Source organism: Lacinutrix mariniflava, from assembly GCF_001418015.1.
GTDB classification, from domain to species: domain Bacteria; phylum Bacteroidota; class Bacteroidia; order Flavobacteriales; family Flavobacteriaceae; genus Lacinutrix; species Lacinutrix mariniflava.
Window position 1 is genome coordinate 1 of sequence record NZ_LIQG01000024.1, and the last position, 57671, is coordinate 57671.

Consider the following 57671-nt stretch of genomic DNA (forward strand, 5'->3'; position numbering starts at 1 on the left):
TTTTTTTTTTTTATACTTTATAGTTTATTTTGCTAAAACACATTCTTTGCAATCTTTAACTTCACCATAATACGTTTCTCTGTATTTGTGTAATGTCTGAACTGGTATACCAAGAAATCGCTTTTTAATGTAAGTTACCTTAGCGTTTAATCGTCCCATTTTAGGTCCGAATCTGTTTTCTTGAATTGTCTCTCTTTTTACTTGTATCAATCTCATATGCTCTTTTCTATAGTTCTTAGAAGGTAACATGTGTTTGCTATTTATCACTTTTATAAGTGATAAAATTATTAACACGCTCGCTTCATAATATCTATTTCATTAAATACAAAGAAACCAAGATATAAGACCAACTACAAACATAACGAGTTAAGTCTTTGTTAACCAATTTATTAATATCACATCAATAAAAAAAAGTGGTTAAAATTATTAGACTCGTAAAGAGTTACTGTTTATTTTTAAGATTTGATAATGGGAATTATAGTGTTTGCTGCCACTTCCATGCAGATTCCATAGCATCATCTAAAGTAGATTTTGCTTTCCAACCTAGAACCGCATTCGCTTTATTAGTATCTGCATAAGCAGAAATAACATCGCCATCTCGCTTGTCTACAATTTTATAATTAAGCTTTTTATTAGAAACACGCTCGAAAGATTGAATCACTTCTAGGACAGAACTAGGTGTTCCTGTTCCTAAGTTAAAAACTTCAAAATTCTCTTTATATTTTTTATTTAATAGCCTTTTAAGCGCAATTACATGAGCCTTTGCTATATCTACCACATGTATATAGTCGCGAACGCACGTACCATCTTTGGTTGGGTAATTATCTCCAAACACAGATAGCTGTTCCCGTACTCCAGCTCCTGTTTGGGTAATATATGGCACTAAATTTTGTGGTACTCCAATTGGTAATTCTCCAATTTGAGCAGATTTATGCGCTCCAATAGGATTAAAGTATCGCAAAGCGATAGTATTAAAATTTTGGTTTGCCTTACAAGTATCTTTTAGTATGGCTTCTCCTATTTGTTTGGTGTTTCCGTATGGAGATTCGGCTGCTTTTATTGGCGCTTCTTCTGTTATTGGCATTTTATCTGCTTGACCATAAACAGTGCAAGACGAACTAAAAATAAAATTAGCGTTGTCTTTTTTATTTAGCTCTTGAAGGACATAAATTAAGGTGCTTACATTATTCTCGTAATATAATAATGGATTACCCACACTCTCTCCTACTGCTTTACTTGCTGCAAAGTGAATGACTCCAGAAAGATCGTCGTATTTTTTAAAAAACTCTTGAGTTTTAAGTTTATTTCTTAAATCGAAGTTCTCGAATTCAGGTAATTCTCCACTTATGGCTAAAATACCGTCTAAGACTTTAGTTGAGGCGTTAGATAAATTATCTATAATTACAACTTTAAAACCCGCTTCTTGCAAAGCAACTACTGTATGCGAACCAATATAACCTAATCCTCCTGTTACTAATATCTTTGACATTTTTTGAAACTTAAGTCTTCGGTTTTTATTACTATTTCTAGTCTCGCGAGAAGGATGGAAACGGCATCCTTTTTTGCTTTTTCTGCAGAAAAGATATAGTGGACAGCCTGACTTTTGGCTCATAAAAGCCAAAAGTCTCGCCCAAAATAAATTAATTATTGTCTATAAAATCTATTACTGTTTTGGTAATAAAATCTATTTGTTCTTGATCTAATTCTGTATGCATTGGTAGAGAAAGCACTTCTTTTACCAATTGGTTTGTTACTGTAAAATCTGCTTCATTGTAACGAGAATCTACATATGCTTTTTGCCTGTGTAATGGAATTGGATAATAGACACCACATGGAATCTGATTTTCGTTTAAATGCTTTACTAAAGCATCTCTATCTGCATCTACTATTTTAAGTGTGTATTGGTGAAATACGTGGCAATCGCAAGTGTCGCAAATACCTTCGCAATTATTTACCGTTTTTGGTGTAATAATTTTTGAATGACCAGCGAATGCTTTGTTGTATGCCCGAGCTGCTTTTTTACGCGCATTATTATAAGTGTCTAAATGCGGTAATTTAGCATTTAAAACGGCTGCCTGAATAGAATCTAAGCGTGAATTTACACCTACAACATCGTGGTGGTAACGTTCGTACATTCCATGATTAACGACACCTCTAATTATATGAGCTAAATCGTCATCGTTTGTAAAAATTGCGCCTCCATCTCCATAACATCCTAAGTTTTTAGATGGAAAGAAAGAAGTTGATGCTACATGTCCAATGGTTCCAGACATGGCTTTCTCTCCTTTACTATTGGTGTATTTTGCACCAATTCCTTGTGCGTTATCTTCTATTATGTATAAATTATGTTCTTCTGCTAAAGCCATTAATGCCTCCATATTTGCACATTGTCCAAATAAATGCACAGGAACTATAGCCTTGGTTTTCGGCGTAATTGCTTTTTTTACAGCTTCGATATCTATGTTAAAATCGTCTGGATTAACATCTACCAAAACGGGTGTTAAGTTTAACAGCGCAATGACTTCTACGGTTGCAGCAAAAGTAAAATCGGCAGTTATAACCTCATCTCCTGGTTTTAAACCCAATCCCATCATTGCAATTTGCAAAGCATCTGTCCCATTTGCGCATGGTATAACGTGCTTGACACCTAAATAGGTTTCTAAGTTTTTTTGAAATTCGTGAACCTTAGGTCCATTTACAAAGGCTGTAGTTTCTAAAACTTCTTGAATAGAGTCGTTAACCTCTTGTTTTATTTGGGCGTATTGACCTTTTAGGTCAACCATTTGTATTTTTTTCATGAAACGAATTTACAAAATTCGCAAATGCTAAACAATGAATTATGTATTTTAGCACAAAGCTTTTTTAAATTGAATTTATTGTACTCTTTTGGAATCTTAATTGCTGGTTTACTACTTAAAATTATTGCAATTTTTAATACTAAAATAAAACTTGGTGTTGAAGGTCGAGCCGATACTTTTAGTAAATTAAAAACGATTATAACTGCTAATGATAAGACATTATGGTTTCATTGCGCATCTTTAGGTGAATATGAACAAGGCCTGCCTGTTTTTACAGAACTACGAAAGGATTACCCAACACATAAAATTGTTCTCTCCTTCTTCTCACCATCGGGTTACGAAATAAGAAAAAATGCACCTTTTGCAGATGTTGTAATTTATCTTCCTTTAGATAGTAGAGCAAATGCGAAACGTTTTTTAGATTTAGTAAATCCTGAATTAACCATTTTTGTTAAATATGAAATATGGCCTAATATTTTAAATGAATTAAAAAAAAGAGAGTTAAAGGCTGTATTGATTTCGGCGGTATTTAGAGAGAATCAATCTTTTTTTAAGTGGTACGGTAAGCATACAAAAGAAGCCTTATTTGCTTTTGAACATATTTTTACTCAAAATGAAGCGTCGAAACTACTTCTAGAAAGCATTGACTACAATAGTGTAACTGTTTCTGGTGACACTAGATTTGATCGCGTTACAAACCAGTTAAAACAAGACAACACTTTAGACTTTATTTCAGAATTTAAAGACGATAACCTTTGTGTAGTTATAGGAAGTTCTTGGCCTGAAGACGAAAAACTACTTGTAAATTACATAAACACTCAAGCGAACAAAACAACGAAATTTATTATTGCGCCTCACAATATAAAGACTGCACAAATTGAAAGTTTAAAACGCAGCATCTCCAAAAAATGTGTTCTATTTTCTGAGAAGAAAGGAAAAAGGCTTAACGATTATGAAGTATTAATATTAGACACCATTGGCTTACTAACTAAGGTTTACAGTTATGCTGATATAGCCTACATTGGTGGAGCAATGGGCACAACAGGTTTACACAATACGCTAGAAGCAGCGGTTTTTGGGGTGCCTATAATAATAGGTAAAAACCACTTTAAGTTTCCTGAAGCTCAAACGATGATTAATAACATAGGTATGATCTCTATTTCTAATCAAGAAGAACTTACTAATGCTCTAGATTTATTCATTTCAAATAATGAGCAAAGAACTAGATACGGAGAGAATAATTTCAATTATATTAAAAAAAACAAAGGTGCAGTGGTCCAAATACTCCACTTTTTACGTATTTAAACTGAAGTTATTGCTTTTTATCAATTAACTGTTAAAAAATATGATTTGAAAATGTTAAAATTAGTTTTCAAAATAGTAATTTCACCACTTGAATTAATTTAAAACTAAAAACCAATGAAAAAATTATTATTAAGCGCAGCTCTAGTATTAGCATTAAGCGTAACATTTACTTCTTGTAGAGAGGTAAAAGAAGGAACGGATTCTGTAGGAGATACTTTAGAAAATGCTGCTGACGCAACAGGAGATACTCTTGAAGATGCTGTTGATGCAACAGGAGATGCACTTGAAGACGCTGGAGAAGCTGTTGGAGATGCTGCTGAAGGAGCTGTAGATGCTGCTGGAAATGCAGTTGAAGCAACTGGAGATGCTATTAAAGACGGTGCTAACTCTGTAAAAGAAGGAGCAAAAGATGCTGCTAACAAAGTAGAAGAAGGTGCTAAAAATGCTGCTGACGCGACTAAAGACGGTGTTAAAAACGCTGCTAACGCAATGAAAAAAGAAGCAGATAAATTATAAGCTTTAATAATAAAGCTTAGTATTACTAAAATCGTCTAAATAAATTTAGACGATTTTTTTTTGCACTTAAATAAAATTGGCACAGCCCATTAGTGACAATGATCTTGAATTAATTTTGCTATTAATACTTCTATAAGATTAAATGATTATTAATTTTACAATAATACCAAACCGCTTTTTTAATAAAAGGTTATTAAAAAACATTTAAATCTATAAGAATCTAAAAACATTATAGATTAATCAATAACCGTAAAACTAGCTTTGTTTTTTGTTTGAGAACTACCACCAATCCAAACATTAAATTCTCCAGGTTCAACTTCCCATATTTTATTAACGGTATAGAATTGTAATGCTTTAGAATCTATAGAAAACGTAACAGTCTTAGTTTCTCCTGATTTAAGCATGATTTTTTGAAAGCCTTTTAATTCTTTTGTTGGCCGCGTTATACTTCCTACTAAATCTCTAATGTAAAGTTGTACAACTTCTTCTCCGGTACGATCGCCTGTATTAGTAACATTAACAGTAGCTTTTAGGATTCCATTTGATTTTATTTCCGATTTAGAAATCTCTAAATTACTATATTCAAAAGTTGTATAGCTCAATCCAAAACCAAAAGAATACAATGCCGATTTTGGCGCATCGCGATATCCTGAAAATGTAACATGCGTAGGATTATAAGGTCTTCCAGTATTTTTCTGATTGTAATACAAAGGCTCTTGACCAACGTTATGCGGAAAAGAAATAGGTAATTTACCCGACGGATTATAATCGCCAAAAAGGACATCTGCAATAGCATGTCCGGATTGCGAGCCTAAATGCCAGCATTCTAAAATAGAAGGCACCAATTCCGTTGGCCGACTTAAATCCATAGGTCGGCCATTCATTAATACAATAACAATATTGGGATTCACTGCCTTTACAGCATTTAATAATTCCATTTGAAGTCCTTTAAAGCCAATATCTGTTTGACTTCGTCCTTCACCGGTTTGATATGCATCTTCTCCAATAGCTAATAAAACAACATCTGCCTGCTTTGCTACCTCAACCGCTTTTTTAATACCAGAACGATCTGTAGTATTAAATTTTAACGGATGTAAAAATTGATTTTCACCAGGCTCAACAGTAGGTATGGTTAAATCAATTCCTTTTGCATAATGTACTTTAGTATTTTTATCAACGGAAGCTTTTACGCCTTCTAATAATGAAATAGCAGAATTATACTGAGCTTTAGCTCTCCAATTACCTAGCGGAGCATTTTTATCGTCTGCCAAAGGACCAATAACTGCAATACTTCCAATACTTTTGGAAAGCGGTAGTATATTATTTTCATTTTTTAAAAGAACAATTGACTTTCTAGCCACATCACGCGCAATTTCTAAATTTTCTGGAGAATACACTTCGGTACGTTCTAGTTCTTCATTACAATACTTATAAGGATCCTCAAACAATCCCAATTCAAATTTAATTCTCAAAATACGTTTTACAGCATCATCTAATTGGGCTAGATTTACTTTTTTTTCTTTTAAAAGAATTTCTAAAAATGCCTCGTAAGCATAAGATTCCATATCCATGTCACTTCCAGCATTTAAGGCAATTTCCGCTGCATGCTTTTTATCTTTAGCATAACCGTGCGCTACCATTTCACCAATACTTCCCCAATCGGAAACCATAAAACCGTTCCAATTCCATTTTCCTTTTAACAAATCTCTTTGAAGCGCCTTATGTCCTGTTGCCGGAATACCATCAATATCATTAAAAGAATTCATAAACGTCGCTACACCAGCATCTGCAGCAGCTTTAAATGGAGGTAGTATGATGTTATGCAATTCGTGTTCTCCAATATTTACCGTATTATAATCACGGCCAGCTTCTCCAAAACCATAACCTGCAAAATGCTTTGCACAAGCTGCTATTGTAAGATTACTAGACAAATCATTTCCTTGAAAACCATTTATTCTAGCTACTCCTATTTCAGAATTTAAAAAAGTATCTTCTCCAGCACCTTCCATAACTCTTCCCCAACGCGCGTCTCTTGATACATCTATCATTGGAGCAAACGTCCAGTTTAAACCTGATGCTGCAGATTCTTTTGCTGCAATAGCGGCAGATTGCTTTATAATGTCTAAATCCCAACTTGAACTTTCTCCTAATGGGATAGGAAAAATCGTTTTATAACCATGAATGACATCGTAAGCAAAAATTAATGGAATTTTTAACCTAGAGTTATCCATAACAATACGTTGTGTTTCTCGAATTGAAGCTACAGATGTAACATTAAGCATTGAGCCTACTTCTCCCTTTTTAAGTTTATCTAATTTATATTGATCTCCCTTTGAAGAAGAAGGGCCAGTAACATCCCATCCACCACTATACTGAACAAGTTGCCCAATTTTCTCATTAACTCTCATTAATGCTAATACAGAGTCTACTTTTTTTTCTGTAACACTACTATAAATATTAGTAGCGTTCACTTTTGTATTTAAATAAGCCGGTAAAAGCTGATTTTTTTCTTGTGCTGATAATTTACAATAACCTGAAATTACTAAAACAACCGAAATGATAAATTTGTAAAAAAATGAAGGAGATAATCTCATAAAATATAATATTAAAATTCTAATTCAACAAAAACAGGAAAATGATCTGAAGGAAACTTAAAGTCAATCGCGCTTGAAAAGACAGCATATTTATTAACTTTTAAATTAGATAATTTAGAAATTAAAATATAATCAATTCGTCTTGTAGCAAGTTCATTATACTTAAATCCATTGAATGTACCATCTGATCCAAATTTAACTTTTGCTATGTCTTTAGAGTCATCCATCGTTGCTTTTGTTGATGAAATGACTTCACTATTTGGTTCCACATTAAAATCACCCATTACTACTACAGGTAGGTTTTCTTTATTTACTAAACTTATTTTATCGAGAATAAGTTTTGTTCCTTCTTTTTGAGCCTCTGCCCCTATGTGATCTAAATGCGTATTAAATACCCAAATTTTTTGGTTATTTTCTAACACCGTAAATAGTCCAAAAGTGCATATTCTTGGATAGGCAGAATCCCAACCTTTAGACATTTCGCTAGGCGTTTTTGACAACCAAAATGTATTTTCTTGTTCTACTTTTACTTTTTTTGAATTATAGTAAATTGCAGAATACTCACCTTTATTATCACCATCTCGTCCAGTACCAATATACTTGTAATCTGTTAATGAAGTATTTAAATCTTCAATTTGATTTGGCCTTGCTTCTTGCACTCCCATAATATCGGGCTCTAAAAATAACACTTGAGAACTAAAAAAATCTTTCCTGTTTGGCCATGCATTTTCTCCATCTGACGCTACATCTAAACGCATGTTATAGGTCATTACCTTTAGAAGTATTGGAGTTATATCATTTTCTGTATTTTGATTGGAGTTTCTTTTGGTTTCGCAACTAGCAAAAGCAATAAATACAAATCCAATAAATAATGTATTCCATTTCATATTTTAATGTTCTTTTTGGTAAACTCTAACATAATCTATCATCATTCTATTTGGAAAAGATTGTTCATCAATTCCTTTTCTCCCACCTAACATTCCGCCAATTGCTACGTTAATCTTTAAATGAAAATCCTGATCGAAAGGCCACTCATGAGTTGTTTTGTGTTCATTTTTTATGTGGTTATAAACTTTTCCATCGAGGATAAAATCCATGTGTTCTGGTGTCCATATAAGTGTATAGGTGTGGAACATATCATAAGGTTTATCAATGTAAATCTTTTTTCCTTTTTGAGTACCTTTCATGTGGTTGTAAGATTTTGTATGAATGGTTCCAAAAATAGAATCAGCATCAAAACCAACATGTTCCATAATATCTATTTCTCCACATTCGGGCCAGCCAACATTGCTATAATTTGCGCCTAACATCCAGAAGGCAGGCCACAATCCTACTCCTTTTGGGAGCTTTGCTTTAATATCAATACGGCCATATGTCCACTCAGCTAAATTTTTAGTGGTTAAACTTGCCGCAGTGTAATCTGCAAAGGCTTGATTTTTCCTCCAATTTTTAACGTCTTTATTTTCAAACCCAGCATTTTTAATTTGTTCTTTGTGAGATTCTAAGATTAGATAACCTTTTTCGACTCTTGCATTTTTTAAACTATCTGTATAATATTGTTTTTCTTGATTACGCTTCAACCCTATTTCATGACTCCATTTTAAAGAATCTGGTTTTCCGGAGTAATTAAATTCATCGCTCCAAACCAATTTATAATTAGATTGTGTTGGACTCACTTTTATTCTATCAAAAACCAATTCTGGCTCATTGGTTGTAACATAGTCAAAGTCATTAGCTAAGAACCAATCAATATCGTCTGTTTTATTTATAGTCCAAGCATTTAAAACTAAATTTAAACCTTTAGCCTCTTTAATCCATTCTGGGTTTTTTGAAAATTTATACCCTAAATAATCTAAGCCATCAATACCGTCTTTTTTAATCTCTTTTGGAGCTTTTGAACCATCTAAGTATTGAGTTTTTGCATTAGCATCTATTTCCTCTATACGCTTAAGAATTTCGTAACTAAAACTTATATAATAAGAAATGTAATTCTCTGCATTTAGGTCTTTAACTAATGCCATTACTTTATTGGTAATTTCAATATTTCTTGGTTTTATTTTAGATGGTTTTATTTCACATACCAATCCTGTGGAATTATTATTACTCATCCCAGCCAAAATATATTCTTTTAACGTTGGAAGTGACTCTCCATTAGCTAGCTTATGCACCGCTAATTCTTTATAGGTAGACTCCTCAACATTAAGATTGTTATAAGTAGCATCATGAGTAACAATAAGCACATTGTCTAGTGTCATTCTAACATCAAACTCTGAACCCGCGCAGTTTAACTCTATTGCATGTTTTAACGAAGCAATAGAGTTCTCAGGAAGCCCATTGGCTTTCCAAGCACCACGATGTGCTATAACTTGATTATCTGCAAAAACAATATCTTTTGTAGTTATAGATGAGTCGCAAGAATTGAAACAAATAAAAACTAAAACAATAAAACTAAAACGCATAATTTTGACTTTTAAAGCTAATCAATGATTTTGTTGTACAGCGATTATAGCTGCTATTAATCAGGGAATTATTATAAAATAAAAAACTCACCATTAGACTAATTATAAAAAAATTAATGATGAGCTTATTACTATTTATTTTTTTTTAAAAACTATCTAATTAGAGATTAATATCCATCATTTTGAGGATAGCTAGCACCTAGCAAATCTAAATCTCTTTGTGCAATTGGCCAGTTAATGAAATGAGGCATCCAGTTAGTTCTAGGATCTTTTGTACCTAAATTTGCAGGAAATGCATCACCATCTCCAGCATAACTTGTTATTTGCGCATCTATTACATTTTGTCCCATACGTTTTAATGTAAACCAACGCTGCCCTTCGAAAGCTAATTCTCTTGCGCGTTCATCTAAAATAGCCTGCTCATCTACACTTGTTAAAAGTGAAGCATTTGCTCTATCTCTTACAGCATTAATATAAGGCAAAGGATCTCCTGATGATCTCATAATTGCTTCTGCAGCTATTAAATAAGTTTCCGCTAACCTATATACTAAAACGTTACCTCTTATTAAATATGAATCTTCATTACCATCTTCTTGACTAAACTTTATACAAGATGGGTGCATTCTCTTATAATAATTTTGATATGAACTAGCAGGAAATGGTGCATAATTATTTACTTCTTGACCAATATCATCTCCTGAAGTATAATAGTATTTTAATCTAAAATAGGTCTCGTTATCTCTGGTATCGTTAGGATCTTCAGCTATAAGGTTTAATAAATATTCATTTGGCAAAATACGCGAAAACCCTCTTCCTCCTTGATCGTTATTAGATTCTATACCCGATATTTGAAAATACTGAGTAACATAGTTTGCATTCATCATTGTCTCTGCTCCTCCACCAAGAACCTCATCTATTGGAGATTGTATTACAAATAACGATTCAGAATTATTTCTATCACCTGCAAAAACATCTGCAGTAGAACTCACTAAACTATGCGGTGTATCTGGACCTTCAATAACATCCAAGGCTTGTGCTTTAGCTTCTACCCAATCACCTTGCCACATAGCAACTTTAGCCTTCACATGCTTTGCTGTCCCTTTAGTTACTCGTCCAAAATCACGTATCCACTCTAAGTTTTCTAAAGCATAGTCTAAATCATTATTTAATAATGTGAAAATTTCTTCTTCAGACGATTTATCATTTACAACATCGAAAGCATTATCAACTGTAACAGTTTCGGTAGTTACATAGATATTATTAAACATTCTATATAAATAGAAATAAGCGTGTGCTCTAAAGAATTTTGCTTCTGCTATAATCTCTTTTCTAACATCTTCATCCACACCTTCAACTACCTCAGCAGCATTGATAAGAGCTGTCGCTTTATTTGCAATATTATAATAGTGTTTCCAGAATAAAGTAGATACAAAATTAGCACCTTGATCGATAGGAGAAATACCTCTTTCGTATCTTCCCATAAGACCTGTATATCCTGTTCTACTAAAAGCCAAGTCGCTTCTAGAAGACATTAAAACAGAACCCATGAAGTCTTCAGTACCATTATCATAACGATCTCTTTCAAACTTATATAAACTTACGACACCTGCTTTTAATCCTGACTCTGTGGTAAACACATAATCTGCATCAATTAATGTACTTGGTTGCTCTTCAAGATATTCTTCACATGAAGAGAAAGTAAATAGTAAGGTTAACATTAACAACATACTATACTTTGTATTTTTATAAAAAAGTATTGTTTTCATAATATTCTTTTTTTTTAAATTAAAATTTTAAACGCATTCCAAAAGTGAAACTTCTAGCATCTGGATAACCTGTATCTGCATTAGAAAATGTGCTTCTAATGTTTACTTCTGGGCTGTAGCCAATGTAATCTGTATGTGTAAATAAATTTGATCCTGTTACATAAAATCTAATTTGGTCTAAACCAATTTGTTCTAAAGCCGAATCTGGTAAAGAGTATCCTAAGCTAACAGTTCTTAATCTAACATAAGAAGCATCCTTCACGGCCAACGCATTTAAATATAACGGCGTAGCATCGTTATTAGGTCTAGGAAATGTTGTAGACGGATTTTCTGGCGTGTAATAATCGACCTTTACACCATTTACTTTTCCTTGTAAAGTTCCTCCATTATTAAAGTCTGATAAAAATGGGTTAACTTTTGTTGCTCCTTCTACCACATAGAAGTCTACAAACAAATCGAAACCTTTATATTCTAAATTTGTAGAAAATGAACCAAACCAATCTGGATTTTGATCTGTAAACACACGATCATCTTGTGTTATTACTCCATCGCCGTTTACATCGGCAATTTTAATATCTCCAGGTCTTAAATCTGGTTGAGAAATAGTAGAATCTGGATTTGCTTGAGGTGCATTTGCGAAATCCTCACCTTCTTGCCAAATACCATCAAATTGATATTGTCTAATAACTCCCACAGACTGTCCAACAAAATAATTGTATGTATCGTCTTCTAAAACAGGATTTCCGTCTCCATCGTTATATAATTCTAATAACTTGTTCTCATTGTTAGACCAGTTAGTAGAAACAGACCATTTTAAATCGTCATTATTAATAATATTAGCCGTTAAGCTCACCTCTATACCTTTATTCTGTAGTTCTCCAGCATTAAAGTATGTAAAATTGTAACCTGTAATTGCAGGTACACCACGTTTTAATAATAAATCTGTTGTTCTAGCATCGTAATAATTTACGTTTCCAGTTAATATATTATTAAATACACCAAAATCTAATCCTAAATTTAAGGTTGTAATTCTCTCAAATTTCAAGTTTGGATTAGGTAAGATTGTAGATGGCGCATAACCTGAAGCCGACTGATCATCCAAAATATAATTTTGAGCATCTACTGTAAAAAGCGATGTATAAGCACGTCCTAAACTATTAACTAAAGAACCATAACTTGCTCGTAGTTTTAGTTCTCGAATAGATTCTACGTTTTCTAAAAAGCTTTCTTTATGCATTTTCCATGCAAAAGAACCTCCGCCATTGTTACTCCACTTATTATCTGCAGAATTAACAGAAGCTCCATCTCGTCTTACTGTTGCTTCTATTAAATACTTATCCATAAAATTATAACGTGCTCTACCTAAGAAACCAACTAATCTCTGTTTGTTTTGATCTCTTTCAACAGAAACAAGACCAATAGCATTGGTTATTCCATTATAGCCTAAATCTTCGTTTGTAAACCCTTGTCCTTGCGTAAAAGTTCTACTAAACTCTGTTTCTTGAGCAGACTGCACTAAAGTAACATCGAACTTATTGTTTTCGTTTATTGTCTTCTTGTAAGTTAATATGTTTTCAATTAAATAAGATTCTCTTAATTGATTATCTATTCTAGCAATACCATTATCATCATCTCCGGCAGAACTTAAAGAAGACAAATATTGACCTCTTTCAGAATTCCTTCTCGTAAAGTTTGTTTTTAGTTGGTATTGTAAATTATCTGTAATTTGCCATTGTGGCGTTACATTAATAACAAAATCGTTTCCTTTCTCATCATTATCCTGCTCTCTAAGATTCCATAATGGATTTGTTGCAGATGATTCTTCTCCACTAGGAAATTGTGTTAAATTTCCATTATCGTCGTAAGCTCTTCCTAATGGTGAAAATGTTATAACGTTTACATTGGCTGCTCTCTCGGTATCATCGTTTAATATATTTAAATCGAAATTAACAGAGACCTTATCACTAATTTTTTGATCTACATTTAACCGTAATGTTTTTCTTGTATAGTTGGAAGTAGGTATTAATCCTTCCTCTTTAAAATAGTTAATACTACCAAAAACCTTGGTACTTTCAGTTCCACCACTAATACTAATAGCCTGACTATTTACTATACCACTTTTTACTAATTCTTCTTCCCAATCTACAAATTGGTTATTGGCTATAGACTCTAATTCAAGTTCAGAGAAAACAAAATCATCATCGGAATAAGAATCGTCTGCATTAGTCGCTCTGAAGGCTTCTCTTTTTAGTTGTGCAAATTCTTGACCACTATAAACGTCGAAGTTTTTTTCTATAGATTTTGTAGATAGAAAACCATGATAGCTCACCTGTATTTTTTTATTCTTCCCTCTTTTGGTTGTGATTAATACAACACCATTTGCTCCTCGAGAACCGTAAATTGCTTGAGCAGAAGCATCTTTTAAAAATTCGATAGACTGAATGTCGTCTGAATCTATATCCTCAATACCACCATCTCTAATAATACCATCTACTACGTAAATAGCGCTTACATTACCTTCAATAGAACCTTGACCTCTAAAAATAATATCTGAAGTTCCTCCAGGCCTTAAGGTTCCACCACCTACATTAACTTGTAGACCAGCAATTCGACCTCTCAACATTTCGTTAACATCTGATGTTGGTGTTAAAGTAGCTTTCGTTAAATCTGTTGTTGCTACAGCATTTACTAAATCACTTTTTCTTTGCGTACCATAACCAACAACTACCACTTCGTCTAGAGCATTAGCATCTACTTGTAAAACTATAGTAGTTACTCCTCCTTTAATAGTTACGTCTTGAGGTATAAAACCTACATAAGAAACTAATAATAGACCTGCCGAATCTTTTACATTTAGAGTAAAGTTTCCATCAAAATCTGTTGATACTCCATTGCTTGTTCCCTTCTCAATAACCGAAGCACCTATTAAAGGCATATTATCTTCGGCGGAGAGCACAATACCTGTTACAGTAGTTTGAGCTAAAACAGCAAACGAACTACATATTAATAAAAGGCTACATAGCATTTTAATTTTTGGTTGTCGTAATTTAAATTTCATTGGTTGTTGAGTTATATTAAAATTAGATATCAAAATTATCTCTTCGCACCGATGGCTTTATTTAAACCCACAATACGTTTTTGTAAATTTAAAAGCTTAATAATGATAGTATGGTAAATTTTACCTCGATAAAAAACGAACATCGCAATATAAAACTCTAATTTTAAGAAAAATACACTCAAACATACAGTAAACACGGTTGCAAGGCCTTAATATTAAAATCCTATAAAAAAGAACCGAATTTAAAAAAAAAGACCTCTGTAGTGGTAAAGTCGTGGTAAAAAACAACGCCGTCGTGGTATTAGAATTTTAAGATATAATTAACTAAGCTATCATCATGGTTCAAATTCAGTCTTTTTCGTAATCTATATCTTTTGGTTTCCACGCTTTTAGTCGAAATATTTAATAATGGCGCAATTTCTTTAGACGATAAATTGAGTCTTAGATAGGCACAAAAACGTAGATCGTTAGGTGTTAACTCTGGATGTTGAGCTTTAATTTTATCTAAAAAATCTTTATCGGCATTATTAAAAGCTTGCTTAAAGAATTTCCAATCCTTATTATTATTTAAATTAGTATCTATTAAATTTATTGCATCACCTAAATCTTCTTTCGTAGTACTATTCTTCAACTCCTTTTTAATTTTATTTAGGAGTTCATTCTTTTTAATAATACTCATTGTGGAAATCACCAATTCTCTATTTTTACTTTCTATATCTTGATTTAATTTCTCATTTTGAATTTGAATGATTGTTTTTTCATTCTTTATCTGCTCATGCTTTAAAATTCGAAAGAAATAAAATTTGTAAGCCTTATGAATTAAAAAACCAAGACCTATCAAAACTAAAAAATAAATAACAAGTGCCATGTTAGAAAAAAACCAAGGTCTATTTATCTTAAAATTATAATGACTTATGTTTTGCGACAACTTATTACCAACTTTCGCCCTAACCTCAAACATGTAATCCCCAAATGGTAAATTTTCGAATTGAACGCTGGTTTTATGAGTCCAATCACTCCATTTATCTAAATGCCCATTTAATCTATATTGATAATTGACATCAAGATATTTATCAAACTGAGGTACAGAATATCCAAAAGTTATTATTCCATTTTTATGATGAAAAACTCCATTTTTTTTAAGTGAAACGCCCTGAACTTTTTCTTCTAAATTTTTAATATTTATTTCGTTAAGATAAATACTATACTCTTTTTGGTTTGCTATGCTCGCTAAATCTATAGTTAAATAACCATTAGTAGTTCCTAAAACATAAACTTCATTTTTTATGTGTTGAATATTTTCAAAACCCAAAACACCAGCCCTTAAATAAGACGGAATTGGAATATTGGTAATCTCGGGCTTATTAGTAAGGTTATTATTTTTTATAAAACTAATGTTGTTTTTAGAAAAGACCCAAAGTTTTCCTGTTTCGTCATATTCCATTTTACCAGAAGTATAATCCGTAGGAATTAACAAATTACTTAATAGTGTATCCTTACTAAAAACTGATGTATCTTTTTCATATTTAAAAATCCCATCATTGGCTGCATATAAAATAGTGTTACGGTAAGAGATTAAACTAGAACTTTTACTAATTGGAACTTCCGTATGTTGTATTAAGGACTTAACTTGATCTAACGACTTATTCAATTGCATACTATACAAACCTTTGTACTCATGATTAACAAAAATTTGATTAGAAGAATTGATTTCAAAAAATCTAGAAGAATTATTAAAACCATCTACTTTATGTTTTAATCTCCAATTACCATTAGTTTTTTCAAAAAGATACAACCCACTATAATTACCTTGTAATAGCAAGTCTTCATGATTTGGTATTTTCTTATAATTCCAAGCCCCTAAAACAGAACTAATACTCTTGGCTTTATTGTTTTCAATTAAAAAAGTTCCAAGATGGTGTCCGCAGATTAAATTCTTATCGTTATCATTATAAAGACTCCAAACCTGGCCAGAAGTCCCTTCAATAAATTCAAAATCTTGATTTTCAAAATCCAAAGATTTACTAAAAAGTCCTTGATTAGTACCAACGTAGAGTTTATTATCAAAAATTACAGTAGCATAAACAGTTCCTAAAACACCTTCATAGTCAATAAACGTTCTAATTGGAGATGTTATATTAATACAGTTAATTCCATTATCTAAACCAGTCCAAACATTATGATCACTATCTTCAAAGAGAGAAAGAACAGTATTATTACTTAAACCCTTTTTTTGATTAATAATATACTCAACTTCTCCATTAGTATTTATTTTAAAAATACCATTGGAAATCGTACCAATAATATAACTTCCATCTTCTAACTGAATACTATTAAACGCACTAATTCCTTTTAATTTCTCAATACCTGAAACCTCCCATTGTTCAAGTTTGTTATTATTTAAAAAGAAAAAACCCGAACTTCTAGTTAATAAAAGTATCTGATTGTCATGCTCAAAAATATTAATAACTCGATCTTTTAAAACAACAGAATCATTATTAACTAAACTTGGGTTTCCGTCAATTATCTTATAAACACCTTCGTTAGCGACATGATAGTAAATTTGATCACCAACCAAAAACACTTTATAAATAATATTTTTTGTTGAAATTATTTTAAAAGTTTCACTATTCTTATTGTAGAAGTAAAGACCATTTCCAGATTGAAATAAAATCCATTCATTATAATCGATAATATTCCAAATATGATCATCTTTTAAGCCTTCGTCCTTCAACTTAGGAATTAATGATTTGTATTCCAATTGCTTAAACTCGTTTTTACTCCAAAAGCCAAACTCCTCATAACAACCTGTGTAAACTTTATCATCTATAACATTTACTGCTCGCATAACAGAATTATTTGGAGAACCATAACTCCTCCAAACCGAACCATTAAATTCTAACAAGCCTTTATTATTAGCCACGTATATAAACTTATCGCGTCCTTGAGAAATCATCCAATTTTGATTATCACCACCATAATCTGTAGCTATAAATTTTTCAATAGGAGGTAAATCTTGCGCTTGAAGCGACAAGGTGAAAAACAAAATAATAATTGAGAAAATATGTTTCATCTGTCTTGTAAAGATACTATTATACCATTGCAACTTTAAAATAGTAATAATAATTTTAAAAAAATGATCGAAAAAAAATGCCATTTCAACATGAATTGGCATTTTTTATTTTATGAGTTATCTACTATTTTAAGAAAGCCCCAACATTAGTAAGGCTGCTAAGCTACCACCAACTAAAGGAGCTACAACCGGAATCCAAGCGTAAGACCAATCGCTTTTCGCTTTATTTTTAATTGGAAGAATAGCATGCATAATTCTAGGTCCCAAATCACGAGCAGGATTAATAGCATAACCAGTTGTACCTCCAAGAGATAAACCAATTGACCAAACTAAAAAGGCAACTGGTAACGCTCCAAGAGAACCTAAACCAACTACAGTTTCGGTATCTGTAATACTAGCGTTTGTGAAATAAAATATAGTGAAGAGTAACACAAAAGTTCCTATTGCTTCACTAAAAAAATTTGTAAATGTATTTCTAATTGCCGGAGCAGTACAGAAAACTGCTTTTTTTGCACTTGCGTCTTCTGTAGCTTCAAAGTGACTTTTATACATGAGCCAAACGGTTGAAGACCCAATCATGGCTCCAATCATTTGAGCTAAAACAAACAATGGAACATCTGCCCATGGAAACTTTCCTGCTACTGCCAAAGCAACTGTTACTGCTGGATTAATATGCGCACCACTATGAGGTCCTGCAATAACCACCGCAACATAAACTGCTAAAGCCCATCCTGTTGTAATAACAATCCAACCACTATTGTTCCCAATGGTTTTATTTAATACAACATTAGCTACAACACCTCCTCCTAATAAAATTAAAATGGCGGTTCCAATAATTTCTGCTACAAATGGTGTCATCTTTTTTATTTTAAATTATTAGTTGTCCAGTATTCGAGAGCATCAATTGCTCTGTACCAACCTTTAATATTGGTTTCAGTTTCTGTTCTATCTTCAATTGGTTTAAACGTTTTATCTATTTCCCAAATATTTTGAATTTCTTCAGTACTTTCCCAATAACCAACAGCTAATCCCGCCAAAAATGCTGCGCCCATTGCTGTGGTTTCTACTGTTTTTGGTCGAACGGTTTGCGTGTTTAACACATCAGACTGAAATTGCATCAACATATTATTAATCGTTGCACCACCATCTACTCGTAATTCTTGAATAGAAATATCCGCATCTGCCTCCATGGCTTTTAAAATATCCATAGTTTGAAATGCTATAGACTCCAAGGCAGCTCTTGCAATATGAGCATCTGTACTCCCTCTAGTTAACCCGAACAGTGTTCCTTTGGCATGTTGATTCCAATGCGGAGCTCCTAAACCTGCAAAAGCAGGTACAAAATAAACACCATCTGAACTATCTACAGAACAGGCAAGTTTCTCTACTTCAGAAGAATTTCTAATAATCTTTAAACCGTCACGTAACCATTGTACAACGGCTCCAGCTATAAACACACTCCCTTCTAGAGCATAAGTTGTTTTTCCATTAATCTTCCAAGCGACTGTTGTTAATAAATTGTTTTTTGAAACAATAGGTTTATCTCCAATATTCATGAGCATAAAGCAACCTGTACCATATGTATTCTTTACCATCCCTGGTTTTGTACACATCTGCCCAAATAATGCAGCTTGTTGATCGCCCGCAATACCGGCAATTGGAATTTTTGTATCGTAAAATGTTGATTTTGTGTGACCGTACACTTCACTAGATTGTTTTACTTTAGGCAACATGCTTTTTGGAATTGTTAACAATTCTAAAAGCTCATCGTCCCAATCCATTGTATTAATATTAAACATCAAGGTTCTGGATGCATTAGTAACATCTGTAATGTGTTGTTCTCCTTTCGTAAAGTTCCAAATTAACCACGTATCAATAGTTCCTAAAATTAAATCTCCGGCTTCAGCCTTTTCGCGAGCGCCTTCAACATTATCAAGAATCCATTTCACTTTAGTTCCAGAAAAATACGAATCTATAACCAATCCTGTTTTTTCTCTAACAAGATCATTCTTACCTTGTTTTTTTAACTCATCACAATAATCTGATGTTCGCTTATCCTGCCATACAATAGCATTATACACTGGCTTCCCAGTATTCTTATCCCAAACAACAACGGTTTCTCGTTGGTTAGTGATACCAATAGCTGCAATATTCTGCGAATCGAGTCCTTTTTTTGCAAGCGCCTCTGCAGCCACACCCGTTTGTGTAGACCAAATTTCTAATGGATCGTGCTCTACCCATCCTGGCTTTGGAAAATATTGGGTAAATTCTTTTTGTGCCATAGACACGATATTACCTTTTTTATCAAAAACAATAGCCCTAGAGCTCGTTGTTCCTTGATCTAATGACAGAATATATTTTCCCATTATAGTGAGTTTTAGTTAAAATTTATTGAAGAAAATTTTCGAATAAATGTATATTATTTTAAAACGTATTGGTCTGAAATTTCTATGAATTCAGATATTTGCTGTGTTCTCCAACCGTCTGTTTCATTTAGCTCCAAACGAATAATTTCACCAACCATTGGTGCAATTTCTATAGCAGCTTTAGCATCTAAAAATAGCACTCTCACACGTCTTGCTAAAACATCTTCAATGGTTCTTGCCATTTCATGTCGTACCGCAAAAACAACCTCAGCTTTTGTAAATTGTAATCTTGGATGCAAGCGTTCAGACAAACTAGGATTTTCTTCAATTAATTTCTCAATTTTCTTTTTATCCGTTCCATAAATATATAAATGGTTGGAACGATCTACAGTACCATTTGCTCCATGAATAAGTAAATCTTTCGTTGCGCACTTCGCGCTAGGTAATTTTTTTAATTCAATTATCTTATCTACAGTATCTTGAGCCATACGTCTATAAGTAGTCCATTTCCCTCCAGTGATGGTGATTAATTCAGAATCTGAAACTATAATTTTATGACTTCTAGAGATTTCTTTAGTTTTTTCAGATTTATCTTTTGGAGCCGCTAATGGGCGCAAACCAGCAAAAACACTCAACACATCGTCCTTAGTTGCTTTTTTATTTAGATACCTATTGGCAGTTTCAAGGATAAAATCTACTTCTTCGTCTAATGGTTTTGGCTCTAAACTATGACTATCTAATAATGTATCTGTTGTTCCTACAACTACTTTATCATGCCATGGCACCAAGAATAATACACGACCATCATCCGTTTTCGGGATCATGATTGCATCGTTTCCTGGCAAGAACGACTTATCAAAAACCAAATGAACACCTTGACTTGGTCTAATAGTGTTTTTAGCAGAAATATCATCCATTTTTAAAACCTCATCGGTAAAAACACCTGTGGCGTTAATTACTGTTTTTGCATGTAATACATATTCTTTATTTGTTTCTGCATCAATCGCGACAACACCATTAACTATGCCTTTTTCATCCTTTAAAAGATTTTTAACTTTACAATGATTTATAGCAGTTGCTCCATTTTCTATGCAACTTTGCGCAATGTTTATGGCTAACCTAGAATCATCAAACTGACCATCATGATATACCACTCCTCCTTTTAGACCAGACGCCTTTAGAGTAGATAACCTTGATATAGTTTCAGATTTCTTTATTCTAACAGATTTCCCGAAGCTCAATTTCCCTGAAAGAAAATCGTAAACCTTTAATCCAACCGTGTAAAAAATATTATCCCACAATCTATAATTAGGAATAATAAAAGATTGATTACTCACTAAATGTGAAGCATTTTTAAGCATTAAGCCTCTCTCGTACAAAGCTTCACGCACGAGATCAATATTACCTTGAGCTAAATACCTAACACCTCCATGCACCAACTTAGTACTTCTACTTGACGTTCCTTTTGCAAAATCGACTTGCTCTAGCAATAATGTTTTATATCCTCTCGTTGCACAATCTAAAGCAACTCCCAATCCTGTCGCACCACCACCAACGATAATAACATCCCAGTTTTTAGGAGTTTCTATCTCATTTATTAAGGCTTCTCTTTTGAACACTGATTCTTTTATTTTTTACAATTAGTTTCAAATATATTAAAATTAATCCAAAATGAAACAAAACGAAACTAAATTTTGATAAACCGAAATAAACTATAGAATATAATCACTTCATATTGCTTCGTTTTTATATATTTGTTTATATGAAGAGACACGAAGACATACTAAATAGGCTTGCTAAAGAAAAACACCTCGAAGTTTTAGAACTATGTGAGATTTTAGATGTATCTGCAGTAACAATTAGAAAAGACTTAAAACTTCTAGAACAAAAAGGACTATTACATAGAACTCACGGCGGAGCATCTCTAGAAAATCCTTACATCAACGAACGTACTGTTATTGATAAGGAGAAGGTTTCCGTAGAAGAAAAAAATGGCATAGCCCAAATGGCTGCTAGCAGAATTGTAGAAAACGACTCTATATTAATTGCATCAGGAACAACGGTTCAAGCACTATCTAAATTTATTCAACCAAAAAACAAATTAACAGTAATTACATCTTCTCTTCATGTTGTGTTAAACTTAATTCACGATAAGAGTATTGAAATCCTTCAACTTGGTGGCTACATTAGACATAGTTCCGCTTCTGTTATTGGTAATTACACTGAATATATCTTAAAGAATATTTCATGTAGTAAATTATTTTTAGGTGTTGATGGTATTGATTTGGAATATGGTTTATCGACAACCAATTTAGAAGAAGCTGAACTGAACAAAAAAATGCTGAATTCTGCTCAGAAAATTATTGTTTTAGCCGATTCTTCAAAGTTTGGAAAAAAGAGTTTTGCTCGCATATGCGACCTGTCTCAAATACATGAAATAATTACCGACAAAGGCATCTCCAGTTCCATTATAAAAAAACTTAAAGAGAAAGATATTAAAGTAACCATCGTTAATTAGAAATAAAATAAATTAAGATGAAACAACCGCTATTAATCCTCTTATTAATCACCCTACTTTCTTGTAACTCACAAAATAATAAGGAAATAGCTATAACTCAAGAAAAACCTAACATCCTCCTAATTATAGTTGACGACCAAGGTTATAATGATTTCTCTCCTTTTAAAGATCACGACAAAACCATTTCTACACCCAATATCACCAGACTTGGACAAGCTGGAACTGTGTACGCACAAGCTTATGTTACCGCACCCGTCTGCAGCCCATCGAGAGCAGGAATTATAACAGGAAAAAACCAATTTAGATGGGACAAACCCGCAAGTTGGGGACCAGGATTACCAAGTAATGTTAAGACAATTGCCGAATATCTAAAAGAAGCTGGTTATGCAACTGCTAAAATTGGTAAAAATGATTTAGGTAGAAATTTTCACAAAAATGATGTTAGAGAATACCCATTAAATCATGGTTACGACGAGTTTTTAGGATTTTCTGCTCACGCACATGATTATTGGCTAAATTCTCAAAGTATTAAAGACCGCACGCCAGATCCATTTGGCACCAGCGCTTTACTTGGCCCACTAATGCATAACATGGGTGAGAAAAGTTATGAAGAAGGCTATTTAACAGATATCTTTACAGATGAATCTATAGCATTTTTAAAACAAAAACGTACCAAGCCTTTCTTTTTAACTCTATCTTATAATGCAGTCCACCATTTAATTCACGAAGTGCCAAAAAAATATTTAGATAAGTATAACGTCAAAGAAATCCCAAATTACGAACCAGACAGCTTGATGGCTTTTAAAAAACACGATGCAGGAACATACTCTGCTTATTATGACAAATACTCTAGAATTGGAGCCATAAATAAAAATGATTTACGCTACTACTACTTAGCCAACTTAAATTGTTTAGATGATAATATTGGACGCATACTTGACGCATTAATAGAACAAGAATTAGACAAGAATACATTGATTGTTTTCATATCAGATAATGGAGGCTCTCCATTAACAGGTTCTAACAACGCACCACTAACAGGAGGAAAATATTCACTTTGGGAAGGCGGTATAAGAGTACCAATGGCAGTAAGTTGGCCAGGAAAAGTAGAAGCCGGAAGAATAGAAACTAAATACGTATCTGCAACAGATATTTTGCCAACCCTAGCAAAAGCTGGAGGCGCAGTTATTACAGATAAAGACATTGACGGAATAGACCTTTTCGAAGACGCTAAAGACGATAGACTATTGGTGTGGAAATGGCAAAAAACTTGGGCAGTACGTAAGGGTAAATGGAAAATAACAAACGCAAAAGAAAACCATTGGAAGAGCGAACCATCTACTCAATACATAGCTCCAATTAGAGACGATTTAACTATTAAGCTATTTGATGTAGAAAATGATCCTGGAGAACGTAACGACGTATCTAAAATGCATCCAGAAATTGTAAAAGAACTAGAAGACAACTATAAAGCTTGGTGCGAAGTTAATATCAAATAAGAAGACCATGTCGTTCTTTACATCACCATTGCGTTTTTTAGCACAAACAAGATTTAGCACCACCGAAAGAAGCATCCTGAAGCCCAAAAGTTCCTGCTTTCGAAAATGTACAATACTTCTTCATCTTCTAAATTAAAAAAACTGTGAATTCAATAAAAAAAGACCTTTTACGCTTTAAATTGAGAATAACTTAATACAATGTTCTGGCAACAGTAGTGATGATTATCTACATCGAATACTTACCTTAAAAATTTAAAAAAATATAATTGGTTTTTCGACTCTTACTCTCATAAGGCTATATAACAATTGAGAGGTTGATTCTATTGAAGACTAAAATTAAAATCAAGGTTCATAAAAAAAAAAACATCACTTTTAGCTTACCATAAAAGAGGATTCTGAAATGTCTTTAAAACAGAAAAGTCGAAACTTTCGTTTCGACTTTTCTTTTGTACTGAAGACGGGACTTGAACCCGTACGTCCTAATGGACATTGGATTTTAAGTCCAACGTGTCTACCAATTCCACCACTTCAGCATTGGAATTATTTTAATAAAAATATCTCAGAGCGAAAGACGAGATTTGAACTCGCGACCCCCACCTTGGCAAGGTGATGCTCTACCCCTGAGCTACTTTCGCAGTGTTTTTATGAACAAACAATATTGCTATTGCGGTTGCAAATTTAAGTCTTTTTTACAAATACCAAAGCGTTTTCGTAAAAACTTTTGATTTTTTTTATTTTTTTTCAGTCTTCACCAGCATACGCTTAATTTCATTTAATTTCATGAGCGCTTCAACAGGCGTAAGCGTATCAATATCAGTTGATAGTATTTCATCTTTAATTTGTAGCAGTAATGGGTCGTCTAAATTAAAAAAACTTAATTGCATCTCATCTTTTATCGATTTCACCTTATCTGTGAGTTCTTCGCTTGAATGTGATCGTTCTAATTTCTTTAAAATGGTATTTGCACGATGCAAAACCTGCTGAGGCATACCTGCTAATTTTGCAACATGAATTCCAAAACTATGCTCACTACCTCCTTCAACGAGTTTTCTTAAGAAAAGAACATTGTCTTTTAATTCTTTCACCGAAACATTGAAATTTTTAATACGACCAAATGTTTCGGTCATTTCATTAAGCTCGTGATAATGCGTTGCGAATAACGTTTTAGCTTTTGCTGGATGCTCATGTAAATACTCACTAATTGCCCAAGCAATCGAAATACCATCATAAGTACTAGTTCCTCTTCCTATCTCATCTAAAAGCACCAAACTCCTTTCTGAGATATTATTAAGGATTGATGCCGTCTCATTCATCTCTACCATAAAAGTAGATTCTCCCATAGAAATATTATCGCTTGCGCCTACTCTAGTAAAGATCTTATCCACTAAACCTATTCTTGCACTTTTTGCAGGCACAAAACTTCCTATTTGAGCCAATAGAACGATTAGAGCTGTTTGTCGCAGTATTGCAGATTTACCAGACATGTTTGGCCCAGTAATCATTATTATTTGCTGCGTTGTTCTATCTAAAAACACGTCGTTAGCAATATACGCTTCACCAATTGGTAATTGTTTTTCAATTACTGGATGGCGACCATCTTTTATTTCTAAATCGTGAGAATCGTCTATTGTAGGATAAACGTATTTATTATCTTTTGCTAATTGTGCAAAACCACATAAACAATCTAGTTGTCCAATTAAGTGTGCATTTTGTTGAACAGGCTTTATATATTGATGCATCCAAATCACTAACTCCGAAAACAATTGTTGTTCGATTGCTAATATTCTTTCTTCGGCTCCAAGTATTTTACCTTCGTATTCTTTTAACTCTTCGGTAATGTAACGCTCTGCATTTACTAAGGTTTGCTTTCTAATCCATTCTTCTGGAACCTTATCTTTATGCGTATTACGTACTTCTATATAATAACCAAAAACATTGTTAGAGGCTATTTTCAAGGAAGTGATTCCAGTACGTTCACTTTCTCTTTTAAGCATTTGATCCAAGTAGTTTTTACCTGAAGTCGATAATCCTCTAAGCTCATCTAATTCGGTAGAAAAGCCTTCAGCTATACTATTTCCTTTTAAAACATTTACTGGAGCTTCTTCGTTTAGTGTTTGTTTGATTTTACCTCTCAACACATCGCAGCTCTGTAAAGTATCTCCAATAATTTTTAGAGATTCATTTTCACTTTTAGATGACAATTCTTTTATTGGAGTTATAGCTTCTAAAGAATTTTTAAGTTGAATAACCTCTCTAGGACTCACCTTCCCTGTAGCTACTTTAGATATTAAACGTTCAATATCTCCAATACTTTTTATGTGATCTTGAATTTTTTGATGTACATTTTTATTACCCTTTAAAAAAGACACCACTTCGTGACGTTGTTTTATTTTTTCGACATTCTTTAATGGCAGTGCTAACCAACGTTTTAATAAACGGCCTCCCATTGCTGAACTTGTCTTATCGATAACATTAAGTAAGGTTACAGCATTATTATTTGTAGAATTGTATAATTCTAAATTTCTAATAGTAAATCGATCCATCCAAACATACTCATCTTCGGCTATTCTAGAAACCGAGGTTATATGCTGTAATTTATTATGTTGCGTTTCTGCTAAATAATGAAGAATAGAACCTGAAGCAATAATCCCTTCGTTTAAATCTTCGATCCCAAAACCTTTTAACGATTTTGTACTAAAATGCTTAAGTAATGTTTCGTTAGCGTAATCGGTTTGATATACCCAATCTTCTAAATTAAAAGTATGAAAATCGCTACCAAAACTCTCGTTAAACTGAAGTCGTTTTTGCTTAGACACCAACACTTCACTTGGATTAAAATTCTGAAGTAATTTATCTATATATTCTTGATTGCCTTGACTAGTTAAAAACTCACCAGTTGAAATATCTAAAAACGAAACTCCAATTGTAGTTTTCCCGAAGTAAACAGAACATAAAAAATTGTTTGTTTTAGACTGTAAAACCTCATCATTAAATGCAACACCAGGCGTTACCAATTCTGTAACACCACGTTTTACAATATTCTTTGTTTGTTTTGGATCCTCTAACTGATCGCAAATAGCAACACGCTCTCCAGCTTTTACCAGCTTAGGCAAATAGGTGTTTATAGAGTGGTGCGGAAAACCAGCAAGCTCTATTTCACTTTCGCTTCCTGCTCCTCTTTTGGTAAGAGTAATCCCCAAAATACCAGCAGCTTTTATAGCATCGCTTCCAAAAGTTTCGTAAAAATCTCCAACACGAAATAGCAATAAAGCATCTGGATATTTTGCTTTTATAGCATTATACTGCTTCATTAACGGTGTTACTTTTTTCGTTTTTGCTGCCAAAGAAATTTTGTTTTGAATGTTATTGGATATAAGTTTGCAATGTAACTAAATATTGATTTTTTTTGAAATCAATTTTAATTTAGTTATTTATTAATTATTCACAATTTAATTAGAAGAGATTGCTACAATTCAACTGCTCATAATGCAGACTTAGCAAACTTGCAACAATAATAGATTGATTTATGCGCAAACTAAAAAATAGCGAACTCGACAGATTAAGTGTTGATGGCTTTAAACAAGCCAACAAAACACCTATAATTGTTGTTCTTGATAATATTAGAAGTTTAAACAATATTGGTTCTGTTTTTAGAACAAGTGATGCCTTTTTAGTAGAAAAAATTTACCTATGTGGCATAACCGCAACTCCACCACACAAGGATATTCACAAAACAGCATTAGGAAGCACAGATACGGTAATCTGGGAACACGTTGAGAACACTGTTGAATTAATTGAGAAGCTAAAAGCTGAAAATGTAAAAATTTGCGCGATAGAACAAGCGGAAAATGCAACGATGTTAAATGATTTTAAAGCTGAAGCCGATACAACTTATGCTCTTGTTTTTGGGAACGAAGTTAAAGGCGTTGCTCAAGATGTGGTTTCAAAAAGTGATGTCGTTATTGAAATTCCGCAGTTTGGAACTAAACATTCTCTTAACATCTCTGTTAGTTGCGGTGTTGTAGTTTGGGACTTGTTTTCGAAATTAAATACTTTAAAAGCTTAAATTTATATGAAAATAAAATTTTTAATATTAGCCGTTTTACTTGTAACAATTACGAGCTGCACAAAAAACAAATACAATCTAACAGTAGCCGACAAAGCCTATTTAAACAAAACGGTAGACTCTATTTTTGATTTAGACCAGAACGTTAGACTTCATTTTAATACTATAGATAAAAAAATACAACGTTAATAAGAATACGTTCTCTAAAACTGAAGATTTTAAAAGACGGTATTTAGATTCATTAACCTACCCTATTTACCAAAAATCTATAGATAGCGTTTGGAGCATCTTAAAAATTAACGATAGCCTAAACACCAAGTTACTAATAGACTTAACAAAGGACTATGGATTCCCTAACAATAGAAGATTAGGAGTGCAAAGATCTAAAGCTTATATGATATTTACACATACGGCAAACTATTATAAAAAAGAAGTTGAAGGCTTGGTTAACAAAGAACATGAAGCCGGTAGAATGATAGAATATAAAAAAGAATATATTTTATGGCATATTCGAGGTAGAAACGGGTTACCTCCAGCATCAAGCCCTAAAGAAAAAGCTATTTGGCAGAAACCTTTGGATAGAGAAAACAAATAAAATCTAATTCTATTTTCTTAGTCAAACTTAGCGTTTTCTAATTTAGAAAAGCCACTAATTAATTGGCCTTGATTTGAAAAACCTTGAACGGAAAATAGTAGCCCTTTTTCTAAAAATTCATCTTTAAGTTTAAAAACGACTTCTCCATTTGCATTGGATATTAAATTTGGCTTCCAGTCTATTTCTTGATTCTTCTTGTCTGAATTTGTAGAATATAATGGTACATAATATTTTTTTGCTTTATTATACCCATCTTTAAAAACGTAGTTTCTGAAATTATTTGTTGTACCATTTTTGTAAAATTTATTTGTAAAAATAGCAAGCCCATCTGCATAAGGAAGAACTAAAGGATGAAAAGCGATATCTTCAATTAAACTCATATCAATGCTAGTTATCGATTCTAGAGGCATACCAAAATCTAACGGAAACACCGGACTACCATCTATTGTTACAACAACAAGCCTTCTACCATTTATAATAAAGCTACCCTGAACAGTTTTACGTATATCATAAGCTCTGTCTTTTTTCAAGTAATCCTCAAGTGTGAAATTTTCCATTTTAAATTTTTCTGGTATCTCCAATAAAGAATATGCACCAATCTTAAAAACCTCTTTCCTATGCTTTTTATCAAAGGCTTTTCTATCTAAAAAAGCTTGACTTTTTTTCTTAGTTTCTAGATCTACTGTTTCTAAATTATAAACACCATCTTGTTTATCATAACTAGAAACTACAGTAGAACTATTTAAGTTTTTCCTTTCAGATAATTTAAATTCTTTTACATACTTATGGCTAAAAACATAACTAAGCTTATGGTTTTTTGGTGAAATAGAATCGAATTTAATTTTTTTTGGCCTCCTTTTCACAACCTCTTTTTCTATGAAAGCCAGTTTTACAGAATCCCCTTTAAAAGCTACTAAACTATTAAACGAAAAAGCGGTTTGACTATTTAAAAATTGCCTAGTAATTAATTGACCACCCGTTGTAAACACACCTAGATTATTTGTTAACACCGGACTTAATTCTCCTTTTACAGAAAATCCTGTTTCGGAAGCATGTGTTAATTTTGGATTTAGTTTATTAACAAATGTATCCTGAGAATACTGTGTCCAACCCTGAGTTAACAATAACAAATCTAAATACGCTTCTCGATTTTTATGTTCTTTATTAAAATAAAAACTAGGCTTCTCTATAAAACCCTTCACATAAGGCGTTAAATACATTGCACTAGCAATATCCGTTTCGCTTGTATAATTAGCATTTGAAGATAAAACAGAAAGACTAATATTACTTTTTGAGGTTACGTCTTTCATCTTAAGTTTATATATAATTGAGTCTTCGAGCTTGTTTAATCTTTCTATTAAAAAATCGTTTTTAATTTTCCCTCGCACAAAAAACTTACGCTCTAACACAGGCTTGTTATTTTCTAAAACAGAGACAGCATTCACACCTTCTAAAAAATCTTCTTTACTAAAAGTAAAAGTCTTCTTATTAGAATCTTTAAAATTAACTTCAAGATGATCTATAATATTATTATTCTGATGAAATAACAATACATAATCATTTAAATCTTTGCTATCACTTGCCAATAATTGAAACTTAACGACGTCTTTATTACTCCCAATTCTACTAATAGCAACACCTGTTTTACTAGCTATTGGTAATGCTTTATTTAGTATAGTATCGTTTACTTCTATTATAGCCTTATAGCTTTCGTTTTTCTCGTATTTAAATTGCGATTTAGACATTCCTAAATGCATACTTGAGAACAATGCAACTTCCTCGTTTTTGGAATTAACTATTCTTCCCTTATAATCACATCCTTTCCCATTTATTAAAACCTTAACACCAACTGTATTTTTAACATTTTCTAAAAAACGCCCACCTTCTGGAAAAAACTGAATATCGTAAATAGCCTTTGAAGTTATTTTATTCTGAACGTTTTCACCAATTGTAATTTTGGTAATAAACTTATTTTGCTCTCCAAAATTTAACATGTTATTTGTATGTGCTTGGATAAAATACTCGCCAGAAGCTAAATTTTCATTAAGCTCAAACTGATTATTCCCAACGCCATCTTTTATATAAACGTTTTTTGTTTCAATTAGATTTCCATCTCTAGAAAACAAACTAACATATACTAATGCCGTTTTAGACGAAGGTTTATTATTGTTGTTAGCAACATAGACTTTATACCAAATGACATCTTCATTTAAATAAGTTGTTTTATTTGTATGAATAAATATTTTCTCAAAAAGCAATTGCTCTTTCTCTAATGAAGAAATAATTGAATCAATAGGTTTGTTTTGACTAAATACATTAAATGAAAAATAAAGGAAAACTAACAAAAAGAGTGTAATTATTCTCATATGACTGTTGGCTTAAAACTAAATATAAACTTTCTAACCAAAATAACAAAATTCTAGCACTTTTTACGTTAAAAAACTAATTGCTAGCTATTTACAAATAGCATCTAAAACAAATAAATAATCTTCACGGTTTTTTACAAAATCACGATCTGAGATATCGATTATCTTTACATTAAGTTCTGTTTGGTTTTTTAAAAAATCTAAATAACCAGAGTTAATTTTATCAAGATACTCGCTATCTATATTCTGCTCGTATTTTCTACCGCGTTTCTTAATGTTTTCTTTAAGTCTTTCTGTGTTTTGATACAAATAAACGTAAAGTTGAGGCTTTGCAATATCTTTATACATTAAGTAGAACAGCTTTCTATATAACTTAAACTCGTCTGGTTGCAGTGTGATTTTAGAAAAAATTAGCGACTTAAAAATATCATAATCGCTAACAATAAAATCCTTAAACAAATCGAGCTGAGATAAATCGTCACTTATTTGCTGGTACCGATCTGCAAGAAAAGACATTTCTAAAGTAAAAGCGTAACGCTGTGCATCTTCATAGAACTTTGGAAGAAAAGGATTGTCTGCAAAACGTTCTAAAATGAGTTTAGCATTATAATCTTGAGCTATTTTTGTAACCAAACTTGTTTTTCCCGCTCCAATATTTCCTTCAATTGCAATGTAATTGTATTTCGAAAAGTCGTGTTGCTTACTTGGGTTTTTCAACCAAATACTTACTGCTTCTAAAGCACTTTCATCTTCACATTCGGCTAACAAAACAGAAATCTGTTTACCTAAAACAGGATGCTTATATTTAGATGCAATAGAATGCAAAGGCTCTAAAACAAACTTACGGTTGTGCAATTCTGGATGCGGCACTTTAAGAGACTTAGTATCAATCAACAGCTCGTCTATAAATAAGATATCTAAATCTATAATTCTAGATTCATAACCCTTTTTTCTAGTTCTAATTCTACCTAAGTCTGTTTCTATCGCTAACAACTCTCTAAGTACTTTATTAGGTGTCAAATAACTCTCAACCAATAAACAGGCATTAAAAAAATCGTCTCCCTCAAAACCCAAAGCAGGAGTTTTAAAAATTTTAGATATAATTTTTACTGTTCCAATTTTTAAATGAATAGCATCCACAGCAGCTTGCAAATTTTTAAATTTGTCGCCTTTATTGCTTCCAAGAGATATATAAATTTTTTGTGAATCCATTTTTAATCGAGAAGGCAAAATAACTAAAAGTAAATGGTTTACTTTAAATTTAGTTCAAGAACTTATTAACGAATCTATAGAAAGATTTTTACAAATACCTAGACTGCGCTCTACAAGACACTTGCAAACAAAAACAATCGTAAAACCTAACGTTTTTTTTACATTGGTATGTTTATTTCTATTAGTAAAACCTTGATTTTAAAATTAAATGAAGAAATTAGCCTTTTATTATAAATGCTAAACTTTTATTAAAATCTTTGATAACACAACTAAATACTTAGATTGTACGTAAATACTAAACTTAACAAAACTAAATCTATCCCCTAACTCGGGTTTAAATATGAAGAAAATATTAAAAATCACAGGTATCTCGCTGTTAATTATAGTTATACTTTTATTAGTTGCGCCCTTTATTTTTCAGAATCAGATAAAGAACATGGTTCGTAACTTTATTAATAATAGCGTGAATGCCAATGTTGAGTTTGCTGATGTTAGCTTAAGTTTTTTAAGTAGTTTTCCGCAGGCCAATGTTACAGTCGATGTTCTTAAAATAACCAATTTTGAACCTTTTAAGGATGAAACGCTAGCGAGCGTAAAATCCTTATCCTTCGATATGTCTATTAAAGAACTTTTTAAAAAGGCAGATGAAGGGCCAGTTGTTGTTAATTCTATTTATATAGATGAAGCACTTGTTAACCTAAAAATAAACAAATTTGGAGATGCTAATTACGACATTGCCAAGGAGAAAGAAAACACAGACGCAAGCACTACAGAAAGTGGAAATTTCTCTTTAAGTATTGAAGATTATGCGATAACAAAAAGTGTATTCACCTATTTAGATGAAGGATCGAATACAAAACTTCATGTTACAGAATTGGATCACTCTGGAAATGGAACGTTTTCTGAAAGTGTTTCTGAACTAAATACAAAAAGTGAAGCTAATGTTACACTAAGTATTGATAGTACCGAATACTTGAGTAACAACCGCATTAAATTAGATGCTTTAATAGATCTTGATTTAGAAAACAGCAAATACACTTTTAAAGAAAATAAAGGTTTGGTAAATGACCTCCCTTTAGAATTCTCAGGTTATTTGCAACTGGTTGAAGGTGGTCAAGATATTGATATTACTTTCCAAAATCCTGGTTCAACTTTTAAAGACTTTTTAGCAGTTATTCCTAAAACATACTCTAAAAACATTAGTAATGTTGAAACTAGTGGAAACTTTAAAGTAAATGGAAAGATTAAAGGATTGGTAACTGAAACAACTATACCTACTTTAGATATCAACATTGCATCTAATAACGCATCGTTTAAATATCCAGACTTACCAAAACGTGTTGAAAATATTAGCATTAATGCTGCTATAAAAAATACTACTGGTAATGTGGATGATACTTTTTTAGACTTAAAAACACTTAATTTTAAAATTGACGAAGATGAATTTAAATCTTCGGCTGTTGTAAAGAACCTTACCAAAAACATGCTTGTAAACGCCAATATTGATGGTGTTTTAAATTTAGCAAACGTTACTAAGGCCTATCCTATAGAACTTGAAAATAAACTTAGCGGTATTATTAAAGCAAAGCTTAACACTAGTTTCGATATGAATGCGATAGAAACAAATGCTTATGATCGTATTAAAAACAATGGTAATATTAGTGTAAATGATTTCGTGTTTTCGTCTGCAGACATTGTCAATCCATTAAATATATCTCAAGCTAATGTTAGCTTTCAACCAGGTACTGTAACCTTAGAAAATTTTAAAGCTACAACTGGAAAAACAGATTTAAACGCAACAGGAACCATTAATAATCTATTAGGCTTTTTATTAAGCGATAAGAAGCTAAAAGGTGATTTTAATGTTATCTCAAACACCTTTTTAATTAGCGATTTTATGGTTGAAGGCGGAAGCGACAGGCCTGTAAACCAAAGCGCAGAACCAAACGATGCTCTTAAAATTCCAGCATTTCTAGACTGTACAATTACAGCAGATGCAAAAACGGTGGTTTACGATAATTTAACGCTTACTAATGTAAAAGGTAAATTATTAATTAAGGACGAAACTGCTAATCTACAGAACGTAACTTCAGATTTATTGGGCGGAAACCTTAACATGTCTGGCTTAGTAAACACTAAAAGCAAAACACCTACTTTTAAAATGGATTTAGGTATGAGCAATTTTGATATCTCTCAATCTTTTAAAGATTTAGATATGCTTCAAAACTTAGCGCCTATTGCAAAAGTACTGCAAGGAAAACTAAACAGTGCGATTACCCTAAGCGGAACTTTAGGAGATGACTTTACACCTCTTATGAGCTCTATTTCTGGTGGTGCTTTAGCCGAATTACTAACCACTAAGGTAGAGCCAAAAAATGCGGCTTTATTTGATGCTTTAACAAGTAAATTAAGCTTTATCGATTTCGATAATCTAGATTTAAAAGATTTAAAAACAGCTTTAAAATTTGAAAATGGCCGTGTAAACATCGCACCTTTTAATCTAAACTACAAAGACGTTGGTATTACAGTGGCAGGAAATCATGGTTTCGATAAATCTATGGATTACAATGTTGTTTTTAATGTACCTGCAAAGTATTTAGGAGGAGAAGTTAATAGACTTATTGGTAAAATAAACGATAATGACGTTAATAAAATAAGCATTCCTATAACGGCAAATTTAACTGGGTCGTTTACAAGTCCTACTGTAAAAACCGATTTAACAAGTGGCGTAAAAGACTTAACAACTCAGTTAATAGAAATTGAGAAGCAAAAACTCCTTAACGATGGAAAAGATAAAATTAAAAATCTGCTAGGCATTAACGGAAGCAACCAAACCACTAACGACAGTACTAGCACTCAAACTAACTCTCCTGTTAAAGATGTTATAAAAGATATTTTCTCAAGCGGAAATACACCAAGCACAAACCCAAGTACACCTACAGATTCGACTAAACAACCTGTTAATGTCGTAAAAGATGTTTTAGGTGGATTGTTTGCAAAAAGCAAGAAGAAAAAAGACACAATTAAATAATATTAAAATAAATTATAAAAATTGTATAAGTCTATTGTTTAAATTAAAAGATAAACTTATATTTGCAACCTGAAATTTAAGAATACACATAATATAAAGATATGTTAAGAATAGAAATTAAAGACGGAGAAAATATAGAAAGAGCTTTAAAACGTTACAAAAGAAAGCACCGTAACATTAAAGTAATGCAGAACTTAAGAGAAGGTCAACACTTTACTAAGCCATCTGTAACACGTCGTCGCCAAATTCAAAAAGCATCTTATATCCAAGGATTAAGAGACGCAGAAAACGTATAGTACATACTTTTTCTTTTATAATATACAAACCTTGCATTCTTTTGAATGCGAGGTTTTTTTGGTTTGTTCTGTTTAGATGATTTATATTTAAAGAATGAACTTCGTTTTTACTGAGTTTGCATCAATTTAATAAAGATTGAGAATGGATTGGAGATTTAACACGATATGGTTTGAATAAATAAATCAAAAAAAAAACTTAAAATCAAATCTGAATTTAATAAATAAAAATACTAAAAGTTTTAAGACTAAGCTCTTGTGAGAATTTAGAAAACTTAGATTTCCTAAAGAAATTCCCTAACTTAATAGACTTCAGGTTTAGCAATACAACAATATTAAATGGCGATTTAACTCCAATTCTAAATCATCCTACGATTTCGTTTAGTTGGCTTTACGAATAAACATCATTACAACTATAAAGACACACAAACAACAAATGAACTGAGTCTTAAATCATCAAATGAGTTTAAAGATTTTGTTTACATAGGAGACTATATAACTTTCAAATATAAAAACACAAATATTAACATTCTAAAAATCACTTTTTTATAAATCTAGGAAAACCTATTGTCACAAAAAATATATTTTTTCCTAAAATCTCAAAAAACGATTTTGTATTAGTTTCTTTTAAGATTTGATAGTCTTTTTTAAAAGAACTATAAGTAACCCCAATACTCCTAAGATGTTTTCCCGCTAAGCTATCTTTATCGGCTAGCATTGCAAAAAGAACATGTTCTGGCTTAACTGTATGTTGATTATAAACCCAAGAATAAAAATTTGAATTCTTGATAGAGTTCTCAAACTCTCTTAATAAAAAGTACTTATCAAGAATCTCTGTCGCTTCATCTCTGAGCAAAGCCTCTTCAATAGGACCAAAATCCCAATTATTACTTTTTATTATTTTTCCAGCAATACCTTTAGAATCTTTTAATGCTAAGAGAAAGTGGTAGGAAAAAATAAATCTACTTTCATACTGAATAGCTAGGTCTCTACTATTTTTGATTATATTATTAAATTCCTCATTAAACACCATTTCAAAAAAAACTTAAACAATCTCAATACTGACTACTTTCCCTTCATTACCTCGAATATTACAAACAGTATCGTCTTCAAAAATAAGATACTGTCCTTTTATACCTTTTAAAACACCTTCAAAACTACCTACTTTTTCAATGTTTAGACTTTTAGGTTTAACAGGATAAGATAGTACAGGAAACTCTAAATGTGTTTCATTATTATTTTCTATAAAATACTCTTGAGCTTCGGCAGGAATGTATTGTTTTAGCTTGTCTTTCCACTCTACCAAACTTTCATCGACTACATCGTTTTTAAGCATGGTTCGCCAGTTGGTTTTATCTGCTACATAATCTTTTAAAGCAACTTCTGTAATACCTGCAAGATAGCGATTAGGTACTTCTACAACTTCTATAGCTTCGTGGGCACCTTGATCTATCCAACGTGTTGGCACTTGTGTTTTTCTAGTTACTCCAACTTTTACATTGCTAGAATTCGCTAGATACACAATATGTGGTTTTAACTGTACTTTTTTTTCGTATTCTAAATCGCGATCTTCTTTATCTAAATGCGCAGTACTTAATTCCGGTCTCATAATCCAATCTCCTGCTTGAGGCATATCGAAAAAACAACTTTTACAAAAGCCTTGTCTAAAGATTGGTTTGTCTAAACTACAGTTTAAACATTGGTGCTTAACAAATTTAAACTTCAATGTTTTATTTAATAATTGATTCATATTAATGAAATCGTTTTCGAAAACTAAATAATATTGAATTGGGCTAGAAAATTCTGTTGCCATTTTTGTTAGCACGCCTTGGTAAGTCATAAAAAAAAGTATTATTTTTAGTGTCTAAATATACCATAAATATATGCCAATTACTTTAGTAAATTCTATAGCTTCATGGTTTTTAAAGAAACGGTTTCACCAAATCGATTTATTCTTAAAATATCCAAACGAAGTACAAGAAGAATTATTATTTAACTTAATTGAAACAGCTAAAGGCACTGAGATTGGTAAACAGTATGATTATTCTTCTATTAAAACTTATGCAGAATTTGCCAATAGAGTTCCTGTAAAAAACTACGAAGGCTACCAAGATTTATTTGAGCGGTCTAGACTAGGAGAGCATAATATATTTTGGCCTTCCCCAATAAAATGGTTTGCAAAATCTAGCGGTACAACTAGTGCAAAGAGCAAGTTTATACCGGTGAGTCAAGACTCTTTAGAAGATTGTCACTACGCTGCAAGTAAAGATTTATTGTGCATGTATCTAAATAATAATGAAAACTCACAACTCTTTACAGGAAAAGGTTTAAGACTAGGCGGAAGTAAAGAATTATATAAAGAAAATGGAACTGCTTTTGGAGACTTAAGCGCCATATTAATAGATAATATGCCTTTTTGGGCAGAGTTTAGCAGTACTCCAAGCAACAAAGTTTCTTTAATGAGCGATTGGGAGAACAAAATGGCTGCTATTGTAAACGAAACGATAAATGAAAATGTGACTAGTTTAGCAGGCGTGCCTTCGTGGATGCTAGTTTTACTTAATGATGTTCTAGATAAAACCGAAAAGGACTCGCTATTTGATGTTTGGCCAAATCTAGAAGTTTACTTTCATGGAGGCGTTAGTTTTAACCCATATGTTCTACAATACAAAAATATTTTACCAAAAAAGGATTTTAAATATTATGAAATCTATAATGCCTCTGAAGGTTTTTTTGCTATTCAAGACTTAAACCATTCTAGTGAGTTATTATTAATGCTTGATTATGGTATTTTCTATGAGTTTATTCCAATGGACGTTCATGGTACGCCTAGCGAACGTGTTATTCGATTAAGCGAAGTAGAAAAAGGCAAAAATTACGCAGTAATTATCACTACAAATGCTGGGTTATGGCGTTACAAAATTGGTGACACTGTTAGATTCACATCTATTTCACCTTATAGAATAAAGGTTTCAGGAAGAACAAAACATCACATTAATGCCTTTGGTGAAGAGTTAATTATTGAAAATGCAGAAGATGCATTAAAGAAGGTTTGTAAGAAAACGAAAAGTGAAATTGTAGATTATACTGCTGCTCCAATATTTATGGAAGGCAAAGAAAAAGGTGCTCATGAATGGTTAATTGAGTTTAAAACACCTCCAAAAGATATTGACTACTTTAACGAATTGTTTGACAATGCCTTGAAGGCCTTAAATTCGGATTATGAAGCCAAACGCTACAATAACATTACATTAAATAAGCCAAAAATAAACATAGCTAGAACAAAATTATTTTATGATTGGCTGAAACAAAACAACAAATTGGGCGGACAACATAAAGTACCACGCTTATCTAACACTCGAGATTATATCGACGAATTAATAAAATTGAATAATTAATATAAAGACGAGTCTTTATTTATTAAAAAAAACAATAATAAATAAAATAATTATTTGAAAATCAAATAATTATCGTTAAATTCACTTTGCTATTATTCGACTATATCCAAATTGAAGAGGTATTAATTAGTTAATCCATATTCAAGAAAAACCACTCCTAATTTTTTATGAGTGGTTTTTTATTTCTCTAAAGTATATATTCTATTTTTTGGAAAACCTGGATCTTCTCTTTCTTCCTCAAATACAAACCCATTTGCAATCAGTAGTTTCTTTGAGTCTTCATTTTCAGTATGCGTAAAAGCCTCAATTGTATTTAAATTAAGATCTTTAAACCCTAAACAAATAACTACTTGTAAAGCCTCAGACATGTAACCTTTCTTAAAATAGTCCGGTAACAAATCGTAACCAACCTCAGCTGTTTTCCTATCTTCAGAAAAATTCCATAAACAAATACTTCCAATTTTTTTATTAGATTCCTTATCTATTAAAGTCCAACTAATAGATTTATCTTCCTCTAAGAAACCCATTAGTTTATTAATGTGAGCCACTGCTTCTTCTTCCTTTGTATACAAAGGTTGCATAATGTATTTTCTAACAATTGGACTAGATCTAGAAGCATAAACATGAGCAACATCCTCCATGTTGGTATTTGTAAACACAAGCCTATCTGTTTCAGGATTTTTTAAATTTGATAGTTTCATTTTATAAGAAATAAAAAAGCCTACTTTATAAAAAAGTAGGCTTCAATTAATAGTGTCATTATATTTTTAAGAAACTGCCTTTAATTTCTTAATAGTATTTTTAGATATTTTTTGTTCGGCGTAAGCCTTAGTAACATTTATTTTCTTAGTATCACTTCCTGGTAGTTCGAACATTGCATCTGTTAAAATCTCTTCACATAAAGAACGCAATCCTCTTGCTCCTAATTTATATTCTATAGCTTTACCAACTATAAAATCTAAAGCACCATCTGTTATACTAAACTCTATCTCATCCATAGAGAAAAGCTTTTTATACTGCTTAATAATAGCATTTTTAGGCTCTGTTAAAATAGCTCTAAGCGTTGCAGCATCTAAGGGATCCATATAGGTTAACACAGGTAATCTTCCAATAATTTCTGGAATTAAACCAAAGTCTTTTAAATCTTTAGGAATAATATACTGTAATAAATTATCGTTATCTACAACATCATCACTAATTGACGCGCTATAACCAACGGCTTGCATGTTTAATCTTTTAGAGATCACACGATTTATACCATCGAAAGCTCCACCAGCAATAAATAAAATATTCTCTGTATTTACTTCTATAAATTTTTGATCTGGATGTTTACGACCTCCCTTTGGCGGCACATTTACCACTGTTCCTTCTAATAATTTAAGTAATGCTTGTTGCACACCTTCTCCGGAAACATCTCGAGTTATGGAAGGATTATCACTTTTACGAGCAATTTTATCTATCTCATCTATAAAAACAATACCTTTTTCGGCTTTCTCTAAACTGTAATCTGCTGCTTGTAACAAACGTGTTAATATACTTTCTACATCTTCACCTACATATCCTGCCTCAGTTAATACTGTTGCATCTACGATAGCTAAAGGCACATTAAGCATTTTAGCTATTGTTTTCGCCATTAAAGTTTTACCTGTTCCAGTTTCACCAACCATAATAATATTCGATTTTTGAATTTCGATATCATCATTTGATGGTGGCTGCAATAGACGTTTATAGTGGTTATATACTGCTACAGACATCACTTTCTTAGTAGACTCTTGCCCAATAATATACTCATCTAAGAACGTTTTAATTTGCTGTGGTTTACGCAACATAAGCTCCGCAGATAAATCTTCGCTATCGCTCTCCTTAGATTCCTCTATTACAATACCATGCGCTTGCTCTATACAGCGATCACAAATATGTGCATCTAAACCTGCAATTAATAAACTTGTTTCTGGCTTTTTTCTACCACAAAACGAACATTCTAATTCTTCCTTTGCCATTTTCTTTCAGTTAAAAGTGAAAAGCGAAAAGTGAAAAGTTCTTACTCGATCTTTTCAAAGTTCATTTAACTTAACTCACTAATGCATTATATAATTTTATTTACGAGCTAAAATCTCGTCAATCATTCCGTACTCTTTTGCTTTATCAGATTTCATCCAATAATCACGATCACTGTCCTCGAAGACTTTGTCGTAATCTTGACCAGAATGCTTACTTATAATTTTATAAAGCTCTTCCTTTAAAATTAAGATTTCGCGAGCTGTAATTTCTATATCACTTGCTTGACCTTGTGCTCCACCTAAAGGTTGATGAATCATGACACGAGAATGTGTTAAACCACTACGTTTCCCTTTTGCTCCTGCACACAATAAAACAGCTCCCATTGAGGCTGCCATTCCTGTACAAATAGTTGCTACATCTGGTTTAATAAATTGCATAGTATCATAAATACCTAATCCTGCATATACACTTCCTCCTGGAGAGTTTATATACATTTGAATATCCTTATTAGCATCTACACTTTCTAAAAATAAAAGCTGTGCTTGTACAATATTTGCAACATTGTCGTTAATTCCCGTCCCTAAAAAAAGGATACGATCCATCATTAATCTTGAAAACACATCTAATTGCGAGATGTTTAATTGACGCTCTTCAATAATATAAGGCGTCATGTTTTGAGGTGTAACACTACTAATGATTTTATCATAGTACGTACTACTTATTCCTTGGTCTTTTATAGCAAATTTTTCGAATTCTTTTCCGTAATCCATATGTATTTATTGAATTTGATATTTTTGTTTAGCTCCTGAATCACTTCAGGAACGCTTAAATGTATGGCTAAATCAACAGTTGTCAAACTTTTTATGTTGAATTTAACGCTAATAAAATAGGCATTGAATTGTAATTAATTCAATGCCTAAATATAATGATTTTATAATTAAATTCCCCAAGTACTACAACTGCACTTAGTGAGACATTTTAATAAAATTATTTATCTCCGTAAACCTCTTTTACAAACTTATCGTAACTTAATTCTTTAGTTTTTACGTTTGCTTTTTCTTTGTAAAGTCCTAATAGTTTCTGGCTCACCACTTGTTCGCTTAAGCGCTTTACTTCTTCTTGGTTAGATAATACTCTAGCTGCTATATCGTCAAGCTCTTTATCACTAGGATTCGTTTGACCAAATTGTGCCATTTGCACTTTAATCATTGCCTTAGCACTTTCTTTTACATCTTCGAAATCAACTTTAATATCATTAGCCTGCATTAACTTAGCTTCAATTAACTGGTAGCGTAAGCTCTTTTCAGACTTCTGGTATTCCTCTTTTGCAGTTGCCTCATCCATAGGATTCTCTCCCGCAGATTGCATCCATTTTGTTAAAAATTCTGCTGGTAAATCGAATTTAGTATTTGCTACTAAATCTTCTGTAACATCATTTAAAAACTTCTGATCTGATTGCTGAATGAATTGCTTTTCAGCATCCTCTTTAATCTTCTCTTTTAATTCTGAAACTGTTTTTACGTTATCTTTTCCAAATAACTTATCAAATAGCTCTTGATCTAATTCTGCTGGCTCACGTTTATTAATTTCAGTGACTTCAAAAGCAACTTCAATATCTAAACCGTGTGCTTTATCATGCTCTAATTTTAATGCATGCATTAACTCGTGATCATCTTCGTAAAGGCCTTTTGTATTTAATGTAATAACATCTCCAGCCTTAGCTCCTACAAATTTCTTTTCTGTTGCTTTACCTTTAAACTTATCTAAAGTTAAAGTTACAGTGTTTTCAATTTCTTCAGCTTCATTTTTATAAACTCCAGTAATTTCACTGTCTTTAGCAACTTCTGTTAAAGCTACTAATGTTCCGTATTGCTTCTTGATGTTTTCAACTTGATCATCAATTAACTTGTCGTCTGCAACAATATTATAATGTGTAATATCTTTTTTACCTGCTAAATCTACATCAAATTCTGGTGCAAGACCTAATTCGAAATCAAAAGAAAAACTATCTGAATCCCAATTGATATCGTCCTGAGCTTTTGGTAAAGGTTGACCTAAAACATCTAACTTTTCTTCAGCTAAATATTTATTTAATCCTTCTTGAATTAGTTTATTAACCTCATCAACTAATATCGCTTTACCGTATTGCTTCTTAACCATTCCCATAGGCACTTGACCTTTTCTAAATCCAGGAATGTTTGCCGTTTTTCTATAATCGACTAAGATTTTTTCAACTTTAGCTGTATAATCATCTTTCTCGATTAATACTGTTACTACAGCATTTAATGCGTCTTTATTTTCTCTTGTAATATTCATCTTGAATAATCTATTTAATGTAACTAAAAATGGAGTGCAAAAATACTAATTTTTTACACTCCATCAAAGTTTTTAACGTATTGGATTTCAACCCTTATTATACTTTCTCTTTATCTGTTTTCATAAATGAATGCAGCACCGATTGCAAGATTGACAATAGGATACTAAATAAAATTGCCCACCAGATATTAACTACCGAGAAACCATCGATTAATTTATCTGCAAAAAGAATTATTGCTGCATTTATTACTAATAAAAACAATCCTAATGTTACTATTGTTATTGGTAATGTTAGTATAACCAATAATGGCTTTACTAATAAGTTTAAAATTGATAATACAACTGCTACAATTATTGCAGACGCATAGCCATCTACTTGCACACCACTAAGAACATTAGCTAATACAAATACGGCTAACGCATTTAAAAGAAGTTTAATTATTAAGTTCATGATTGTTTGTTTTTAAATATTTTTAATTTACAAAATTGATTACTGCACTGTAAAAATCTTTAGGATTTTCAGCATGCAACCAATGTCCTGCATTTTCGATAGTTTCAATTTTAGCGTTTGTGAAATGAGATTTAATTATAGGTTCATCTTGAGTTGCTATGTACTCACTTTTATCACCTTTTAAAAATAGTGTATTACCTTCAAATTTTGAGTGTATTGGTAATGCCTCCCCAACTTCACTAACATTATCTGTTAGCGCTTCAAGATTCATTCTAAGCCCTAAAACTCCTTTCTCTACCCAATATAGGTTTTTTAAAAGAAACAGCCGTGTTCCATAATCACTAACATAATTAGACAACTGCTCCTCTGCTTCTCCTCTGCTTTTTAGTGCATTAAAATTCAAATTAGCTAAACCTTCTAATATAGCATCGTGATGAATTGGGTAAAAACGTGGTGAAATATCTGCTATTATTAATTTGTTGACATATTCGGGAAATTGCGTAGAAAACAACATTGCTGTTTTTCCTCCCATAGAATGACCAAGTAAAATAATATCTTTTAAGTCATGCGTATCGCAATAGGCTTTTAAATCTTGAGATAAAAGATCGTAATTAAAATCTGCACTATGAAAACTTCTACCATGATTTCTCTGATCTACTAAATGTACTTGAAAACCTGCTTCGGCAAATTGTTTCCCTAAAGTTTTCCAGTTATCGCTCATACCTAAAAAGCCATGAAGTATTACAAATGGTTTTCCCTCTCCTATTATATTAGAATGTAATTGCATTGTTTATTTGTTACACAGAGATTCGCTGTGGGTTAAACTCGAGTTTTTCTTGACACAATCTACACCTGCGTTCACAGATCGTTCATGCTTACTCTTATTTTATAATTTCATTAATTTATGAATTAATTTTCATTTGAAACTGTAACTTCAACTAAAAACTATTCTACTTCAACTTATTCAAATACATATTAACAACATTTTCTATACCTAAATATAAACTTTCTGAAATTAAAGCATGCCCAATAGACACCTCTAATAATCCTGGAATATTTTGCTTAAAAAACTGAATATTATCTAGAGACAAATCGTGACCTGCATTTACGCCTAATCCTATTTTATTTGCAAGTTCAGCACAATCTGCATATGGCACTATTGCATTTTTATTTCCTAAATGGTATTGCTCCGCAAACCCTTCAGTATACAATTCTATTCTATCTGTTCCTGTTGCTTTTGCTCCTTCAATTTGCTTGTTATCTGGATCTACAAAAATGGATGTACGAATATTATTTCGTTTAAATTCTGCAATAACTTCGCTTAAAAAATCTTTATGCTTTATAGTGTCCCAACCTGCATTACTCGTTAAAGCATCTATACTATCTGGAACTAATGTTACTTGCGTTGGCTTTATCTCAAGAACCATATCTACAAATTTCGAGATTGGATTACCTTCGATATTATATTCTGTGTGTACAATTGGTTTTAAATCGTAAGCATCTTGGTAGCGAATATGCCTTTCGTCTGGTCTTGGATGTATAGTTACACCTTCTGCTCCAAAACGCTGTACATCTTTTGCAAACTGAACTACATTTGGAGTATCTCCTCCTCTAGAATTTCTTAATGTTGCTATTTTATTTATGTTTACGCTTAATTTTGCCATTTTAAATATGATTTAATATGTACAAAAATACAAAGTAGATACACGAGATTGTTCTTATTTTTAATTAATTTGCATAAAATTGAAAGACACACTATGAATCTTCTAGATTACATAATAAACGATATTAAACCACTATTAAATACTGACAAAGTTAAAGAGATTCAGTTACTTTTTAATCAGTTAACCTATTCTCACATTCCAATTAAAAATGCGGAAGATGTTTATTTAGGTTGCATTTCTGAAAACGATGCACATTGTTTTGATAGCGAAAAACCAATTCAAGACTATCGCTATTCTGGCGAAGGTTTTTTTGTAAGAGAAGACACCAATTGGTTAGATGTACTTGAGGCGTTTGCTCAAAACTCAGCTAACATCATGCCTGTTTTAAGCAACAAAAATGTCTATTTAGGCTATTATGAATTGAATGACATTATTACTCTTTTTAACGAAACACCATTTTTTTCGGAAGCTGGAGCTGTATTAATTATAGAAAAAGGAATAGCAGATTATTCTTTTAGTGAAGTTAGCCAGATTGTAGAATCTAACGATGGGAAAATTTTAGGCGCATTTATTTCTAAATTAGAAAATGATGTCGCACAAATTACTTTAAAAATAGGTAATGCTAATTTAAACGAAATCATGCAAACCTTTAGACGCTACAGCTATAACATATTATCTGGACACGAAGACGATAGTTATTTAATAGGCCTTAAAGAACGTTCTGATTATTTAAACAAATACCTAAATATATAACCATGAAGGTAGCCATTTACAGTCAGTACCCTAAAAAACAATCTAAAGATTCTTTAAAAGTACTTACAAAAGAACTTCTTGCTCTAAACGCTTCGCTTTTTTTAGAACATAATTTTTATAACGATATTGAAACTGAACTTACTAATGCTTCAGTTTACAATACTTTTAAAACTCTAGACAAAAGCTTCGATTTATTTGTAAGTATTGGTGGAGATGGTACTATTTTAAGAGCCATCACTTTTGTAAAAGATTTAAACATCCCTATAATTGGAATAAACACTGGAAGATTAGGTTTTTTAGCAACCATTCAACCAGAAGATATAAAAGAAGCCATTCAGGATATTTATAATAAAAAGTACACCTTAAGTAAACGCACCTTATTATCGATAGAAACTTCTCCAGAAAATGATGATATAAAAGATTTAAATTTTGCCTTAAATGAAATTGCGGTAAGTAGAAAAAACACAACCTCTATGATTACTGTTGAAACAAAATTAAATGGTGAGTTTTTAACTTCTTATTGGAGTGACGGTTTAATAATAGCGACACCTACAGGTTCTACAGGTTATTCTTTAAGTTGCGCTGGTCCAGTTATTACTCCAGACACTACTAGTTTTGTACTAACACCTATTGCTCCACATAATTTAAGCGCAAGACCTTTGGTGATTGAAGACTCCTTTACAATAGAACTAAAAGTAAGTGGTCGTGAAGAAAACTATTTAGTGTCTTTAGATTCAAGAATTGCGACACTTTCTAACGATACTATTATTACAATAAAAAAAGCACCGTTCACTATTAATATGATAGAATTAAACTCTGAAAGCTTCTTAACAACCTTAAGAAAAAAGCTCCTTTGGGGAGAAGATAAGAGAAATTAGTCATCTATTTTTAGCGATTATTGCATGCATACCATTCATTTCTACAATAAATTCTAGTAAATACTGTTTTAAACAGTAACTATTTAGCTGAAATCACAATAGGCTAATCTTATTTATTATATTTGCAAACTTTGAAGATTTATGAGGTATTTAACGCTTTTAATAATAGCATTCTTTAGCATACAACTAAGTAGCGCTCAAATTAACGAATTTGGAATTTTCGTTGGTGGCAGTAACTTTATTGGAGATGTAGGTGCGACAGACTATATAGCACCTAAGCAATTAGCTTTTGGCGCAATTTATAAGTGGAATAGAAGCAAAAGACATTCCTATAGAGTGTCTTTAACTTTTACAGAATTAGAAGGAGACGATAATAATTCTGACGATCCTAGTAGACAAATTAGAGATTATAAGTTTAATAATAACATTTTAGAACTTTCAGCCGGAATGGAATTTACTTTTTTCGATTTCGATTTACACAATGGCGGTACTGTTTCAACTCCTTATTTATACTCTGGAGTAAGTGTAGCTAAACATGATAATTTCTTTTTCAATCCAGATGGTACTATTGAAGATGAAGATACTACAAGCTATGCTTTTGGTGTCCCTATAGTTTTAGGATATAAAGTAGCAGTATCAACTGATTTTATTTTAGCTTTCGAAATTGGAGCACGTTACACATTTTCAGACGAATTAGATGGAAGTGTCCCAGATGCTGAAGAAGCTTTTGAAAGTAGAGCTTTCGGAAACACTAATAATAATGACTGGTACACCTTTACAGGTATTACACTAACTTACACATTTGGCAGAAACCCATGTTTTTGCCCAGGAGGATAATTTGGATACAAGCAAAATAAATACAAGCAAGCTACCTAAACATGTTGCCATTATAATGGATGGCAATGGACGTTGGGCTAAACAGAAAGGTCTTCTTCGTGCTATTGGGCACGAAAATGGCACAAAATCTGTAAGACAAACCGTCGAGGCTAGTGCTCAAATAGGAATAAAAAACCTAACACTATACGCCTTCTCCACAGAAAACTGGAAGCGGCCAAAATTAGAAGTAGATACACTAATGAGACTATTAGTTTCTGCTTTAAAAAAAGAAATAAAGACACTTCAAGATAATAACATTAAGCTTAACGCTATTGGCAACCTTACTAATTTACCAAAAAAGGTGTACAAAGAACTTAATGAAGTAATAGAAAGCACAAAAAACAATACGCACATGACACTAACCTTAGCTCTAAGCTATGGATCTCGTGACGAATTAGTAAATGCAGTTAAGGAAATAAGCAATAAAGTTAAAAATAATATAATTTCTTCGGAAAATATTGACGAATCGATTATTAATGAGCATCTTTACACGCAAAATTTACCAGATGTAGACCTACTTATTAGAACTAGTGGAGAGCAACGTATCAGTAATTTTTTACTCTGGCAAATAGCTTATGCTGAATTGTATTTCACAAAAGTATTATGGCCAGATTTTACACAGCAACACCTTTGTGATGCTATTATCGAATATCAAAATAGAGAAAGACGCTTTGGGAAAACAAGTGAACAAATTAGTTAAAAACATACAATTGAAAACATCTTTAAAGTACACATTGGCAATACTATTTGCGCTATCTAGTTTTTTAACTCAAGCACAAAACCTCTCTTACGAGGATAGTAAGACTTACACAATAGCAGATATTAAAGTTGTTGGTAATACAAGCTTTAGTGAGCAAACTATTATCACTTATTCTAAACTTAAAAAAGGAGATGAAATATTAATTCCTGGTGAAGAAATAAGTACAGCGATTAAAAAATTATGGACATCAAACCTGTTTAGTGACATTGAAGTTTATATATCAAAAATTGAAGGTAACGCTGCATACCTTGAAATAAGATTATCAGACCTACCTGCACTAAACGAATTAAAAATCGTTGGTGTTAAAAAGGGTAAAAAAGAAGCTTTAATTAAAGAAAACAAGCTTAATCAAGGTGTGAAAATCACTGAAAACCTTATTACCACTACTAGAAATTATATTCAGACAAAAAATAGAAAAGCAGGTTTTCTAAATACCAAGGTAAATATTAACACCATTCCTGTTGTAGATTCTTTAGATAATGCTAGAGTTAATATGGTATTAACTGTGGACAGAGGTGAAAAAGTGAAAATTGACAAAATTAATTTTGATGGCAATACTATATTAAGTGATAAAAAACTTAGAAAAGCCATGAAGAATACGAAGCAAAAGAAATTACTTCGATTATTAAAGCGTTCTAAATATATTGAAGCAGATTTTAAAGAAGACCTAGGTAGTGTTATAAATAAGTATAAAGAAAGTGGATACAGAGATGCTCGTGTTATTTCAGATTCTTTAATTGTAAATGATGCTAAAACAGTTAATTTAAATATTAAGGTTGAAGAAGGTGAAAAATACACATTTGGAGACATTACATTTATTGGTAATACTGTATACACAGACGACTTTTTAAGACGTAAATTACGAATTGAAAAAGGAGATACTTATAATGGTGTTTTACTAGAAAAACGTATTGCAGACAATTCGAGCCCAGATGCCGATGATATTACCAACCTTTACCAAGATCATGGTTATTTATTTTCTACTATTAATCCAGTAGAAGTAAGTGCAGATGGTAATGTAATAGACATGGAGATTAGAATTTCTGAAGGTAAACCTACCTATTTTAATAAAATTACTGTAGTTGGAAATGAAAAAACAAACGATCATGTTATCTACAGAGAGATAAGAACACGTCCAGGAGAATTATATAGCAAATCTAATGTTGTACGTACCGTTCGTGAGTTAAGTCAGTTAGGGTTCTTCGATGCAGAGCAAATTGATCCTCAATTTAAAAATGCAAGCCCAGAAGATGGTACCATAGATATAGAATATGGCGTTGTAGAATCTGGATCTAGCCAAATAGAGCTACAAGGTGGTTATGGCGGTGGTGGTTTTATTGGTACATTAGGTTTGTCGTTTAATAACTTTTCTTTAAAAGATATATTTAAGAGAGATGCTTATAGACCAATACCAACAGGAGATGGACAAAAATTAGCGTTACGTTTACAAGCGAGTCGTTTTTACCGCACATATAGTTTTCAGTTCTCTGAACCTTGGATGGGAGGAAAAAAACCTGTACAATTCTCTACATCTGTATCACATACCCAGCAATTTTTATATGATGCTTCAACAGGAAATGCCGATAAAGACAAACGTTTTAATATAACAGGTCTTACATTTGGATTAGCTAAACGCTTATCTGTTCCAGATGATTATTTTACACTATCTCAAGCTCTAAGTTTCCAACACTATAATTTAAAAAATTATAATACTGGCCTCTTTACTTTTGGAGATGGTTATTCAAATAACTTATCTTATACTATTGGATTAAGTAGAAACAATACTTTTAACGATCCTGTTTTTCCAACCGGAGGATCAAGTTTCGCTGTTACAGCTAAACTATCGTTACCATATTCTTTACTTAATGGAACAGACTACGCATCTTTAAGTGAAGAAAGAGAAGCAAACCAAGCCATTATAAGTGACACAAATAATGATCTTGAGGACAGAACTGCTGCCTCAGATAGAGTTTCAGAAATAGATCAAGAACGTTTTAAGTGGTTAGAATTTTACAAAGTAAAATTTAAAGGAGATTGGTACACTAAGTTAGTAGACAAATTTGTTTTTAAATCTAGTTTAGAATTTGGATACTTAGGAGCTTATAACCAAGATAGAGGTATTATTCCTTTCGAACGTTTCTTCCTTGGAGGTGATGGATTAGGAAGTTATAGTTTAGATGGTAGAGAAGCAGTTGCCTTAAGAGGTTACCCAAACCAAGCACTATCGGAAACAGATGGAGGAACGATTTTTAATAAATTCTCTTTAGAGTTACGTTACCCAATTACATTAAAACAATCGGCAAAAATTTACGCTTTAGGTTTCTTAGACGCTGGAGCATCTTACAATAGTTTTAAAGACTATAACCCTTTTAACGTAAAGCGTTCTGCAGGTTTAGGTATTAGAATATTCATGCCTGCCTTTGGTTTATTAGGTATCGATTTCGGTCACGGTTTCGATCCTCTTCCAGGAAGCACCGTAAAGAATGGTTGGGAAACACACTTTATTATCGGACAACAATTTTAATAATCTAAAGGTCTTTTTATCAAAAAAAAGACCTTTGTTTATGTTTAAATATCAACAATTATTTATTTTTGGCACGATATTTTCAATGATGACTTTGAGGATTTGATACAAGAATTAAAATTTTTACAATTAAAATTCGTTATTTTGGAAACTGATTGATTCAGAAGAAGACAGAATCAAAATCTAAACTGTCTGTTTTTTGAATTTATGTTATTAAATATTAAAATTTAACCAGATGAAAATTAAAGTTCTTTTTGTATTGACCATAGTATTACTACTATCATTTCAGGCAAACGCACAGCGTGGAGTTAGAATTGGCTATATAGATACAGAGTATATTTTACAAAACGTACCTGAATATTCTGAAGCAACTTCACAGTTGGATTCTAAAGCTCAGAAATGGAAAAACGAAATTGATAAAAAATTAAAAACTGTAGAACAAAAGCGTACCGACTTAAATAACGAGAAAGCGCTTTTAACTAAAGAATTAATTGAAGAGCGCGAAGAGGATATTACATTTGAAGAAAAGGAAGTATTAGATTATCAACAAAAACGATTTGGACCTAATGGAGATTTAATGATCCAAAAGAGACAACTAATGCAACCTGTTCAAGATCAAATTTTTCAAGCTGTCCAAGATATAGCTAAAGCAAAAAAATACGATTTTGTTTTCGATAAATCTGCAGACGTAGTTATGTTATATTCGGCAGATCGTTTTGATATGAGCGAGCAAGTTTTAAGAACCATTACACGTTCTTCAAAAAGGAAGCAATTAAAGTCTAATAAAGACAAAAGAGAAGCTAAAGACGAAGATGTTACTGTAGAGATAGACGAAAGTAAAGATGCAAGGCAATTAGCTTTAGACAAGAAAAGAGAGGAAAGAGTAGTTAAAGAAGAAGCAAGAAAAAAAGAAATAGCAGATAAAAGGGCTGCAGCTGTTGCAGCTAGAGAAAAAATAAAGCAAGATAAATTAGACGCTAGAAATAAAGACAAAGAAGACACAAAAGAGGACACTATTGATACAGAAACTACTGAAGATAAAAAAGTAGAAACTGAAGATGCTCCTAAAACTAAAGAAGAGATTCTTGAAGCTAGAAAACAAAAGAAACTAGCAGACAGAGCTGCTAGAAAAAAATTACTTGACGAAAAAAGAAAAAAAACCTTAGAGGATCGCAAGAAAGCAAAAGAAGAAAAAGACAGTGCTCCAGAAGACGAAAATCAAGACGATTAACATTAATAACTATAACACACAAATACTATTTTAAAAATGAAACAAATTAAGACATTATTAATTGCAGCAACATTATTTTTTGGAGCTACTAGTTTTACAAATGCACAATCTAAAATTGCTCACATTAATACAACAGAATTAATTCAAGCAATGCCTTCAATGAAAACTGCTCAAGCAGATATGGAACGTATTGGTAAAACGTACCAAGCCGATATTACGGCGATGAAAAAAGACTTAAAAACTAAGACAGATCTTTATGAATCTCAAGTAGCTACGAAAACTCAAGAAGAGAACGAAAAGCGTTATGTTGAAGTACAGACAGACCAACAATCTATTCAGCAATATGCTGCAACTGCACAACAGGAATTACAAAAAAAGGAAATGGAGCTTTTAAAGCCAATTACTGAAAAAGCTAAAGCTGCTATATTAAAAGTAGGTAAAGCTCAAGGTTTTGACTATATATTAGATTCTTCTCCTCAAGCTGGAGTAATTATGGCTGAAGGTAAAAATTTACTTGCAGATGTAAAAAAAGAATTAGGATTCTAAGAAAATCTTAAAACAAATAATACCAAAAGCCGACTTATTAAGTCGGCTTTTGTATTTTTATATAGTAAATAAAACTTATGAGTAAACAACCTATTGGTATTTTCGATTCTGGAGTTGGTGGTACTTCTATTTGGAAGGAGATTCACGCATTATTGCCATCTGAAAATTCAATTTACTTAGCCGATAGTTTTAATGCGCCTTATGGTCCAAAAGGTAAAGACGCCATTATATACCTTAGTATTAAAAACACTGAATTCCTTTTAGAAAAAGACTGTAAACTTATTGTAGTTGCTTGTAACACCGCAACAACAAATGCTATTAGTGTTTTAAGAGAAAAATTTAATATTCCCTTTATTGGTATTGAGCCTGCTATTAAACCAGCAGCTCTAAACACACAAACCAATGCTATTGGCATTTTAGCTACTAAAGGCACATTATCTAGTGCTTTATTTCACAACACCTCTAGTTTATACGCAAACGAAATAACCATTATAGAACAAATTGGCGAAGGCATTGTACAGTTAATTGAAAACGGAAACTTAGAGTCGGTTGAGATGGAAAGATTGCTTAAAAGCTATTTAAAACCAATGCTTGATGCCAACATAGATTATCTAGTGCTTGGTTGCACACATTATCCTTATCTAATTCCAATGCTTCTTAAATTACTTCCCAAGCATGTTAAGATTATAGATTCTGGTCTTGCCGTTGCTAAACAAACTAAAACTGTTTTAGAAAAGTATAATTTATTAAATACTGAAATTCTAAATACTAATAACGAATTTTATATCAATTTAAAAAACACAGCAGTAATGCAGTCACTTTTGGGTAATCATCGCACTAAAGTTAATTATTTAGAGTTTTAATATAATGGAACTACTTTTTGTTTACAACGCTAACTCTGGAATAGGAAATAGTGTTTTAGATGTAGCGCATAAGATTTTTAGTCCAAAAACATATAATTGCAATTTGTGTGCTATTACATTTGGAACCTTTTCCGAAGATAAAGACTGGAAACTTTTTAGAACAACATCTCATGTTAATATGATCTTTTTACATATTGATGAGTTCGAAAAACGACATCCTAGTTACAAATATGATTATCCGGTAGTTCTTTCTAAATTTGAAGATGAACTATCACTATTAATTTCTGCTAAAAGGATTGAGACTATCTCCTCAACAAAAGCCTTAATTAGTGAAATAAAAAAACTTACACCTTAGAACTATAAAAAGTCGTTCTAAACTTACTTACAGCAACTACTCTTTATACCATCCCGAATACTTTACATAATTTTCTGCAATGCGGTTTATCTCATCATGTATTAATTCTTTACTAATGTCTTTTACTTTTTTCGCTGGAACTCCTGCATAAATGGTCCCAGACTCAACAACTGTATTTTGAGTAACAACTGCTCCTGCTGCAACAATACTATTACTTTCTACAACACAATTATCCATAACAATACTTCCCATTCCAATAAGCACATTATCTTGAATAGTACAACCATGAACTATTGCGTTATGCCCAATAGAAACATTATTACCTATAGTAGTTGGGTATTTTTGGTACGTACAATGTACTACTGCTCCATCTTGTACATTTACCTTATTACCTAATTTTATATAATGTACATCGCCTCTTAAAACAGCATTAAACCATATACTGCATTGTTTTCCTACTTGCACATCTCCAATTATTGTAGCATTTTCAGCTATGTAGCAATCTTCTGGTAATTGTGGCGATTTTCCGTTTAATGTTTTTATTATTGGCATAGTTTATTCCGTTTTTTTTGTCATTGCGAATTAAATGAAGTAATCCGTTTAATCTTATCGAATAATAATTTAGTTTCAATTTAAAAGATTACCACATCGCTGCTTTCCTTATTAATGACGTTATGTTATTTAAAATAAGATAATAATTCAGATTTTCTAGATGGTGAAACCATCACTTCTTTTCCGTTGCTTAATATTACACTTCCTCCTTTTCCTTTTACATATTTAACGACTTCATTAACATTAACCAAGTAACTTTTATGTACACGTGCAAAATTAGAATCGTGCAAGGCTTCTTCAAAATACTTAAGTGTTTTACTTACCACTTTCTTTTTGTTGTTTAAATGAATTTCGGTGTAATTATCATCGGCTTTACAAAACAAAATATCAGCAATGCTTATAACTTCGAAGCCATTTTGCTGTGGAATAGTAATTTTACCTTCTACATTATTACTTGTTTTTGGCACTAAAACCTGATCTTGAAGCGCATCTTCTTTGGTCTTAATTTCTACTACATAATCTACTGCTTTTATTAAATCGTCTATTGCAATAGGTTTCATTAAATAATAGCTTGCGTGTGCATTTAAAGCATCTATCGCATAATTATTGTAAGCAGTTACAAAAATAGTTTCGAAATCTCTATCGCCTACTTTATCTAACAAATCGAAAGCATTACCATAAGGCATTTCTACATCTAGAAAAACCAAATCTAACTCGTTGCTTCTTATTAACTCTAAGCCTTCGTTTATGTTTGCGGCTTCTCCAACAACGTTTACATTCGGGCAATATTTTTTGAGATAGTTTTTAAGTATCTCTCTGCTCGCTTGCTCGTCTTCTACTATTATTGAATTTAGTTTCATATGTATTTCCTGCGTAAGTAGGAGTCTTATTAATTATTTAATTTTATCTAAACATTTATTTGTCGTTATTATTAGAACGCCATGTAAAGCACCATCTAACTGCCTACCATTTGCTCCCTTAATACTATTTACCGTTAATATGTTTCTATTTTCTATTAATTCTAAAATTTCATTTTTTGAAGACACAACACCATCTCTAACCCATACAACTTTTTCAAAATCAACATATCCTTCAACATGAATTTTAAATTCGTCAAAAGAATTAATTTCTAATTCTTTTTTCCCATCAACAAATTCTAAACATTGTTTTTTTTCTTTAGCTGCTTTGCAACCAAAACAAATTATGAAAACCAATAAAAATAAAACTACAGGTTTCATGTCTAATCTCGTTTTAAAGTAACCACAACCTTAGTTCCTGTATCGCCTTCAGCTTGAAAATCGTCTATAGAAACATCAACTTTATCTTTATACATTTGATTTAAAATAGCGACACGTTTTTTTATATTTCCCATGCCTTTAGAATTCTGTTTTTGCTGGTTTGCTGTTTTTAGAGATTTAGATTTTTCGCGACCAATACCATTATCTACAATGGTTACAATAATTTCATCTTCACTCTTTTTACTAATAGTAATATCCAGTTGTCCTTTTTCTTGTTTATAACGTAAGCCATGCCAAACTGCATTCTCTATATAAGGTTGCAGCAACATTGGAGGAATTTGGTAATCTGAAACGTTTATAGCTTCATCAACAGTAATTGTATAATCGAACTTATCTTGAAATCTAAAATGCTCTAATTTTGTATACAATTGCAATAGATCTATTTCTTTTTCCAACGGAATAAAATCCTGTTCGCTATTCTCTAAAACTGCTCGCATTAACTTAGAGAAATCGCTTAAATATTTATTAGCTGTCCGCTCATCGTTAGTGGCAATAAAACTATTTACAGAGTTTAATGCATTAAATATAAAATGAGGATTCATTTGACTTCTTAAAGACCTTAAAGCCAATAAATTATTTGCTAAACGTTGTTGTTTTATGTATTTATACATTAAATAAGCAGCAAAAAGTAATAATAACAATCCACCAATAAGAGAGTAAATTATTAGTTTCTGACTCTTATTCTGTTCTTGGTTTAGGTTGTATCTACTTTGAGATAATTCCCGATCACTTTCTAGCGAAGTGATTCGGTTTTGTTGTTCTGCAATATTCTTGTTAAAACGTGCTGCTTGTGTAATTTGCTGCTCCTTTTTAATATAAAGTGCTTCTACAGACTTGGTATATGCTTCATATGTTTTTAACGCATTTTCGTAATCTCCAGATTCTTTAAAAACTTCAGATAACTTACGTGTTGCATCTTTATCGACTACTAAATCCTTACGTTCTTTTGCTTCGACCCTACTTTTTTCTAAATATGGTATGGCATCTTCATAATTACGCTGCATATATAAAGCATTACCAATTTTATAGTTTTGCTTTTGGGTAGTAAAATCGCTTTCAATATCAATTACAGAATCTGTTTCAATATCTTTTATATCTAGAATAGCTTCTTGTCTTAAGCGAATTTCGTCATCAAAATTTTGATTAGAATTATTAAAGTCTGCAAATTTAATTTTCTCCTCTACTGCACGTTTTTTATTTTCTTTCGATGCAAGATTTAGCGAATTATTATAATATTGTTCTGCTTTTTCTGTACTTCCGTTAGCATCAAAAGTTTGTGCTATTTTAGAATTTAAATCGGTTACTTTTGGTGCAATTAAATGCTGCTGAGCAATACTCAATGCTGTGTTATAATACGCTACAGACTTTGTATAATCCATCATTCTATAATACACGTCTCCAAGTCCTTCGTTCAATTCAACTAATTGATAATTGGATAATTCACTCTGATTTAATTCTTCTAAAACCGAAATGCTTTCTTGATAATTATTATTCATCATATAAGCTTTTCCTAACTTTAGTTTCACTTCATTAAACTTAAAACTATTAAGGCTTATTCTGTAATTAGACACTGCTAAATCATATTGCTTCCAGTACATATAGACATCTGCAAGTACTTCAAAAGCTTCAGCATTTTGCTTAACAGAACTACTACTTTTTATACTTTCGGTTACAAATTGAATACTTTTTT

The 57671-nt window shown here is 32.0% G+C and carries 47 protein-coding genes and 2 tRNA genes (1 of these 49 running past the window's edge); 19 read left to right on the forward strand and 30 right to left on the reverse strand.

The features are described 5' to 3' along the window. Window positions 1–24: 24 nt before the first annotated feature. The 3 genes from ASC44_RS06650 to ASC44_RS06660 all read right to left on the reverse strand — a co-directional run bounded on the left by ASC44_RS06650 (window position 25) and on the right by ASC44_RS06660 (window position 2798). Window positions 25–216: a hypothetical protein gene (locus ASC44_RS06650; protein WP_055446881.1), complete on the reverse strand. Its 192-nt coding sequence runs from the start codon at window positions 214–216 to the stop codon at window positions 25–27. A 259-nt stretch (window positions 217–475) separates the two neighbouring features. Next, window positions 476–1489: a UDP-glucose 4-epimerase GalE gene (gene galE / locus ASC44_RS06655; protein ID WP_055446837.1), complete on the reverse strand. Its 1014-nt coding sequence runs from the start codon at window positions 1487–1489 to the stop codon at window positions 476–478. 151 nt (window positions 1490–1640) lie between these two features. Beyond that, on the reverse strand, window positions 1641–2798 hold the full coding sequence (locus tag ASC44_RS06660) for a DegT/DnrJ/EryC1/StrS family aminotransferase (protein WP_055446838.1): 1158 nt from the start codon (window positions 2796–2798) through the stop codon (window positions 1641–1643). A 24-nt stretch (window positions 2799–2822) separates the two neighbouring features. Between ASC44_RS06660 and ASC44_RS06665 the strand changes: the two genes are divergently transcribed. Further along, complete coding sequence (locus ASC44_RS06665; protein WP_055446882.1) at window positions 2823–4103, forward strand: 3-deoxy-D-manno-octulosonic acid transferase; 1281 nt, start codon at window positions 2823–2825, stop codon at window positions 4101–4103. Window positions 4104–4217: 114 nt separating this feature from the next. Then, window positions 4218–4619: a hypothetical protein gene (locus ASC44_RS06670; protein WP_083476251.1), complete on the forward strand. Its 402-nt coding sequence runs from the start codon at window positions 4218–4220 to the stop codon at window positions 4617–4619. 236 nt (window positions 4620–4855) lie between these two features. On the opposite strand, the gene bglX is transcribed toward ASC44_RS06670, so the two are convergent. From bglX to ASC44_RS06715, 9 genes are all read right to left on the reverse strand, one after another. Further along, on the reverse strand, window positions 4856–7213 hold the full coding sequence (gene bglX / locus ASC44_RS06675; protein ID WP_083476252.1) for a beta-glucosidase BglX: 2358 nt from the start codon (window positions 7211–7213) through the stop codon (window positions 4856–4858). 11 nt (window positions 7214–7224) lie between these two features. Then, window positions 7225–8100 carry an endonuclease/exonuclease/phosphatase family protein gene (locus ASC44_RS06680; RefSeq protein WP_083476253.1) on the reverse strand — a complete coding sequence of 292 codons (876 nt, stop codon included), beginning with the start codon at window positions 8098–8100 and terminating at the stop codon, window positions 7225–7227. Between the two features lie 3 nt (window positions 8101–8103). Further along, entirely contained in the window at window positions 8104–9672 is a 1569-nt protein-coding gene (locus tag ASC44_RS06685; RefSeq protein WP_055446839.1) for a family 16 glycosylhydrolase, read from the reverse strand. Between the two features lie 167 nt (window positions 9673–9839). Beyond that, window positions 9840–11438 (reverse strand): RagB/SusD family nutrient uptake outer membrane protein, encoded by a 1599-nt coding sequence (locus ASC44_RS06690; protein ID WP_055446840.1) that lies wholly within the window; start codon window positions 11436–11438, stop codon window positions 9840–9842. A gap of 19 nt (window positions 11439–11457) precedes the next feature. Beyond that, window positions 11458–14496: a SusC/RagA family TonB-linked outer membrane protein gene (locus tag ASC44_RS06695; RefSeq protein ID WP_055446841.1), complete on the reverse strand. Its 3039-nt coding sequence runs from the start codon at window positions 14494–14496 to the stop codon at window positions 11458–11460. Window positions 14497–14797: 301 nt separating this feature from the next. Next, entirely contained in the window at window positions 14798–17671 is a 2874-nt protein-coding gene (locus ASC44_RS06700) for a helix-turn-helix and ligand-binding sensor domain-containing protein (protein WP_055446842.1), read from the reverse strand. A 27-nt stretch (window positions 17672–17698) separates the two neighbouring features. Beyond that, complete coding sequence (locus ASC44_RS06705) at window positions 17699–18427, reverse strand: MIP/aquaporin family protein (protein ID WP_055446843.1); 729 nt, start codon at window positions 18425–18427, stop codon at window positions 17699–17701. Window positions 18428–18432: 5 nt separating this feature from the next. Then, window positions 18433–19935, reverse strand: coding sequence for a glycerol kinase GlpK (glpK, locus tag ASC44_RS06710; protein ID WP_055446844.1), 1503 nt, complete (start codon window positions 19933–19935; stop codon window positions 18433–18435). 53 nt (window positions 19936–19988) lie between these two features. Beyond that, on the reverse strand, window positions 19989–21554 hold the full coding sequence (locus ASC44_RS06715) for a glycerol-3-phosphate dehydrogenase/oxidase (protein WP_241491416.1): 1566 nt from the start codon (window positions 21552–21554) through the stop codon (window positions 19989–19991). Between the two features lie 143 nt (window positions 21555–21697). On the opposite strand from ASC44_RS06715, the gene ASC44_RS06720 reads away from it, so the two are divergent. Next, entirely contained in the window at window positions 21698–22453 is a 756-nt protein-coding gene (locus tag ASC44_RS06720; RefSeq protein WP_055446846.1) for a DeoR/GlpR family DNA-binding transcription regulator, read from the forward strand. 17 nt (window positions 22454–22470) lie between these two features. Continuing rightward, window positions 22471–23952: a sulfatase family protein gene (locus ASC44_RS06725; protein WP_055446847.1), complete on the forward strand. Its 1482-nt coding sequence runs from the start codon at window positions 22471–22473 to the stop codon at window positions 23950–23952. A gap of 449 nt (window positions 23953–24401) precedes the next feature. Here ASC44_RS06725 and ASC44_RS06730 read toward each other — a convergent pair. The 3 genes from ASC44_RS06730 to mutS form a co-directional block, all read right to left on the reverse strand. Further along, window positions 24402–24485: transfer RNA gene (locus ASC44_RS06730), tRNA-Leu, on the reverse strand. Between the two features lie 30 nt (window positions 24486–24515). Continuing rightward, a tRNA-Gly gene (locus ASC44_RS06735) sits at window positions 24516–24587 on the reverse strand. A gap of 96 nt (window positions 24588–24683) precedes the next feature. Beyond that, window positions 24684–27296 (reverse strand): DNA mismatch repair protein MutS, encoded by a 2613-nt coding sequence (mutS, locus tag ASC44_RS06740; RefSeq protein ID WP_055446848.1) that lies wholly within the window; start codon window positions 27294–27296, stop codon window positions 24684–24686. A 182-nt stretch (window positions 27297–27478) separates the two neighbouring features. Between mutS and ASC44_RS06745 the strand changes: the two genes are divergently transcribed. The 3 genes from ASC44_RS06745 (at window position 27479) to ASC44_RS06755 (ending at window position 28613) form a co-directional block, all read left to right on the forward strand. After that, a complete protein-coding gene (locus ASC44_RS06745; RefSeq protein WP_055446849.1) occupies window positions 27479–28018 on the forward strand; it encodes an RNA methyltransferase in 540 nt (179 codons plus the stop codon). 6 nt (window positions 28019–28024) lie between these two features. After that, on the forward strand, window positions 28025–28207 hold the full coding sequence (locus tag ASC44_RS06750; RefSeq protein WP_055446850.1) for a hypothetical protein: 183 nt from the start codon (window positions 28025–28027) through the stop codon (window positions 28205–28207). Window positions 28208–28391: 184 nt separating this feature from the next. After that, a complete protein-coding gene (locus tag ASC44_RS06755; protein WP_161805007.1) occupies window positions 28392–28613 on the forward strand; it encodes a hypothetical protein in 222 nt (73 codons plus the stop codon). A 17-nt stretch (window positions 28614–28630) separates the two neighbouring features. Here ASC44_RS06755 and ASC44_RS06760 read toward each other — a convergent pair whose 3' ends face one another. Together ASC44_RS06760 and folK are read right to left on the reverse strand one after the other, a co-directional pair. After that, window positions 28631–30979, reverse strand: a complete 2349-nt coding sequence (locus ASC44_RS06760; RefSeq protein ID WP_055446852.1) for a hypothetical protein — start codon at window positions 30977–30979, stop codon at window positions 28631–28633. An 87-nt stretch (window positions 30980–31066) separates the two neighbouring features. Then, a complete protein-coding gene (gene folK, locus ASC44_RS06765; RefSeq protein ID WP_055446853.1) occupies window positions 31067–32191 on the reverse strand; it encodes a 2-amino-4-hydroxy-6-hydroxymethyldihydropteridine diphosphokinase in 1125 nt (374 codons plus the stop codon). Window positions 32192–32531: 340 nt separating this feature from the next. Between folK and ASC44_RS06770 the strand changes: the two genes are divergently transcribed. Together ASC44_RS06770 and rpsU are read left to right on the forward strand one after the other, a co-directional pair. Continuing rightward, the gene (locus tag ASC44_RS06770) at window positions 32532–35222 is read left to right on the forward strand and encodes an AsmA family protein (protein WP_055446854.1); all 2691 of its coding nucleotides are present in this window, start codon (window positions 32532–32534) and stop codon (window positions 35220–35222) included. A 101-nt stretch (window positions 35223–35323) separates the two neighbouring features. Then, window positions 35324–35518: a 30S ribosomal protein S21 gene (gene rpsU / locus ASC44_RS06775; protein ID WP_055435594.1), complete on the forward strand. Its 195-nt coding sequence runs from the start codon at window positions 35324–35326 to the stop codon at window positions 35516–35518. Between the two features lie 535 nt (window positions 35519–36053). Here rpsU and ASC44_RS06780 read toward each other — a convergent pair. Beyond that, on the reverse strand, window positions 36054–36548 hold the full coding sequence (locus tag ASC44_RS06780; protein ID WP_055446855.1) for a Clp protease N-terminal domain-containing protein: 495 nt from the start codon (window positions 36546–36548) through the stop codon (window positions 36054–36056). A gap of 12 nt (window positions 36549–36560) precedes the next feature. Beyond that, window positions 36561–37355, reverse strand: coding sequence for a DUF2797 domain-containing protein (locus ASC44_RS06785; protein ID WP_055446856.1), 795 nt, complete (start codon window positions 37353–37355; stop codon window positions 36561–36563). A gap of 43 nt (window positions 37356–37398) precedes the next feature. Here ASC44_RS06785 and ASC44_RS06790 point away from each other — a divergent pair, with 43 nt between their 5' ends. Then, entirely contained in the window at window positions 37399–38913 is a 1515-nt protein-coding gene (locus tag ASC44_RS06790) for a GH3 auxin-responsive promoter family protein (protein ID WP_055446857.1), read from the forward strand. Between the two features lie 179 nt (window positions 38914–39092). On the opposite strand, the gene ASC44_RS06795 is transcribed toward ASC44_RS06790, so the two are convergent. The 7 genes from ASC44_RS06795 to ASC44_RS06825 form a co-directional block, all read right to left on the reverse strand. Continuing rightward, a complete protein-coding gene (locus tag ASC44_RS06795) occupies window positions 39093–39614 on the reverse strand; it encodes a GNAT family N-acetyltransferase (RefSeq protein ID WP_055446858.1) in 522 nt (173 codons plus the stop codon). A gap of 66 nt (window positions 39615–39680) precedes the next feature. Next, window positions 39681–40913, reverse strand: a complete 1233-nt coding sequence (gene clpX / locus ASC44_RS06800; protein ID WP_055446859.1) for an ATP-dependent Clp protease ATP-binding subunit ClpX — start codon at window positions 40911–40913, stop codon at window positions 39681–39683. A gap of 96 nt (window positions 40914–41009) precedes the next feature. Beyond that, window positions 41010–41684 (reverse strand): ATP-dependent Clp endopeptidase proteolytic subunit ClpP, encoded by a 675-nt coding sequence (clpP, locus tag ASC44_RS06805; protein WP_055446860.1) that lies wholly within the window; start codon window positions 41682–41684, stop codon window positions 41010–41012. Between the two features lie 217 nt (window positions 41685–41901). Beyond that, a complete protein-coding gene (tig, locus tag ASC44_RS06810; RefSeq protein WP_055446861.1) occupies window positions 41902–43230 on the reverse strand; it encodes a trigger factor in 1329 nt (442 codons plus the stop codon). A 97-nt stretch (window positions 43231–43327) separates the two neighbouring features. After that, the gene (locus ASC44_RS06815; protein WP_055446862.1) at window positions 43328–43681 is read right to left on the reverse strand and encodes a phage holin family protein; all 354 of its coding nucleotides are present in this window, start codon (window positions 43679–43681) and stop codon (window positions 43328–43330) included. Window positions 43682–43703: 22 nt separating this feature from the next. Continuing rightward, the gene (locus tag ASC44_RS06820) at window positions 43704–44468 is read right to left on the reverse strand and encodes an alpha/beta fold hydrolase (RefSeq protein WP_055446863.1); all 765 of its coding nucleotides are present in this window, start codon (window positions 44466–44468) and stop codon (window positions 43704–43706) included. 163 nt (window positions 44469–44631) lie between these two features. Continuing rightward, window positions 44632–45345, reverse strand: coding sequence for a pyridoxine 5'-phosphate synthase (locus tag ASC44_RS06825; RefSeq protein WP_055446864.1), 714 nt, complete (start codon window positions 45343–45345; stop codon window positions 44632–44634). Window positions 45346–45438: 93 nt separating this feature from the next. On the opposite strand from ASC44_RS06825, the gene ASC44_RS06830 reads away from it, so the two are divergent. The 9 genes from ASC44_RS06830 to ASC44_RS06870 all read left to right on the forward strand — a co-directional run bounded on the left by ASC44_RS06830 (window position 45439) and on the right by ASC44_RS06870 (window position 54131). Next, window positions 45439–46098: a CBS domain-containing protein gene (locus tag ASC44_RS06830; protein WP_055446865.1), complete on the forward strand. Its 660-nt coding sequence runs from the start codon at window positions 45439–45441 to the stop codon at window positions 46096–46098. Between the two features lie 2 nt (window positions 46099–46100). After that, window positions 46101–46976 carry an NAD kinase gene (locus ASC44_RS06835; protein ID WP_055446866.1) on the forward strand — a complete coding sequence of 292 codons (876 nt, stop codon included), beginning with the start codon at window positions 46101–46103 and terminating at the stop codon, window positions 46974–46976. 141 nt (window positions 46977–47117) lie between these two features. Beyond that, the gene (porG, locus tag ASC44_RS06840) at window positions 47118–47813 is read left to right on the forward strand and encodes a type IX secretion system protein PorG (RefSeq protein WP_055446867.1); all 696 of its coding nucleotides are present in this window, start codon (window positions 47118–47120) and stop codon (window positions 47811–47813) included. A gap of 1 nt (window position 47814) precedes the next feature. Continuing rightward, on the forward strand, window positions 47815–48552 hold the full coding sequence (locus tag ASC44_RS06845) for an isoprenyl transferase (RefSeq protein ID WP_083476254.1): 738 nt from the start codon (window positions 47815–47817) through the stop codon (window positions 48550–48552). Further along, window positions 48488–51136 carry a BamA/OMP85 family outer membrane protein gene (locus tag ASC44_RS06850; RefSeq protein ID WP_083476255.1) on the forward strand — a complete coding sequence of 883 codons (2649 nt, stop codon included), beginning with the start codon at window positions 48488–48490 and terminating at the stop codon, window positions 51134–51136. Before ASC44_RS06845 ends, ASC44_RS06850 begins: the two co-directional genes overlap by 65 nt. A 235-nt stretch (window positions 51137–51371) precedes the next feature. Next, the gene (locus tag ASC44_RS06855) at window positions 51372–52367 is read left to right on the forward strand and encodes an OmpH/Skp family outer membrane protein (RefSeq protein ID WP_055446868.1); all 996 of its coding nucleotides are present in this window, start codon (window positions 51372–51374) and stop codon (window positions 52365–52367) included. Between the two features lie 36 nt (window positions 52368–52403). Then, complete coding sequence (locus ASC44_RS06860) at window positions 52404–52913, forward strand: OmpH/Skp family outer membrane protein (protein WP_055446869.1); 510 nt, start codon at window positions 52404–52406, stop codon at window positions 52911–52913. A 77-nt stretch (window positions 52914–52990) separates the two neighbouring features. Further along, window positions 52991–53776 carry a glutamate racemase gene (murI, locus tag ASC44_RS06865; RefSeq protein ID WP_055446870.1) on the forward strand — a complete coding sequence of 262 codons (786 nt, stop codon included), beginning with the start codon at window positions 52991–52993 and terminating at the stop codon, window positions 53774–53776. Between the two features lie 4 nt (window positions 53777–53780). Next, complete coding sequence (locus ASC44_RS06870; RefSeq protein ID WP_055446871.1) at window positions 53781–54131, forward strand: hypothetical protein; 351 nt, start codon at window positions 53781–53783, stop codon at window positions 54129–54131. A 36-nt stretch (window positions 54132–54167) separates the two neighbouring features. Here ASC44_RS06870 and ASC44_RS06875 read toward each other — a convergent pair whose 3' ends face one another. From ASC44_RS06875 to ASC44_RS06890, 4 genes are all read right to left on the reverse strand, one after another. Then, window positions 54168–54683 carry a gamma carbonic anhydrase family protein gene (locus ASC44_RS06875; protein WP_055446872.1) on the reverse strand — a complete coding sequence of 172 codons (516 nt, stop codon included), beginning with the start codon at window positions 54681–54683 and terminating at the stop codon, window positions 54168–54170. A 125-nt stretch (window positions 54684–54808) separates the two neighbouring features. Further along, entirely contained in the window at window positions 54809–55543 is a 735-nt protein-coding gene (locus tag ASC44_RS06880; protein ID WP_055446873.1) for a LytR/AlgR family response regulator transcription factor, read from the reverse strand. 33 nt (window positions 55544–55576) lie between these two features. Further along, window positions 55577–55921, reverse strand: coding sequence for a hypothetical protein (locus ASC44_RS06885; protein WP_055446874.1), 345 nt, complete (start codon window positions 55919–55921; stop codon window positions 55577–55579). A 2-nt stretch (window positions 55922–55923) separates the two neighbouring features. Then, on the reverse strand, window positions 55924–57671 hold the 3' portion of the coding sequence (locus ASC44_RS06890) for a histidine kinase (protein ID WP_055446875.1). Its footprint extends 436 nt past the window's final position; the window shows 1748 of its 2184 coding nt (coding positions 437–2184); its start codon lies beyond the right edge, outside the window; the stop codon is at window positions 55924–55926.

Coding starts and splice junctions, on each gene's coding strand:
- ASC44_RS06650 (WP_055446881.1), bottom strand. CDS start 216: ATGAGATTGATACAAGTAAAAAGAGAGACAATTCAAGAAAACAGATTC.
- galE (WP_055446837.1), bottom strand. CDS start 1,489: ATGTCAAAGATATTAGTAACAGGAGGATTAGGTTATATTGGTTCGCAT.
- ASC44_RS06660 (WP_055446838.1), bottom strand. CDS start 2,798: ATGAAAAAAATACAAATGGTTGACCTAAAAGGTCAATACGCCCAAATA.
- ASC44_RS06665 (WP_055446882.1), top strand. CDS start 2,823: ATGCTAAACAATGAATTATGTATTTTAGCACAAAGCTTTTTTAAATTG.
- ASC44_RS06670 (WP_083476251.1), top strand. CDS start 4,218: ATGAAAAAATTATTATTAAGCGCAGCTCTAGTATTAGCATTAAGCGTA.
- bglX (WP_083476252.1), bottom strand. CDS start 7,213: ATGAGATTATCTCCTTCATTTTTTTACAAATTTATCATTTCGGTTGTT.
- ASC44_RS06680 (WP_083476253.1), bottom strand. CDS start 8,100: ATGAAATGGAATACATTATTTATTGGATTTGTATTTATTGCTTTTGCT.
- ASC44_RS06685 (WP_055446839.1), bottom strand. CDS start 9,672: ATGCGTTTTAGTTTTATTGTTTTAGTTTTTATTTGTTTCAATTCTTGC.
- ASC44_RS06690 (WP_055446840.1), bottom strand. CDS start 11,438: ATGAAAACAATACTTTTTTATAAAAATACAAAGTATAGTATGTTGTTA.
- ASC44_RS06695 (WP_055446841.1), bottom strand. CDS start 14,496: ATGAAATTTAAATTACGACAACCAAAAATTAAAATGCTATGTAGCCTT.
- ASC44_RS06700 (WP_055446842.1), bottom strand. CDS start 17,671: ATGCCAATTCATGTTGAAATGGCATTTTTTTTCGATCATTTTTTTAAA.
- ASC44_RS06705 (WP_055446843.1), bottom strand. CDS start 18,427: ATGACACCATTTGTAGCAGAAATTATTGGAACCGCCATTTTAATTTTA.
- glpK (WP_055446844.1), bottom strand. CDS start 19,935: ATGGGAAAATATATTCTGTCATTAGATCAAGGAACAACGAGCTCTAGG.
- ASC44_RS06720 (WP_055446846.1), top strand. CDS start 21,698: ATGAAGAGACACGAAGACATACTAAATAGGCTTGCTAAAGAAAAACAC.
- ASC44_RS06725 (WP_055446847.1), top strand. CDS start 22,471: ATGAAACAACCGCTATTAATCCTCTTATTAATCACCCTACTTTCTTGT.
- ASC44_RS06745 (WP_055446849.1), top strand. CDS start 27,479: ATGCGCAAACTAAAAAATAGCGAACTCGACAGATTAAGTGTTGATGGC.
- ASC44_RS06750 (WP_055446850.1), top strand. CDS start 28,025: ATGAAAATAAAATTTTTAATATTAGCCGTTTTACTTGTAACAATTACG.
- ASC44_RS06760 (WP_055446852.1), bottom strand. CDS start 30,979: ATGAGAATAATTACACTCTTTTTGTTAGTTTTCCTTTATTTTTCATTT.
- folK (WP_055446853.1), bottom strand. CDS start 32,191: ATGGATTCACAAAAAATTTATATATCTCTTGGAAGCAATAAAGGCGAC.
- ASC44_RS06770 (WP_055446854.1), top strand. CDS start 32,532: ATGAAGAAAATATTAAAAATCACAGGTATCTCGCTGTTAATTATAGTT.
- rpsU (WP_055435594.1), top strand. CDS start 35,324: ATGTTAAGAATAGAAATTAAAGACGGAGAAAATATAGAAAGAGCTTTA.
- ASC44_RS06780 (WP_055446855.1), bottom strand. CDS start 36,548: ATGGTGTTTAATGAGGAATTTAATAATATAATCAAAAATAGTAGAGAC.
- ASC44_RS06785 (WP_055446856.1), bottom strand. CDS start 37,355: ATGACTTACCAAGGCGTGCTAACAAAAATGGCAACAGAATTTTCTAGC.
- ASC44_RS06790 (WP_055446857.1), top strand. CDS start 37,399: ATGCCAATTACTTTAGTAAATTCTATAGCTTCATGGTTTTTAAAGAAA.
- ASC44_RS06795 (WP_055446858.1), bottom strand. CDS start 39,614: ATGAAACTATCAAATTTAAAAAATCCTGAAACAGATAGGCTTGTGTTT.
- clpX (WP_055446859.1), bottom strand. CDS start 40,913: ATGGCAAAGGAAGAATTAGAATGTTCGTTTTGTGGTAGAAAAAAGCCA.
- clpP (WP_055446860.1), bottom strand. CDS start 41,684: ATGGATTACGGAAAAGAATTCGAAAAATTTGCTATAAAAGACCAAGGA.
- tig (WP_055446861.1), bottom strand. CDS start 43,230: ATGAATATTACAAGAGAAAATAAAGACGCATTAAATGCTGTAGTAACA.
- ASC44_RS06815 (WP_055446862.1), bottom strand. CDS start 43,681: ATGAACTTAATAATTAAACTTCTTTTAAATGCGTTAGCCGTATTTGTA.
- ASC44_RS06820 (WP_055446863.1), bottom strand. CDS start 44,468: ATGCAATTACATTCTAATATAATAGGAGAGGGAAAACCATTTGTAATA.
- ASC44_RS06825 (WP_055446864.1), bottom strand. CDS start 45,345: ATGGCAAAATTAAGCGTAAACATAAATAAAATAGCAACATTAAGAAAT.
- ASC44_RS06830 (WP_055446865.1), top strand. CDS start 45,439: ATGAATCTTCTAGATTACATAATAAACGATATTAAACCACTATTAAAT.
- ASC44_RS06835 (WP_055446866.1), top strand. CDS start 46,101: ATGAAGGTAGCCATTTACAGTCAGTACCCTAAAAAACAATCTAAAGAT.
- porG (WP_055446867.1), top strand. CDS start 47,118: ATGAGGTATTTAACGCTTTTAATAATAGCATTCTTTAGCATACAACTA.
- ASC44_RS06850 (WP_083476255.1), top strand. CDS start 48,488: ATGCTATTATCGAATATCAAAATAGAGAAAGACGCTTTGGGAAAACAA.
- ASC44_RS06855 (WP_055446868.1), top strand. CDS start 51,372: ATGAAAATTAAAGTTCTTTTTGTATTGACCATAGTATTACTACTATCA.
- ASC44_RS06860 (WP_055446869.1), top strand. CDS start 52,404: ATGAAACAAATTAAGACATTATTAATTGCAGCAACATTATTTTTTGGA.
- murI (WP_055446870.1), top strand. CDS start 52,991: ATGAGTAAACAACCTATTGGTATTTTCGATTCTGGAGTTGGTGGTACT.
- ASC44_RS06870 (WP_055446871.1), top strand. CDS start 53,781: ATGGAACTACTTTTTGTTTACAACGCTAACTCTGGAATAGGAAATAGT.
- ASC44_RS06875 (WP_055446872.1), bottom strand. CDS start 54,683: ATGCCAATAATAAAAACATTAAACGGAAAATCGCCACAATTACCAGAA.
- ASC44_RS06880 (WP_055446873.1), bottom strand. CDS start 55,543: ATGAAACTAAATTCAATAATAGTAGAAGACGAGCAAGCGAGCAGAGAG.
- ASC44_RS06885 (WP_055446874.1), bottom strand. CDS start 55,921: ATGAAACCTGTAGTTTTATTTTTATTGGTTTTCATAATTTGTTTTGGT.